Below are 42,110 nucleotides of genomic sequence, written 5' to 3' on the forward strand. Positions count from 1 at the left end.
TTAAAGATATTGGGAGTGCTGATAGCATTGCTATTGGCATTCATTATCATTTTTCCAATGGTGTACCCTGAGTACGTAACTGAGAAAGTTAAGAAGCTTGCTAATGATAATCTGAACGGAGAAATTAACTTTTCTAAAGCTAAGTTATCTTTCTTTACCCATTTCCCATCGCTTACGCTTAACCTTGATAACTTCTTGATGAAGGGCTCTAAACCCTATGAGAATGATACGCTTGTGGCAGTAAAACAAATTTCTTTGGGGATAGACGTAAAGGATTTGTTGTTCTCTAAGAAGATAGACATAGAGGAGATATACCTTAAAAATGCTTTTGTGCATATAAAAGTAAACAAACAAGGCGAGGCTAATTACAACGTTTACAAATCATCGGGAGAAGAAAGCACCTCGGAGAGTGATGATACACGGGTGAATTTACAGCGTATTGAGCTGAGAAATACCCGACTGATATACGATGATAAATCGACAGAGATTTACCTTCAAGCCAATGGTTTTAATTACTTAGGAAAAGGAGGCTTAGAGGCTTCTATCTTCGATTTGCGTACCAAAGCAGAAATACAATCATTGGATTTTCTTTTTGCAGGGGAAACCTACTTTAAGAACAAACACGTAAACGCAGAGCTAATTACCCAGATTAATACTAATTCACTAGCTTTTATCTTTCAGCAAAACAACTTAAAGATAAACCGATTGCCTGTGGATTTTAAAGGGAAGTTGGATTTTTTGAGCAATGGATATGACATTGACTTGGAAATAGAATCTAAGGATAGCAATCTTGACGACTTCTTTACCGCCTTGCCTCCCCAATTTACACAATGGCATAAGAAAGCCACCCTTAAAGGAAAGACCGATGTGTTCTTTTCGATGAAAGGGCAATATATAGCCTCACAGAATTTAAGTCCCGATATTTATCTAAAAATGAAGGTAAGAGATGGTTATGTAGGCTATAAGGGAGTACCAGCTCCGGCTGAGAATGTGTATTTGAACATAGAAACGAGATTGCCTTCGCTGAACGTAGATAAAGTGGCAGTAAAGCTCGATTCGGTTTACTTTGATATAGGTAAGGAGTACTTCTCGGGCATTGTAAGTCTTGATGGGATAAAGCCTCCTGTAATTGATGCTAAAGTGAGAGCAAACATCAATGTGGAGAATGTGATGCACTTGATGGATATGAAGGACTTCCAACTGAAAGGAATGCTCTTGGCAAACGTGAAGAGTAAGGGTACTTATGCTCCTGAACAACGATTGTTCCCTATCACGAAAGGGCTTTTGGAGTTCTCCGATGGTTATGTAAAGACGCCCTACTACCCCAATCCGGTTACTGATATTCACTTCAAAGGGAATGTTGAGAACACTGATGGCTCGATGAAAACTTTGGCAGTAAATGTGTCTCCTGCGACGTTCTTGTTTGAAGGAAAGCCTTTTACGGTGAATTTATCGATGGAGAATTTCGACGATATCCGATATGATATACAAGCCAAAGGAGAGTTAGACATAGCCAAGATTTATAAAGTATTTTCACAAAAAGGCTTGGAATTAGAAGGTTATGCCAAAGCCGACCTTACCTTACAAGGTACTCAGAGCGATGCTACTAACGGGCGTTATCATCTTTTGCACAATAAGGGAGTGATAGAACTGCGTAATATCAAAACCACTACAGAATACTTGCCTAAACCGTTTATCATTCAGCAAGGAGTCTTTCGCTTCAATCAAGACAATATGCACTTTACCGACTTCCGTGCTACCTATGGGAAATCGGACTTTTTGATGAACGGACGGATGAGCAACGCTATTAACTTCTTCCTATCAAACAACCAAGTGCTGAAAGGAAACTTTACGGTAAGCTCTAATTATCTTGATGTAGATGAGTTTATGTATACTTCTGCCCCTGCTCAAGAGATAAAAGAAGCGAAGGAAGCAACGGTTACCAATGATACTCCAACTGAAAAGGGGGTGGTGATTGTACCTAAGCTCTTTAATTTTAATTTAAATGCCAACCTTAAAAATGTAGCTTTACAAGGGCTTACTATTCACAATTTGAGAGGTAATACTCAGCTTAATAGAGGAACCTTAGCTCTGCAAAACGTCAGTTTTAATATTATAGGAGTTTCTACACAAATAGATGCTAAATACGCAGATGAAACGCCTAAACGCGCTAATTTTAGTTTTAAGATTAAAGCTAAAGACTTTGACGTGCAAAGAGCCTACAAAGAAGTGAAGATGTTCAGAGAAATGGTGGCAATGGCAAAAGATGCCAAAGGTATTATTTCATTGGATTACGCCGTAGAAGGGAAGCTGAATGATGAGATGTTACCTATTTATCCTTCAATAAAAGGAGGAGGAGTGCTATCGGTGAAGAACGTTCAACTAAAAGGGTTTAAGCTTTTTAATGTTATCAGTGATAGAACAGGTACAGACGGACTGAGAGATGCTAATCTTTCGACTATTGACATCAAGAGTAGTATAAAGAATAATCTTATCACGGTAGAGCGGTTTAAGTTTAAGGTTTCAGGGTTTAGACCACGTATAGAAGGGCAGAGTAGCTTTGACGGTAGATTGAACTTTAAGATGCGTTTGGGCTTACCACCCTTGGGGATTATTGGAATTCCTATAAAAGTAACGGGAACACAAGAGAACCCTAAAATAGGTTTAGGCAAAAAGTCTAAAGATTTAGAAGAAACGGAATACGACCCTAATAACACAGAAGCTATCAATGAAGAAGAACAAAAAGATGAAACTATACAAAAAGAGAATTAACACCCCCATAGGTGAGATGCTTGCCATAGCTACTGATGAGGCAATTTGTATGCTTGACTTTGTTGATAGTAAAAACTGGCTTAAAGACCAAGAAATACTCGTAAAGCATTACGGGGCAACACAAGTAGATGAGGATAGTTTGTTGTTATCGGAGTTGGAGAAACAATTGAGAGAGTACTTTGCCAAAGAGCGTAAAGAGTTTAGTCTGCCGCTGGCTTTGGTGGGGACTTCTTTTCAAGAGGAAGTATGGAAAGTGTTACAAACTATTCCGTATGGGGAAGTGCGTTCGTATAAAGAACAGGCTACGGCTGTGGGGAATCCCAAAGGCGTGAGAGCTGTTGCTAATGCCAATGGGAAAAACCGTATTTCAATCGTTATTCCTTGTCATCGTGTTATAGGTTCGGACGGGACACTTACAGGCTATGCTAGTGGAATTGAGAGGAAGCAATTTCTGTTGGATTTAGAAAGGAGTAACGTTTAATTATTTTATCGTTATGGAATTTAGAACAATTGTACCTATACACGAGGCTACTAAAAGGATTACTTATCACTCGCAGATACTGAGTATAGGTTCTTGCTTTGCTGTGAATATGGCACAAAAGTTTAGTTATTATAAAATTCCTGTTACGGTAAACCCTTTTGGGATACTCTTTCACCCCTTAGCTATTGAAAATGTGCTTAGCAGAGCAATAGAACACGCTCCTTATGAGGCTGAAGATTTCTTTTTGCATAATGAACTTTGGCACAGTTTCGACTTTCATTCGGATATGAGTAAACCGAGCTTAGAGGAGGCTGTTCATCTTGCCAATATACAACAAAGAGCACTTTATAACACATTACAAAAAGCCGATTTCTGTTTTATCACTCTTGGTACAGCTTGGGTATACATCTATAACAGTACTGATAAGATAGTGGCAAATTGTCATAAAGTACCTCAACAACACTTCTCAAAACGACTATTATCAGTAGAAGAGATAGGGGAGAGCCTTACCCATATTATAGCACTGTTGAAGAAGGTGAATAAAGACTTGCAATGTGTTTTCACTATTTCGCCTGTACGACACTTGAAAGATGGTTTTTTAGAAAACCAAGTGAGCAAAGCACATTTGTTGGTAGCACTTTATTCGGTACTTTCATCGGGGGTGTGCACTTATTTTCCAGCCTATGAGTTGCTTTTAGATGAACTTCGCGATTACCGCTTTTATGTTAATGATATGGTACACCCATCGGAAATGGCTATAGACTATATTTGGGAACGCTTAGTAGAAACCTATATGGATAAGGCTACTCAGACAGATATGAAACAAGTAGATGCCATACAGAAAGGGTTGCAACATCGTCCGTTTAACCCTAAAACAGAGAATTATCAGCAGTTTCAAATACAATTACGACAGAAAATAGAGGTTTTTAAGAAGAAATACCCCCATATTGAGATATAAAAAAGCTATCTAATAGTTCTATTAGATAGCTTTTTGTTTATTGTTATGTAAGCCTATTACAATACTTGAATTTCATCGATGAAGAGGAAGCCAGGTTTACCAGCTGCTCCTTGATGAAAAGAAGGAATTTTGTTTACTCCATTTATCTTCACTTTTAGATAGGTTACTTCTTTTTCAGGGAAAGAAAGAGAGTAAGTTTTTATTTCTTTGAGAGGTCCCTTAGGAAGCGCATAGTTTTCTTTAGCGAGTAAATCATAACTTTTACCGTCCTTAGACCCCGATACTTCAAAGCTAGTAGGAGGGTAAATCCAATCACCTGTTTCAATAAGAGCATTGAAGCGCACTTCTTTTACAGGAGTATTTTCTTTTAGGGTAATCACCACTTCACAAGGTGCTTCACTAAAACCTAACCATTCTCCAGAGCGTGAATTAGTACCCCCTTTTCTACCATCAACTAAGGTAATAGCGCCCCCAAAAGTATAGTTGTAACTAGGTTTACTGAGGAACTCAATAGGGCGTACGGTTGCTTTGTTGAAAAGGAACTGTTGTTCGAAGCTACTTTCGGTTTCTTGACCGAATACTTTAGCTTTTAGATGGGTATCTTGGGTGAGTTTTAAGGGTTCTTTATACACGTTAGAACTTTTAGTAGGTTCACTCCCATCGGTAGTGTAATAGATAGGTGTATCTTGTAAACAAGAGAGTGTTACTTGTATATCACCTACCTCAGGTTTTACTTCGGCACGAAGGTCGAATATGTGTTTAGCATAGTTATAACCTTCTAACTGGTAGATAGGAAGTAAGCGCATTAAGCGTTGTAAAAACTGATTGTAGTCTTTAGGTTTTGCAGGGTCTTCCCATTGTACTTCGGCTAAGGCTGCAAAACGAGGCAATACCATATATTGTACGTGTTTGAAAGTCTTGATATACTCTGTCCAAACATTGGCTTGTACTCCTAAGATGTGTTTTTGTTGCTCTTTATTAAGTGCATCGGGGTAAGGATTGAAAGAGTAAACACGTTCTACCGGTACATAACCACCAATAGCAAGAGGTTCTTTATCGGTTTTATCTGTTTGATAATAATCGAAGTAGCAATAAGAAACAGGGGTCATAATAGCATCGTGATTAGACTTGGCTGCTTCTATAGCGCCTCCGATGCCTCTCCAAGACATTACAGTAGCATTAGGAGCTAAACCTCCTTCAAGGATTTCGTCCCAACCAATGATTTTGCGACCTTTTTTAGCTAATACATCTTCGGCGAATGTAATTATGTGACTTTGTAAGTATTCTTCGGCTGTGTGTTTAGCATCACCTTTAATACCTAACTCTTTTATCTTAGCTTGGCATTTAGGGCATTTCTTCCAGCTATCTTTAGGACATTCGTCACCTCCTATATGGATATATTCTGAAGGAAATACTTCAGTTACTTCTTCTAATATATTTTTAATGAAATCATAAGTTTCGGGGTTGCCAGCACAAAGTACATCTTCGGCTATGCCCCAAGTTTCTCTTACTTTATAAGGGCCTCCTGTACAGCCTAATTGTGGATAAGTAGCCAAAGCAGCAACCATATGACCTGGGAGGTCTATCTCAGGAATAACGGTAATGTTGCGGTCGGCGGCATATTTTACAATGTCTTTCATTTCTTGCTGAGTATAGAAGCCTCCGTGAGGTTTACCATCGAAGGTGTCCCACTGTTTGTTTACCATAGTTTGGCTACGAGTGCTTCCTACCACAGTAAGTTCGGGGTATTTTTTAGATTCAAAACGCCAACCTTGATCATCGGTGAGATGCCAGTGGAATTTATTGATATTGTGGAGTGCTAACATATCGATATAAATGCGCACAGAGTCGGCAGTAAAAAAGTGACGGGCACTATCTAAATGTGCACCACGATATGCGAAATAGGGTTTATCGGTTATTTCTTTGGCAGGGAAGATGACTTTGCCTACTTTTTGTACCGGAATGGATTTTCTCAAGAGTTGTACTCCATAGAAAGTACCCGCCTTAGAAGCTCCATTAACAGTAATGTTCTTTGCATTCACCACTACTTGGTAAGCCTCTTTGTTGTTGTTTTGGTAATTTTGCAACAAGGCAATAGTGTTGGTCTCATTGTTTTGGTTAGGAGCGATATTCACTTCAATTCCTGCTTGTTTTTTGATATACTCTTGCAAGAATCCAGCGTACTGCTGTAAAGAAGCATCACCTTCTGGATAGGTGATTTTGGTATCAGCCGTAAGTACGAAAGGTTTATCGGCATCAGCTTGGGGAGTGGTAATCATTTCGGGTAGTGGAATTACCTCATAATTAGCAGTACTCTCTCCTTGATTGTTTGTAGTTGATTTACACGAAATAATCGTTATCAATAACAAAAGTGCGGAAGTTAATTTTATCTTCATTACATTTAAAATTTGAATTAATGGGACAAAGGTATAAAATTTTTTTTGAATATTTTTTGGTTAGGTGATATTTTTTTTGCACCTTTGCAAATATTTTTAGAAAGTGATTTAAAACTGCTCAGAAAGTTAAGAGGTAAAAGCTGAAAAGTTTAATACCATAATGCCAAAAATGCCAATAATACCAAGTTAATGACGGAGCGAGCCACACAGGCAGATAGTGCGAGCCACACAAGCAGATAATGAAAAGACAATGGTAACCTCCCCCTAACCCCCTCCAAAGGGGGAACTGTAGCGACGCAAAGACGAAGGAAAGACGAAGGAAAGACGAACAAAAGACGGTGCGAACCGCACGAGCAGATAAAGAAAAGACGAAGGAAGAGTCAATTTAAGGACTCATAGCGGAACATAATAGAAAATATACTATTGTAAGAATACTAATAGACTTTTATATACATCAAAAACCAATGAAAAAATTTGATAAAGAAGTGTACCTAAAATGGTACGAGGATATGCTTTTTTGGAGGAAATTTGAAGATAAACTCGCTGCAGTTTATATTCAACAAAAAGTAAGGGGGTTCTTGCACCTATACAACGGTCAAGAAGCGGTAGCTGCAGGTTGTTTGCACGCTATTGACCCTACCAAAGACAAAATGATTACTTCTTACCGTTGCCACGTACACCCCATAGGTTTGGGCGTAGACCCTAAACGTATTATGGCTGAATTGTACGGTAAAGGTACAGGTACTTCTCACGGTTTAGGAGGCTCTATGCACATCTTTTCGAAAGAACATCACTTCTATGGTGGTCACGGTATCGTAGGAGGACAGATTGCATTGGGTGCTGGTTTGGCTTTTGCCGATAAGTACTTCAATAGAGAGGCGGTTACACTTACCTTTATGGGTGATGGTGCGGTGCGTCAAGGAGCTTTTCACGAAACAATGAATATGGCTATGTTGTGGAAATTGCCTGTGGTTTTTATTGTAGAAAACAATCACTACGCAATGGGTACATCGGTGGAAAGAACTGCTAACCACGTGGATATTTGGAAACTCGGGTTGGGTTACCAAATGCCTTGCCAACCCGTAGATGGTATGCACCCTGAAACAGTAGCCGAAGCGGTGTATGAAGCAGTAGAACGCGCTCGCCGTGGAGAAGGACCAACTTTGCTTGACATTCGTACTTATCGTTATCGTGGACACTCAATGTCGGATGCGCAACACTACCGTACTAAAGAAGAGGTGGAAGAGTACAAAAAACAAGACCCAATCACCAATGTACTTGCGGTTATCAAAGAGAAGAAATATGCTACCGATGCTGAGTTAGAAGCTATCGACGAACGTGTGAAAGAACGTGTGGCTGAGTGTGAGAAATTTGCAGAAGAATCACCTTATCCAGAAACACATATTATGTATGATGTGGTTTACGACCAAGAAAATTACCCTTTCTTGCCCAGTAGATTATAATAAAAAAGGAAACACTAATTAAATATAACAACATAAATGGCAGAAATTATTACTATGCCACGCTTGAGCGACACTATGGAAGAGGGTGTTGTAGCAAAGTGGCTTAAAAAAGTAGGCGATAAAGTAAATGAAGGCGATATCTTAGCAGAAATCGAGACGGATAAAGCTACGATGGAATTTGAATCATTCCATACAGGAACCTTATTGTATATAGGTTTAAAAGAAGGAGAAAGTGCTAAAGTAGATACCTTATTGGCTATCATAGGTAAAGAGGGTGAAGATATTTCGGCACTTATAGCTGGAGGAGCTCAAGCATCGGCTCCTAAAGCTGAAGAAGCAAAACCTGTTGCTGAGGTAACTACGGCTCCTGTTGCTGGTGCTACTATACCAGCAGGAGTAGAAGTGGTAACAATGCCTCGACTCAGTGATACAATGACGGAAGGTACTGTGGCTTCTTGGCTCAAAAAGGTAGGTGATACTGTAAAAGAAGGTGATATCTTAGCTGAAATTGAAACCGATAAGGCTACAATGGAGTTTGAATCATTTTATTCAGGTACTTTATTGTATATAGGTTTAAAAGAAGGAGAAAGTGCAGCAGTAGATTCATTATTGGCGATTATAGGCCCTGCGGGTACTGATGTAAACGCAGTTTTGGCAGCCGTGAAAGCTGGCGGAGCTTCAACTTCGGCTCCTGCAACTCCTAAGGCTGAAAGCAAACCGGCTGAAACAGCCACATCAGCTACTACTTCGGTAGCTAATGCAAACGACCGCGTATTTGCTTCTCCTTTGGCTAAGAAAATAGCACAAGATAAAGGTATTAACCTTACTGAGGTGAAAGGAACAGGTGAAAATGGACGTATTGTGAAGAAAGACGTAGAAAACTTTACACCAAGTGCTAAGGTTGCTACGGCTACTACGGCTACACCTGCAACCGCTAGCGCAGCTATCCCAACTGTAATTCCTGTGGGAGTGGAAGTAACTGAAGAGGTGAAAAACTCACAAATGCGCAAAACGATTGCGAAACGTTTGGCAGAGTCTAAATTCACTGCACCTCACTACTATTTGGCAATAGAAATTGATATGGATAACGCGATGGAATCTCGCGCTCAAATCAACAATTTGCCAGACACCAAAATATCTTTCAACGATATGGTAGTGAAAGCCTGCGCAATGGCACTTAAAAAACACCCTCAAGTAAATACTTCTTGGAAAGGCGATACAACCCTTTACAACAAGCACGTGAATGTAGGGGTGGCTGTGGCTATTGAAGATGGCTTGGTAGTACCAGTTATCAAGTTTACGGATACTTTAACGCTTACTCAAATAGGCGCCTTGGTAAAAGACTTGGCTGGTAAGGCACGCAACAAGAAACTTACTCCTGCCGAAATGGAAGGAAGCACTTTCACCGTGTCTAACTTGGGTATGTTTGGGGTAGATGTATTTACTTCTATCATCAATCAGCCTAACTCTGCTATTCTTTCAGTAGGAGCTATTGTTGAGAAACCTGTAGTGAAAAACGGACAAATAGTAGTAGGTCACACTATGCAAGTAACTCTTGCTTGCGACCACCGTACTATCGACGGGGCTACTGGAGCTCAATTCTTACAAACACTCAAAGCTTATATTGAGAATCCTATAACAATGCTCGCATAACGAGTGTTGAGGACAGCATATTACAAAAGGGTTGCCTATGTGGGTAGCCCTTTTTTGTTATAAGAATAGATGAAAAAAGTAATAATGCAATAGATTGATAATTAATGTAGTAAAAAGAAGAAGGTGAAATAATAATCGATTTCTTTACGAAAGATTTTGAAAGTATAGAAATCTTATTTATCTTTGCTATAAGAAAACAAAAAAAATAATTGCAATGAGTGTATTAGTTAATAAGAATTCAAAAGTAATAGTACAAGGTTTCACAGGAAGCGAAGGTACTTTTCACGCTGAACAAATGATTGCATATGGCACTAATGTGGTAGGAGGAATTACCCCTAATAAAGGAGGGCAAACACATTTAGGGAAGCCAGTGTTTAACACGGTAGCTGATGCTGTGAAGGCAACAGGAGCTGATGTATCTATTATTTTTGTACCACCCGCTTTTGCTGCTGATGCTATTATGGAAGCTGCTGATGCAGGGATAAAAGTAATTATTACTATTACAGAAGGGATTCCGGTAGCTGATATGGTGAAAGTAGCAGCCTACATAAAGAATAGAGATTGCCGTTTGGTAGGTCCTAACTGTCCGGGAGTGATTACGCCTGAAGAAGCAAAAGTAGGTATTATGCCAGGCTTTATCTTTAAGAAAGGACACGTGGGGATAGTTTCGAAATCAGGGACACTTACCTATGAGGCAGCTGACCAAATTGTAAGACAAGGATTAGGGATTACCACAGCTATTGGTATTGGAGGAGACCCTATTATTGGTACTACTACTAAAGAGGCTGTAGAATTATTAATGAATGACCCAGAAACTCATTGTATTGTGATGATAGGTGAAATAGGTGGACAGTTAGAGCCAGAAGCAGCCCGATGGATAAAAGCCAATGGTAATAAAAAGCCTGTAGTTAGTTTTATAGCAGGTGAAACAGCTCCTAAAGGAAGAACAATGGGACACGCCGGGGCTATAGTAGGAGGTGCTGATGATACTGCTGAAGCTAAAAAACGTATTTTACGCGAATGTGGTGTTTACGTAGTAGATTCGCCTGCTAAAATAGGGGAGAAGGTAGCTGAAATAATGAAAAAATAGCATTTGTTAATAATTTATGAAAAAACTAATACTTATTGTTTTGTTTAGCACTATTATTTCATTTTTTAATTCATTATTTGCACAAAAGAAACTTCAAGATGTAGATGTATTTAAAAGAAATCCTTCTGAAGTAATCTCGTTTGACGATGCACGTACTGAAGCTGAGAAAATATTACAATACCTAATACAAGAACAAATTATACCAGGAGCCTCTGTAACTGTAGCCAAACAAGGAAAAATAATATGGCAAAGAGGTTATGGATATGCTGATATTACCAAAAAGACAACTATTGACCCTAAGAATACGCTATTTAGGGTAGCGAGTATGTCGAAAGCTATTACAGGAATGGTACTGGCTAGACTGCAAGAGCAAAAGAAGTTTGACTGGAATACTTCAATTTATGAATATATACCTGATTACCCGCAAAAGCCTTTTGATTTTACCGTGAAACAGCTTGCAGGACACTTAGCAGGCATACGCACTTATAGGGCTAATGAATATACTTTAAATAAAGCTTACAGTATTGAACAGGGAGTGAATTTATTTAAAGATGACATATTACAGTCGGCACCAGGAACAAAGTTTTTGTATAGTAGCTACGGTATAAATTTGATTTCATTGGCTATAGAAAAGTGTTTGAATGAGAAGTTTGAGAATGTGGCTAAAGAGGAAGTGTTTAAGCCTTTGAATATGTGGCGCACTTTTCCTGATAGAGGAAAAATAATTAAAGATGAGGCTACACCTTATTCAAGGTCTAAAAAAGGAGGACTCACCAAAGCTCCTGATGTGAATAACTACTTTAAGCTGGCAGGAGGAGGCTTTCTTTCTACTTCTAACGATATTGCTAAAATGGGAATTGCTATAGAGCGCCATAATTTTCTTTCTCAGCCTATAGAAAACGAGATGCTAAAAAAGCAATGTACTTTTGATGATACTGAGGTGAGTTATGGTATATGTTGGCAAAACCAGCGAGACTGGAACGGACGTGATTATTTTGGACACACAGGAATGGGAGTGGGAGGTTACGGTTGGCTATCAGTATACCCAAATGAGCAACTGGTAATTGTATTGCTGTTTAATGTAACTGACCCGCAAATTAATATCTACTTACAACGCTTAACCGACTTTATTATTGAAGGGGCAGAGCGTATTCCTAATCAGTATTAAAAAATCCTTTTGTGATACCAAAGATATCACAAAAGGATTTTTTGGAAATGAAAATTGATTAACAAAATTCATTATAGGCTTGTTGGAGATTTTCAGCAATAGCTTCAGCCATTCTACCTTCGATATGATGGCGTTCCAACATATGCACTAATTCACCATCTTTAAACAGAGCTATACTAGGAGAGGAGGGAGGAAAAGGAAGCATAAAGTTACGAGCTTCTTCAGTAGCCTCTCTATCGACCCCAGCAAAAACAGTGGTAAGATGGTCGGGTTTCTTAGCGTTTTGCAAACTGTAGATTACTGCAGGGCGCGCATTACGGGCAGCACAACCGCATACAGAGTTTACTACCACGAGGGTAGTACCTGCTCTTTTCAGTGCTTCTCTTACAGCCTCAGCTGTTTTTAATTCTTCAAAACCAACCGCTGTTAGTTCTTCTATCATTGGTTTTACCAATTCAGGTGGATACATAATACTTCGTTTTTAAAATTGGGGACAAAGGTACTAAAAAAAATTATATTACTAATTATTTTGCCAATTGGATTTAATGTAGTACTTTTGAGCCATTAACTAATATTATTTTAAATGGCAAAAATTACGACTGCTCAAGAAGCCTTAAAGGTTGTAAAGAGTGGTGACTTTGTTTATATTCACGGAGGCGCTGCTGTACCTGAAATACTTGTAGATGCTCTTGTAGAGCGTGCATCAGAACTACGCAATGTAAGTATAGGGCACATTCACATTGAGGGAGACGCTCCTTATGCTGACCCTAAATACAAGGATAGTTTTTATGTAAATTCTTTTTTTCTATCGAGAAATGTGCGAGATATTATGAAAAATGGGAATGGTTCCTATACCCCTATTTTTTTAAGTGATATGCCTTTATTATTTGATAGGAAGCACGTTAAAGTAGATGTAGTGCTTATACAAGTATCGCCTCCTGATAAGTTTGGTTTTTGTTCTATGGGTGTGAGTGTAGAAGCTTGTAAATCGGCGATACGCAATGCAAAATATGTGATTGCAAAAGTAAACAAGCAAATGCCTCGGACTTACGGTGATGCCCTTCTACATATTGATGAAATAGACTTCTTAGTAGAACACGATGCTCCTATCTTCTCATTGCATCTTACAGAACCTGATACTATTGAAAAACAAATAGCCCGACATATTGTACCTCTTATTGAGGACGGTAGTACATTGCAATTGGGGATTGGTAACATTCCTAATGCTACTTTGGGAGAGATGGGGCACCTAAAAAACTTAGGTATTCATACAGAACTGCTCACAGAAGGAGTGCTTGATTTGGTGAAAAAGGGTGTGATTAATGGTTATGAAAAGAAGATAGACAAAGGCAAGATTATAGCTTCGTTTGTGATGGGTACAAAAGAGTTGTATGATTTTATTGACAAAAATCCATCAGTGGAAATAGCTGAAGCTTCGTACACTAATGAGGTGTCGGTGATACGTCAGAATCCGAAAATGATATCTATCAATTCAGCAATAGAGGTGGATCTTACGGGGCAGGTGTGTGCTGATTCTATTGGAACGGCTATTTATTCAGGATTTGGTGGACAGATAGACTTTGTAAGAGGTGCAATGCTTAGTGAAGGAGGTAAATCAATCATTGCGTTTCCTTCGACCACAAACAAAGGAGAGAGCAAGATTGTGCCTTTTCTCAAACAAGGGGCAGGTGTGGTAACTACTCGTGCTCACGTGCAGTATATCGTTACTGAATATGGTGTGGCTGAGCTCTTTGGTAAGAATTTATGTGAAAGGGCTAAGGCTTTGATTGCGATAGCGCACCCTAACCACCGTGAAAACTTAGAGAGGAGTTTTATGATGAAGTAGGGTAGTGAGAGCCGCAATTAGCAAATGAGGTGCGAGCCGCACGGGCTATTAACTTTGGCAAAGTTTGAGATGAAAAAGCGATGTGTTGGGGTAGTTAGGAGGAGACGGAAGATATCGGAGGAGAACGGAAGAGAGCTGAGAAGAATTTTGGTGAAAAAAGGCTGTAAGAGAGGTGGGGTTAGCTTATAGAGAGCTTATAGGAAGCTTATACGAATCTTGGACGATTGGTATAGAAAGGGTGTATAAGTAATTGACTCATAATATAATACAACAAGGCTAAAAATATTAAAAACGGAGTTTCGAGACGAAAGAAAGGGAAAGGGCACTAGGTCTTAGGTCATAGGCAATAGGGGGGAGTGTGACGGTAAAGACGGAGTAAAGAAGAAAGTAAGAAGGAGGTAATTTTTATGGCACACCTATTGTAATACATAGGAAGCAATGTACATTTTGTAGTATATAAGAAATTGATTTTAAACTGTATAGATATAATGAGAATATTTATATAGACAAGCGACTACTGACAAAATGACATATAGTAACGATCTAAATATGAATATAGGAAATTTTGACAGCCTTTTGGCTGAACATATAGACGAAGATACAGAGTTCATTCCGCTTCTTACTTTGGAAGATGAAGAAGAGATAGAACGCGAACGCATACCACACATGTTACCTATTCTTCCCTTGAAAAACACTGTGCTATTTCCAGGAGTAGTAGTGCCTATCAGTGCGGGGAGAGATGCGTCTATTCACCTTATCAATGAGGCATATGCTACTACTAAGACTATTGGTGTTGTAGCTCAATTAGACGAGAAGACGGAAATACCCGAGGGCAAAGACCTCTTTCGTTTTGGTACGGTAGCCCGTATTCTCAGAGTTTTGAAAATGCCCGACGGCAATGTAACTATTATCATTCAAGGTAAAAAGCGCTTCGAGATAGAGAGTATTGTAGAAGAAAAGCCGTACATCAAAGCGATGATAAAAGAGATGCCGGATGTGAAACCCGATGCGAACGATAAGGAGTTTGAAGCGACTATTGAAGCTGTGAAAGACCTCTCTATCAAGATTGTACAAGAAAATCCGAATATCCCTTCGGAAGCGGCTTTTGCTATTAGGAATATAGAGAGCACATCGTTCCTGATTAACTTTATATCGTCCAATATGAATGCTACCGTTTTGGAAAAGCAAGGCGTATTGGAAATTGACGAACTAAAAGAGCGCGCTACGGCTATCTTAAAATATTTGAACATCGACTTGCAACGCCTTACCTTGCGTAACGAAGTACAGTCGAAAACGCGTATTGATATCGACCAGCAACAGCGTGAATACTTCTTGCACCAGCAGATGCGTACTATTCAGGAAGAATTAGGAGGCGTGTCGTACGAGCAAGAGATGGAAGAGCTGAAAAAGAAAGCTAAAACTAAGAAGTGGGACGACAAGATAAAAGAGCTCTTTGAAAAGGAACTGAGCAAATTGCAACGTACCAATCCTAATAGTCCAGATTATGGCATTCAGCGTAATTACTTAGAAGTATTATTGGAATTGCCTTGGAATGAGTATTCTAAAGACAACTTTGACCTAAAACGCGCTCAGAAAATTCTTGATAAGGAACACTACGGATTAGAAGAGGTGAAACGCCGTATCATAGAGTATTTGGCGGTGCTTAAACTCCGTAATGATATGAAATCACCTATCTTGTGCTTCTATGGACCTCCTGGGGTAGGGAAGACCTCCTTAGGACGCTCTATTGCCAAGGCTTTGAGCCGTGAGTACGTGCGTATGTCGTTAGGAGGTTTGCACGATGAGGCAGAGATACGCGGTCACCGCAAAACCTATATCGGGGCAATGCCGGGGCGTATTTTGCAACAGCTTAAAAAAGCTAAGACCTCTAATCCTGTATTTGTATTAGATGAGATAGATAAATTAGGAAACAATAGTTACCAAGGCGATCCTTCTTCGGCTATGCTAGAAGTGCTCGACCCTGAGCAAAATAAAGAGTTTTACGACAACTTCCTCGAGATGGGGTACGACCTTTCTAAGGTGATGTTCATCGCTACTGCGAACGACCTTTCGACCATACAGCCTGCTTTGCTAGACCGTATGGAACTCATCAACGTAACGGGTTATACCATAGAGGAAAAAACCGAGATAGCTAAACGCCACTTATTACCTAAGCAACTCAAAGAACACGGTATGAAAACTACCGACTTGCAATTAGGCAAAAAGGAAATAGAACGTATTGTGGAAGGTTATACTCGCGAATCGGGGGTACGCGCTTTGGAAAAAGAAATAGCGAAAGTAGTGCGCTACGGAGCTAAAAACTTAGCAATGGAAGAAGCCTACGACCCTAAACTTACCATAGAGACCATAGAAAAAATATTGGGACCTGCCCGCTTAGAACGCGATAAATACGAAGATAACGAGGTAGCTGGCGTAGTTACTGGATTGGCGTGGACGAGTGTAGGAGGAGATATTCTGTTTATAGAATCTGCCTTATCGAAAGGTAAGGGGGTGCTTAATATCACGGGTAATTTAGGGCAGGTGATGAAAGAATCGGCTACTATTGCTTTGGAATACCTAAAAGCCAATGCTGAGCGCTATAACCTCAATGTGAAACTCTTTGATAGTTACGATGTGCATATACACGTACCCGAAGGGGCAACCCCTAAAGATGGTCCGAGTGCGGGTATTGCGATGCTTACCTCACTAATGTCGCTCTTTACTCAAAAGAGAGTGAAAAAACACTTGGCAATGACCGGAGAGATTACTTTGCGTGGAAAGGTACTACCGGTAGGTGGACTTAAAGAGAAGATTTTGGCAGGGAAACGCGCAGGTATTAAAGAATATATTTTGTGCAAAGACAACGAGAAAGATATCTTGGAAATCAAACAAGAATACCTTAAAGGACTTACTTTTCATTATGTAACGGATATGGAAGAAGTGATACGTTTGGCAATTACCAACCAAGATGTAAAACACAAAAAAGTTTTAACCTTTGAGTAATAATTAGTACTTTTGCACTTTCATAAGATAAAGAACAATGAATAAAAATCAAGAAGAAGATATATTAGGAGATAACCATATAGCAACTTCGGCAGTTACACCACTTAGAGCAGATGCTTTTCAGATGAGTGAAACCGAAAAGATAGCAGAAATAGAAACTCACGTACGTGCTATTTTACATACTTTGGGAATGGATTTAACCGATGATAGTTTGAAAGGCACTCCCAAGCGTGTAGCTAAGATGTTTGTAAAAGAGATTTTTGGAGGCTTATTACCAGAGCGCAAACCTTCGATGTCTACTTTCGAGAACTCTTACCATTATGGTGAGATGTTGGTAGAGAAGAATATTGTAGTGTATTCCACTTGTGAACACCACTTGTTACCTATTGTAGGGCGTGCTCACGTAGGCTATATTTCTAACGGTAAAGTGTTAGGGCTTTCGAAGATGAATCGTATTGTAGAGTACTATGCGAAACGTCCACAAGTGCAGGAACGCCTTACGATGCAAATAGTACAAGAGATGCAACGCGCTCTCGGTACCGAAGATGTGGCTTGTATTATAGATGCCAAACACCTATGTGTGAACTCTCGCGGTATAGAAGATATTGATAGCAGTACAGTTACTGCTGAGTTTGGTGGTAAATTCAAAGACCCTGAGGTAAGAAAGGAGTTCTTAGAATATATAAAATTAGACACGAGATTCCATTAAACTAATGTAAGTTTGATGTAAGGAGATGATGTTGTGCCTCAGAACGCTGTAGCACGGCAGGCAATAGAAAATAATATTTGTTATATTGAGCAGATGTTAATTAAAAGAATATAATACCCCTAAAAGTTTAGATACTTTTAGGGGTATTTTTTATGAATAAAGATTTTAGGAGAGAGAAAAGTAAAGAATAGTAGTTTAAATATTGAGTTTTAAAAGTTTATAGATGAAATAGGGAGCTATTTTTTAGCTGTGAAATAGGAAGATATTATACGTAAATTTGATATATTGAGCTAAAAAAAGGAGTAGATTATTTTAAATCAAAAATAAATTTGTATATTTGCACCTAATTTAATAAAACTAACTAATATTATTTATATGTCAAACGACATCCGCATTCGAAAAGGGTTAGACATACACTTGGAAGGCGAAGCTGATAAAACTACACAACAGCTTCCGCTTGCCTCTTTGTATGGTATTAAACCCAATGATTTTCACGGTGTTATTCCTAAGCTTTTATTGCGTGAGGGTAATGAAGTGAAAGCAGGTGAAGCACTATTCTTTTCAAAGAGTGATGAGCGTGTTTTGTTCCCTTCTCCGGTAAGTGGTACCATTAAGGAGATTGTACGAGGTGAGCGTCGTAAAGTGTTGGAAATACACATTGCGCCCAGTCAAGAACAAACCTTCAAAGACTATGGGAAGAAAGACGTAGAAGAGATGCAGGGTGAAGATATTAAGGCACACCTCCTTTCAGCAGGTTGCTGGCCTTTTATCAAACAACGCCCTTATGACGTGATTGCCAATCCCGACGGGAAGCCTAAGGCTATCTTTGTGTCGGCTTGCAAAACCAATCCGCTCGCTCCCGATTACGACTATGTGCTCAAAGGAAAAGAGCAAGCTCTGCAAACCGCTCTTACCGCCTTAGCTAAACTCACCACAGGGAAAGTACACGTGTCCGTTTTCAAAGACAGCTCGTTGTCACCTTTCCGCAACCTTAAGGGCATAGTGGTGCACAATGTGTCAGGACCTCACCCAGCAGGGAACGTCAGTACACAAATTGCCCAAGTCAGTCCGATAAACAAAGGTGAAGTGGTATGGGTGGTAACGCCTCAAGATTTGGTGATGATAGGAGAACTCTTCTTAACAGGTAAAGTGAACCTCACCCGTACAGTAGCTCTTACAGGTTCGCGCATTGAGAAACCTCACTATGTTACAGCCCTTGCTGGAGCTCAAATCAGTGGCGTCGTGGGTAGCCAGGTAAAAGACGTGGCTGCAACCCGTATTATTAGCGGTGATGTGCTTACTGGTACTAAGGTGAGTGAAACAGGCTTCTTAGGTTTTTACGACGACCAAATTACAGCAATTCCCGAAGGAAATGATTATGATTTGTTCGGTTGGGCAAAACCAGTAGCCAACAAGATTTCGCTTACACGTTCGCTTACTTTCTCGTGGTTGAACCCTAAGAAAAAGTACGACCTCAATACCAATACCAATGGTGAACAACGCGCTTTTGTCGTAACAGGTATGTACGAAGAGGTTTTCCCGTTGGATATTTATCCGATGCAACTGCTCAAAGCCTGCTTGTATAAGGATTTGGACGAGTTGGAAAACTTAGGAGCTTACGAAGTAGCACCAGAAGATTTTGCACTTACTGAATTTGTATGTGTATCTAAACAACCACATCAGCAAATTATCAGAGATGGACTTGATTTAATGATGGCGGAATTAGGTTGATTCATATAAAAGTAAGTAAACAGTTTTAAATAATTGAAATATGTCTAATTATTACAAACCTTCAGGGAAGTTTTCACCTATATCATTTGTGTATTTCATATTAGTATGTACAGTAGCATTGCCTATATTAGCAACTATTTATGCGTACTTAATATGGTATATTCCAATTATATATCTTAACTTCTTAGTAACATTTGGTTTTGGTTTTGCTATAGCCATTACTGTTGGTTATTTAGTAGTTAGATTGGGTAAAGTACGTAATTATGGCTTAGCTATTTTGTTTGCTCTCATAGCATCACTTGTTGCTTATTATCTTCAATGGGTAGTATGGGCTGATTTGGCTATTAATACGAGTGAAGTGTATGGTAATAAGCAAATAGGTGTAGCCGTAAGTAATGTGCAAATTGAACAATTGCTGTACTTATTAGGGCATCCATCAGACCTTTTTGGATTGATAGGACTTATCAATGAAGAAGGGACGTGGGCTATAAAAGGGAATACTGTGAGTGGAGTTTTCCTTAACATTATTTGGGTAATTGAATTCTTAGTAATTGTGATTATGGGAATAGTTGCCTCTGTAGGTAGAGCTAAAGAGCCTTTTAACGAGCTTGCAGATGAGTGGTTTAAAGAAGAAGAATTACCTGCTTTTTCTTATATAGAAAATGTAAGTGACTTTAAACAACAAGCTGAACAAGGTAATTGGGAACAACTTTCTACAGTTATTCAAAGAGGTGATAAAGGAACTAACCATAGTGTTTTTACTTTGTATACCTCGGCTAATGAGTATTATCTTTCAGTTTCTAACGCTACAGCAAAAAAGAATAAGAAAGATAAGATAGAGTTTGATACCGAAGATTTTATAAAATATCTCAGTATTGATAAAACTGTTTATGACTTATTGAAAGGTAAAATCTAAACATTATGGCACGTCCGCAATCTAAATTAGGGCTTGTAGTATCAGCAGAAAGAAATTACAATGAATTGATTTCTTTGATTGATACTATTCCCGAAGATAAACGAGAAAAGGAGTTTCCTAAGGGAACAATGAATCGAAATCTCCGAGATATACTCGGGCATTTATATCATTGGCATTTGCTTTTTTTATCTTGGTATGAGGAAGGAATGAAAGGAGGTAAACCTAAAATACCCAAAGAGGGTTATACTATGAAAGACACTCCTAAATTAAATCAAGAGATATGGAAGAGTTGCCAAAAGGTACCGTTTTCTAAAATGTTTTCTCTGTTTAAAGATTCACATAGTAAGGTTTTTCATATTATAGAAAGTCATACTGATGAGGAACTTTTTACAAAGAAAAGATATCCTTGGACCAAGACGACTTCGTTAGGTTCTTATTTAGTTTCGGCAACATCAAGTCATTACGATTGGGCTTTAAAACTAATTCGTAAATCAATAAAAAAGAATAATTACTTATCATCAAGAAAATGAGTTTAAAAAGTAAATTAAATACATTAAAAGAAAAGTATAAAGGAACGAAGATGGAGACGACTTTCAACGCGCTCCACACATTCCTCTATACGCCTAATGAGGTAACCCACGGAGGTACCCACATTAAGGCTGCTGACGACCTAAAACGAACAATGAATATGGTGGTTTTGGCACTGATTCCTTGTTTGATTTTCGGTATTTTCAATATAGGTTACCAGCACGAAGTGGCTTTCGGTCACTTAACACACCCCGCTGAAGGCTTAGCTTTTTGTAGTGGAGATTTTTGGAATTGGACAAATTTTAGTATTGGTTTTATAAAAGTATTTCCTCTTGTAGTAGTGTCGTACGTAGTAGGGTTGGGCATTGAGTTTATCTTTGCTACCATTCGTGGTCACGAAGTAGAAGAAGGATACTTGGTAACCGGTATGTTGGTGCCACTTATCGTTCCAGTGGACATTCCACTTTGGATGCTTGCTGTAGCAGTAGCCTTTGGAGTAATCATCGGTAAAGAGGTATTTGGGGGTACAGGTATGAATATATTAAACCCTGCACTTACCATTCGCGCTTTCTTATTCTTTGCTTATCCTACTTCAATGACAGGGGATAAAGTATGGGTAACAGGTGTATTAGATCGTTCTAAAGAAATTGCTTCTGGAGCAAACTTAGATGCGGTTTCAGGCGAAACTATCTTAGGTAATTTAGCGCAAGGACACCCTATTCACTACACCGATTCTGACCTTCTTTTCGGGTTTATCCCAGGTTCGGTAGGTGAAACTTCTACTATCCTTATCCTCTTAGCAGGTTTATTCCTCATCTATACTAAAATTGCTTCTTGGCGTGTGATGGTTAGTATGTTTATAGGAGCTTGGGTAATGGGCGCTATCTTCAATGCTTTAGCACCAAGTATGGTAGGTACTCAGTTCTACACTATTTGGAGTGTACCAGCTTATCAACACTTGCTCATTGGAGGTTTGGCTTTCGGAGCTGTATTTATGGCTACCGACCCAGTTACAGCAGCACAAACGAATACTGGTAAGTATATCTATGGCTTCTTAGCTGGTTTCATTGCTATTGCTATCCGTTGCTTCAACCCTGCTTATCCTGAAGGGGTAATGCTTGCTATCCTATTAATGAACGTATTGGCTCCTACTATCGACCACTTCGTAGTACAAGCTAATGTATCTCGTCGTAAAAAACGTTTAAAAACAGTTACTAAAACCGCATAAATTATGGCAGTAAAAACAGAAAGTAATTCGTATACAGTGATTTTCGCCATTATAATGGTGGTAATCGTAGGAGCTTTGCTCGCTGGTATTTCGTCAGCATTGAGCAGCGATATCAGTAACAATAAAAAGTTAGAAAAGAAACAGAACATCCTCTATGCTATGGGTGTAAATCACAACCAAGGTGAGCTCGGAGGAGGTAAAGTAGAGTTTCTTTCCACTACTGATGCTGAAAAAGAGTTCCCTAACTATGTGAAAGAACAATACCTTATCAAAGGAAATACCGCTGAAAAAGTAGAAGGTGCTAACGACCTTATTAACTTCAACGGTCATCGTGAAGGTTTGCCTCTTTATGTAGGTGAAAAAGATGGAACTACCCTCTACATCATTCCCGTAAACGGACGTGGTTTGTGGGATGCTATTTGGGGATATATAGCTGTAGATAAAGACCTTATCGTACGTGGCGTTTTCTTCGACCACAAAGGAGAAACTGCTGGTTTGGGAGCTAATATCAAAGAACGTTTCTTTATGGACGACTTTATTGGGGAACACCTATTAGATGCTGCTGGTAACTTCCAAAGCATTCAAATATCAAAAAGCAATGGTGACCCTGAAAACAAACGTAAAGAAGATGGAAAAATAGATGCTATTGCAGGTGCTACTCTTACTGGTAATGGAGTGCAAGCAATGATACGCGATGGCATAGAGCCTTATGTTTCTTATATTAAAAGTTTAAACAAATAAGACTATGGGACTAACAAAAAAAGATATAAAATTAGTAAAAGATCCCTTATGGGATAATAACCCTGTGACAGTACAAGTGTTGGGTATCTGTTCTGCTTTGGCAATTACAGCCCAATTGAAAGCTGCTATTGTAATGAGCCTTTCCTTTACCTTTGTGCTTGTAATGGGTAATGTAACCATTTCTTTACTTAGAAATGTAATACCACCTAAAATCCGTATCATCGCCCAGCTAATTGTAGCAGCTGCTTTGGTAATCGTGGTGGACTTTGTGCTGAAAGCCTATGTGTACGACCTTAGCAAACAGCTATCGGTATATGTAGGGCTTATCATCACTAACTGTATTTTGATGGGACGCTTTGAGGCATTTGCTTTAGGTAATCCTCCGGGTAAATCATTTTTAGATGCTATTGGTAATGCAGGTGGTTATTCTATCGCTTTGCTTATCGTCGCCTTCTTCCGTGAACTATTAGGTTCAGGCACTTTGCTCGGTTTCCAAGTATTAGGAGACCCTATTAAGAAAACAGGTGTATATGCTTGGGGCTATGAAAACAACGGTTTTATGTTGTTAGCGCCTATGGCATTAGTAACTTACGGTATAGTAGTGTGGGTACAACGTTCACGTAATAAAGCCTTGATAGAAGACAGTCATTAATCATTTAAAAAGAAAAGAAAATGTTAGAATATTTAACACTGATTTTTAAATCGGTATTCGTAGAGAATATGATTTTCGCTACCTTCTTAGGTATGTGTTCGTACTTGGCTGTATCTAAAAAAGTATCTACTGCCATAGGCTTAGGAGCTGCTGTTATTTTTGTACAGACTCTTACCGTACCTATGAACTACTTGTTGAACCAGTATATCCTCAAAGAAGGTGCTTTGGCTTGGTTAGGAGCAGAATATGCCAATTACGATTTGAGCTTCCTTACTTATATCTTGTTCATCGCTACTGTTGCTACAATGGTACAGTTAGTAGAGATTATTGTAGAGAAGTTCTCTCCATCATTGTATAACTCGTTGGGTATTTTCTTGCCTTTGATAGCCGTAAACTGTGCTATCTTAGGAGGGTCACTCTTTATGCAATCACGTGAGGAAACTATTCACTCTTTTGGTCTTTCAGTAGCCTACGGGTTCAGTTCAGGATTGGGATGGGCTATCGCTATCTTAGCGTTGGCAGCTATCCGTGAGAAAATACGTTATTCACACGTACCTGCACCCTTGCGTGGCTTGGGTATCACCTTTATCACTACAGGGCTTATGGCTATCGGCTTTATGAGTTTTGGTGGTATGCTTACAGGTGGTAGCAGCAAAAAGGAAGCTAAAGAAGCTCCTAAACAAGAGACTACTATCCAACAAGAAGTTAAAACTGATAAATTAGCTCATAACACAAAAGATTTAAGCAATGATATTAGCAAGTGAAATATTAACAACTATTACGGTAACGGTGATAGGATTATTGGTAATAATCCTGCTGTTAGTAGCTATTTTGCTTTACGTAAAACAGAAACTAACCCCATCGGGACCTGTGAAAATTACAATTAATAAAGACAAAGTAATTGAAGTGCCTATCGGCGGTTCATTGCTTTCTACTTTGGGTAACGAGAAGATTTTCTTGCCATCAGCTTGTGGTGGTAAGGGGTCTTGTTTACAATGTAAATGCCACGTGTATGAGGGAGGAGGAGAGGCTCTTCCTACAGAAACGCCTCACTTTACAAAGAAGGAACTCAAAGAAGGTATGCGTTTAGCTTGCCAAGTGAAAGTAAAACAAGATATGCAAATAGGCGTACCAGAGCAAGTGTTTGGTATCAAGAAATGGGAAGCTACTGTAGTGAGCAATTATAATGTGGCTTCGTTTATTAAAGAGTTTGTGGTAGAACTTCCAGAAGATATGAACTACAAACCAGGAGGATACATTCAGATTGAAATTCCTGCTTGTGAAGTTAAATATTCTGATATTGATATCACTGCACACCCTAAAGAACACCCAGGAGAGCCTGATAAGTTCAGAATGGAGTGGGATAAGTTTAAGTTATGGCCTCTTGTAATGAAGAATCCAGAACCGGCAGAGCGTGCTTACTCTATGGCTTCCTATCCAGCAGAGGGACGCCGTATAATGTTGAATGTGCGTATCGCTACGCCTCCTTTTGATAGAGCTAAAGGAGGATGGATGGACGTAAATCCTGGGGTAGCTTCTTCTTATATCTTCTCACGTAAACCAGGTGACAAGGTAACCATCTCAGGACCTTATGGCGAGTTCTTCATCAATGATTCTAACGCTGAGATGTTATATGTAGGAGGGGGAGCTGGTATGGCGCCTATGCGTTCGCACTTGTATCACCTTTTTAAAACCTTAAAAACTAATAGGAAAGTTACTTATTGGTACGGAGGCCGTTCAAAACGCGAGTTGTTCTATGTAGAGCATTTCCGAGAATTGGAACGTGAATTCCCTAACTTCAAGTTCTTCATCGTACTTTCAGAACCACTACCAGAAGATAACTGGAAAGTGAAGAAAGATATCCACGATACTGAAGGCGATGGTTTCTTAGGATTTGTTCACAATGCTGTAATCGAGCAGTATTTGAGCAAACACGAAGCTCCAGAAGATATAGAATTGTACTTCTGCGGTCCTCCAATGATGAACAAAGCCGTTCAGAAAATGGGACAAGACTTTGGTATGCCTGATGAAAACATTCGTTTCGACGACTTTGGTGGTTAATCACTACCTACATTATACAAAAATCCGACTTAGCGATAAGTCGGATTTTTTTATTATCTTTGCGACATAAAATTGATATAAGTATGAAGAAAGAATCAAAATCAAAGATAATTGCACAAAAAGTAATTTATGCTGCTTTTAAAATACTGAAAGAAAATGGAGGTAAAATGCGTGGAAAACAGATAGTAGATGAAATTCGAAATACTATTTCCTTTGATGATTATGAGAACCATATTTTTGAAAAGACGGGTTATGTAAGATGGGAGGCAATTCTTAGTTTTTATACTATTGATTGTATGAAGGCAGGTTTTTTGACAAAACAGGCAGGGGTTTGGTATCTAACTCAAGAAGGGGAAGAAGCTATGAAACAAGGAGCTGAAAAGCTTTTAGAAATGGCAAATCAAAAGTATAGGGAATGGGATACTAAAAATAGGGTCAATAAAGATAAACCCTCAGATTTGGATAATGATACAGTGTCATTGAATGAAGAGAATACGCAAAAACAATCAGTTCTTTTAGAACAGTATGAAACAAGAGCATTAGAAGGAATTAGAGAATTTGTCATAGAAAAGAATCCTTACGAATTCCAAGATTTAGTAGCTATTCTTTTAAAGTCAATGGGGTATCATATTTCTCACATATCACCCAAAGGAAGAGATGGAGGAATCGATATTATTGCTTATACAGACCCTTTGGGAGTAATACCTCCTCGCATAATTGTACAAGTTAAGCATAAACCAGAATCTAAAATTTCCTCTGATGATATTCAAAGACTGGCAGGAACGATGAAGAGAAGTACTGATGTAGGTATTTTTGTAACCTCAGGAGAGTTTAGTAATTATGCAATAAGTGAAGCACGAAATACAGATAAACATATTGAACTAATAGATTTTGAACGTTTTTTAGCTTTATGGCAGCAATACTATAACAAAATGTCTGATGATGAAAAAAATAGACTTCCCTTACACTCGATTTACTTTTTAGGGACTAATGATTAGTAAAATTAGAAATTGTTGTCTATCACATATATAAATTAGCTTATGTGTACGCGATATATTCACAAACATTAGAACAGAGAAATATTCTATTCGACTCTTAAACGAATAAAGAACGGTGTGAGTCGCATAGGAAGCAAGGTAGGGAGAGCTTAAACAAAGCTTATATGAACCTTATAGGAAAGACGAACAAAAGACGAACAAAAGACGGTGCGAGCCGCACGGGCAAATGAACAAAGAACGAAGGAATGAAGAAGGATAAACGGTGTAAGCTGCTCAGGCAAATGAACAATGAACGAAGGAATGGCGAAAGATAAACAGTGTGAGCTTCGCAGACAGAAGAAGAATAAACAAAGAAAAGATGATTAAAAGTAGAACTTTTAATCATCTTTTTTGCTTGTGGAGAAGATGGGGCTCGAACCCACGACCTTTTGGCTGCCAGCCAAACGCTCTAGCCAACTGAGCTACATCCCCGTTTGCAAGCGCAAAGGTAAAATATTTTTTCTAATTACCAAACCTATTTGCGAAAAAAGTTATACTTTTGCCATAAATTTATAATAACAATGACTGATAGATTGCAAGGTTCGTTGTATACGAAAATAGATAAAAAACTGGCTGTTACTACTTTTGGACATCCTAATGCGAACTCCTTCCCTTTGGAGTTGTTAAACAGACTTACTAAAGAAATTGATGCGCTTTCTGAAAATGAAGAAGTAAGCATTATACTTCTCAAGAGTGAAGGAGATGGAGCTTTTTGTGCAGGAGCTTCTTTTGACGAGCTCTTAGCCGTTAGCAATGAAGAAGAAGGAAAACGTTTCTTTGAGGGCTTTGCGCATCTTTTTTTGGCGATGCGTCGCTGTAAAAAACTTATTATTGGGCGCGCTCAAGGCAAGGCTGTTGGCGGAGGAGTGGGCTTACTCGCTACCTTAGACTATGTGTTTGCTACCGAAGCAGCGAGTATCAAGCTATCGGAACTTTCACTGGGCATAGGTCCTTTTGTGATTGCTCCTGCAATCTTACGTAAAGCCGGACAAGCAACACTCAACGAACTTTTTATGGCTCCTGACCAATGGAAAAGTGCTTATTGGGCTCAACAAAAAGGGTTGATTGCTCGCGTGTTCGAAAATACAAAAGATATGGACGAAGCGATAGACCTTTTTATAGTTACGCTTCTGAAATCCAATCCAGTAGCTTTGTCGGAAATGAAACGCATCACTTGGCAGCACACTGAGCATTGGGAACAAGAACTCATAAATAACGCAGCTATTTCAGGAAAATTAGTACTTTCAGAGCAAACAAGATTAATGTTAGAAAAATTGAAGAATAAATGAAAACAGAAGAAACCGTTTTAGAAATCAACCTTACCGACTTAGAAAAAAACGTTCTTTACTTAAAAAGCCGACTCAAACCTACAACTTTGTTTTTGGGAGTGGTAAAAGCTTCCTCTTATGGGAATAATTCGGTGCCTATAGCTTTACATTTGGAAAAGAAAGGATTGGCGAATTACTTTGCAGTTGCCTACACTTCCGAAGGTAAAGCTTTGAGAGAAGCAGGTATTACACTTCCTATATTGGTGTTACACCCACAACCTATTAATTTTGATGATATTGTAAAATATCAATTAGAACCGACATTATATTCACAGCGTATTACAAAGCTATTCTTGGAGTATGCTGAGAAACACCATTTGGTAAAATATCCTGTGCACATTAAATGTAACACAGGGCTTAATCGCTTGGGGTTTGATTTAAATGAAATAGATGGAGTGCTCGCTTTGTTAAAAAATAATACTACGGTGACAGTGAAAACGGCTTATTCTCATTTAGCGGCTTCAGAGGATATGAATGAGAAAGAGTTTACTGAAAATCAGATTAAGACTTTTATTGCTTTTCAAGAAAAGATAAACAAAACTTTCTCTCATAAAGTAATTTACCACCAGTGTAATACTTCAGGTATACTGAATTATGCCCACGCTCAGTTTGATATGGTGCGTTGTGGTATAGGAATGTACGGCTTTGCCAATGACGCTCAGCTACAACAATATCTTACGCCTATTATGACTCTTAAAAGCGTTATCTCACAAATACACACTTTGCAAGTAGGTGATAGTTTAGGCTATAATCGAGGTTACATTGCTGACCATATTACTAAAACAGCCACTATACCGGTAGGTCACGCTGATGGAATCAACCGTATTTACGGTAAGGGGAAAGGCTTTGTATTTATCAATGGGAAGAAAGCGCCTATTATAGGTAATGTGTGTATGGATATGATATTGGTAGACGTTACTAATATTCCTTGTGAAGAGGGAGGAGAGGTAATTGTATTTGATAAAGACCATACAGCTGAGACATTGGCTGAATCGGCAGGTACAATTTCGTATGAACTTATTACCTCTATGGCGCACAGAATCAAGAGAGTATATATAGAAGAGTGAAAAGTGTAAAAAATAATACCTAAAAAATTTTGGTATATAAAAAAAAGGTTGTACTTTTGCACCCAGAAATCGCGGGATAGAGCAGTAGGTAGCTCGTCGGGCTCATAACCCGAAGGTCACTGGTTCGAGTCCAGTTCCCGCTACAAAATAGGCGTAATTAGTCTGGTTTAAAGACTGATTACGCCTAACTTCTTAAAATAAGTGCATCGGATTTGTGGCTATTTTCCTGCACGAGGAAGGTAGCCGTAAATAGAAAACATCTCTTCACTTTTTATGTAAAGTAATTTAGCAATATTTAATTTAACGCTATAGATATTTTTAATGTGCCTTATATTATCTGTTAGATAAAATATTATTGAAATCGTATTTTATTTCTGCAAAAAGAAAAGTTTTTACAACTTAAAAAACATCTAAAATGCATTTGGGTAAAACTTTAACAAGACTTTAACATAGTGTAAAATATTGGAAATGAAAAACCTATATTTTTTTTGATTTAAAAACGTAAAAATATATACTTTAATGATGTGTAATTAAAAAAAAAAGATTACTTTTGTCGCACTAACTCTGTATACATAATATACATATTAGTTTTAAGAATAGCAGTTTTATATACCATAGTTTAATAACTAATGATAATGAAAAAGTTTTTATCAGCAATTTTGTTTTTGATGTTCGCAGGAGTTGCGTCAGCTCAATGTATAGACTTAGAGACAACGCCTATACCTGGGAATTGCTACTCCGATGCGCAATTAAAGGTGGAGGCAAAGCCCGTAACGCCCAAGCCAGCCATTTGTCCTGATCCCAGTGGTGCGGGATATTTTGTGCAACTCAAAGGTTATGGAACCGATTCTGGTTTGCAGAAAATGAGTGGAGTGAATCCTGCTCAGTACACCTTTAGAAACCTTGAACCAGGGGAGTATGAGGTGATAGTACGTGACCAAAAGAATGGTACTCTTGATATAAAAAAGGTAACCGTTACTTCTAATTACAAGATAATGAATATCCAAAACTTGCAGGCACTAGCACCTGTTTGCGGGAAAAGTAATGGAGGTGTAAAGTTCCAAATTCCTAATGGAGGTATTGGTCCTTTTGAGGTAACCTTATTTGATATGAATGACCAAGTTTTGGTGCCTACACAAACTTTTCAACGTCCTGCTGGAAATGGATATATAGAGGTACGTGGTTCCAGTGCGCACAAAATATTACAGAATACTCTTATAAAAGTACAGATAAAAGATGTTACCAATGTACACGGCGACTGCGGTGAAATACGCCGTTTCCCTAGTGTACAAATTCCAGCAGAAACCTTTAGCTTTGACTGTGTTGAAATAAAAACAGCTGACCGTTATCTATACAGGAGTGAGACCGATTGTAATGCATATAGACTTCGTTTTAGATTTCACGATAAGAATGGTGTTTGGTTAGATCGTTATATAGATAGACAGGTGCTAAAAGACCATTTTAGCAAACCAGGTACTGCGGTAGTACGCTTTTTAAACCGTTCTAAAACCGTAGATATCTCTTCTTCCTTTAATGTCAACGCATTTTATCTAACTACTAATGGTTATGATATTCAAAAAGGTGATGAAATAGAAATCACTGTTAAAGGTCCTAATAACACTATTGTTGAAAGGGTAAAATTTAATGATGATATTCTAACACCTTCGTGCCCTTCTTCTAATGTCTTATATACTGTTAACCAATCCTATAAAAGACATAAAGCGGGAACTTGTGGTACCATAGAGCAACAATTAGCTTTCTCTTATGGAGTATATCAAAGTGCTTATAAAAATTTTCCTAATACAGGAGGAGGAACTTATCAGTATCATATAGACTGGCCTGTGGCGAAATTTAATATTACACAATTTAAATTAGAAAAGAGTAATAGCGATGCTGGACCTTGGACAACCGTTCAAATGGTAATAGGAACGGCTGGCTCAGGACAAGCACGTTGGGGATCTGGTTATATTGGGGTAGATCAAGTAGGAGAAGGATATTACCGGCTTACTTATACTGACCCTATTGGTTGTAGAAAAGTTTGTACTTCTGTTGTACATGTATTTTATAAAGTACAAACTACAACCAACCCTCTTGACAATATTTGGAAAGATGTGCGTATAGGCTATGGTGCCTATGAAGGTACAGGTGCCTATGGTATTTATTTTACAGGAAATAACTTCTATCTTCCTTTAAAATTTAAAGTAGAACCTACCGATGGTACTAAATCGGTTACCTATCAAGGTTCTATCGGTTGGAGTAGTACTGTTACACGTACCATAACTTATCCATTGGAAATGACAGTTAATAGTACTGGAAATGTACAACAAGGATATACCAATTTGCCCACAGGAGAATATAAAATAACAGTAACAGATGCTTGTGGTAATACCTCTACTCGTAATTACTTCTTGCCTGCAATGCATTACACTCCTGAACTAAAATATGAGCGCGATTGTGAGGTAGGAAAGATAATGTACGACTTAGGCCGCCCTTATATGAAGAACTCTACTTTTGAGGCAGTGTATTTAGAAAAATATGAAGAAGATGGTCACGGAGGAGGCTCTTGGAAACCTGTAAAGGTAAATGGAAACAATAATTATATATATGGGCACAAAGGTACGTTTTCTAACTTGCTTCCAGCTAAATATAGACTTTATACTAATTTATCGGGTTCTTATAGAAATAGAGCTTTCTTGCGCGATACTGGAGGAAATTATAATAATTTCTATGATCTCACAGATCCTACTACCCCCAATGTGGGTAATACAGTAGCTTATGGAGAAATTACTATAGGTGATTTGGTTAAAATGAACCCTATTTTGAACCCTGCAGTATGTAATAATGGTAGTAACTCAGGAATGATTTCAGTAGATTTAACAGGGCAACAAGTATTTTTCCCTGTTACCTATGAATTGTATTCTAAACCCAATGCTACTTCTACGCAAACTACTTTTATAGAAAAAGCAACCTATCAACAGTCACAAAACCAATATTATCATATATTTAGAAACTTACCTACGGGGCACTATATGGTTAGAACAATCCATCGTTGCCAAACCGTAAACAAGGATATAGAGATAGATATCAGTGGTGATTTTGATCCTTACTTAGTAGTAGACCGCCCAGCACCTTTCTGTAAAGGAAATACAGCTACTGTTTATTTAGGAGTATCTGAGCACATTTTTGATATAAGATGGTTTAAACTTGATGCAAATGGTCAAAAAACAACATCATCACCTTTACAAACTGGCTCTTCTTTTTCAGAAGCTATTTACACAACTACTCATTACTTGGCTGAATATAATTTAAAACCAGGTATAGGTTGTGGTAATGCAAAAGTATATACTAAATCGGTTACTGTAACAATGCCTCCAGAAGATGAAGATCCATTACTAAGAACTCCTTGTCCTAATGATATTATTGTTTTTGCAGATCAAGGAGCTTGTGGTAAGTCAGTGAATTGGAGAGAACCTTCGGCTTATAATACTTGTAATGGTGCTATCACTACTGTGAAGAGTCATACACCACCATATTATTTTAATATAGGAGTTCATACCGTTACTTATACATTCTCTGATGTGAAAGGGAATACTACAAGTTGTTCTTTCACTGTGACAGTGAAGTCTAACGCTACTAAACTGAAATCGAGCCATCGTTATACTGATACTTCGGGTAATACTATCACTCAGTTAACCCCTAATCAGGAGTTCTTTTATGTACTTAATTATCAGAACGACGGTTCAGAAAATATCAATAAAGCAACTATAAATATAAAGCTTCCTGCTAATACTACCGTAGTTACTAATGGTAATCCTGACCTTAATGGGGCAGGTGATGGTACAGTGAATAATCCTCATCCTCAAAGTAGCTATAACAATGCTACTAAGAGCTATCAGTTTGTGATAGGAGGTACAGCAGGAGGCGTACAGTTGCAGTCTACGCTTAAAGCTGGAGACCCTGTCCGTACAATACGTATTCCGCTTAAATTAGTAGGTAATTGCGATGAGCTATTGAAACCTTGCGAAAATTACTTGCATACAGCTATGAATATAGAGTATGAAGGAGGTCCTTCTGGCTGTACAGGTATACACCAAAAAGAAGCAGGAGTTAAAACAATTACTGTTGATACTTCAGGTTGTAACCGCCAGGAAGTGTTCTGTGGTACTGGAGCAATGACCTTTAAGGCTGTTGGAGGCTTTACAAGTTATCAATGGTATAAGGACGGAAACCTCCTACCAGGTGAAACAAAACAATCAATCGTTGCTAACTCACCAGGCGTTTATAAGGTAGAGAAAACAAGTTTTTGCGAAGGAGTTTCTGTAGTAACAGTAGAAACAATCAGTTATCAAGGTATTTCACCTACTACTGACCCTATTCGTGCACAAGCTCAAAACATAGGGGTAACTTGTCCTGGTGATGGTAGTTGGACAAGCCACTTCTACTTCTGTCAAGGAGGAAGTAAGAACATTACGGTAAGCTATAAGAGCACTGCTTTTGAATGGCAACAATGGAGTGGAGGTTGTACAGAAACTTCTCCTGATTGTCGCAATACCGATGATAATTGCTGGAATCCGATACATTCTAACGCTACCTTTACAGCTAGTAGTGCCGGTAAATATCGTTTACACTTGAAAGATTGTAATGAAAACTTCTACTTTGAAGTATTTACAGCAGGATTAAGTGGTAACCTTACTGATAAGATTGACGAAACAAACTATTCACAAGGTTCAGTGAGATTGACCCTTAGCACCAGTGGTGTAAACTATAAAGTAGAAATCTACAAAGGAGGTCTACACTATAGAACTGAAAATATTAATACAAATGATTACCGCATTCCTAACTTGCCACAAGGTACTTATGATATAAAAGTTACTTCAGTGCAAATACCAGGTTGTGAGTATAATGGTAATGTAACGATAGATAAACTCACCGAGATGACAATGACTGCTGCCTTCAAAGGTTGGAAAGATTGTAACACTGCTAAGTTACAACTTAAAGCCGAAGGTGGTAAACCTACTTATCGTTTCTATATTTGGAGTATCAATGGAGTACAACAATTTGCCGATGAACAAACGGCAATTGCTTCTACTTCACCTATTGCATTGCAATTAGGACACCAAACAAACGTAGATGTAGATGTACCAAATATCACCCAAGTAGGAGAGTATGTATTTATAGTAGGTGATATGGATAATGGTAAGTTTGCTTTATCTAACAAGGTAACGATTACACCACCAGATCCACATAGTTATACCTTATCAGTAACCCAAGAAATTGAGTGCGAAAGCAATCCTAATAGTGGGCACATCAATATGATATTCCCATCAGGTAGCCAACACCAAAATCGTACTATTAACTTGTATAAGTTAGATAGGAATGGTAATCGAATTACACCTGCTTTCAAGACAAGTTCAGGAGGATTATTTACTGGTTTGCCCGCAGGAAGCTATGAGATAGAAATGAAATCGAATGTAGGGGGTAATATATGTACTTACAGTCAGAAACCTATCGTAATTGCTCCTACTAAAGATCCTCTTAGAGCTTTTGCAGGAGTAGTAGCCGATAAAGATTGCGATGCAAGTAATCAATATAAAATAGCGGTAAACAATGTTGCAGGAGGCACACCTCCTTACCGTTATAGTTTTGATGGAGAAACTACTTATGGTACCAACAACGTTGGCTTTATGGGAGGTTCAGGTAATGTGTATGTGAAAGACAGCAAGGATTGCCGTATTGTTATCCCTGTGAATATTGTTGCGCAAACCATACCGACTCTTACCATTGCTAGCCCTATTACCTATCGTTGTGATAATGGTTATGGAATGGTAACAGTAACGATTGCTTCAACTACCAGTCAAACTTATGAATACAGTATAGATGGTAGTGGTAAAACAGCTATCGCAGGTAATACTTTCAGTAGATGGTTAGCGCCAGGTACACACTCTATTACTGTATACTATAAGACTTTGAATACAGCTACTACACCTAATGTATTGTACGTAGAAGATTTTGGTAAAGGTGCTAATGAGTGCTTATCAGGAGCCACTACAGGTTTAGTGTGTAAGACTGATGGTAACTTAGCAGATGGTAATTATGTAGTTACTAAACAAGTAGGTACTAATGCTTCTTGGGTACCATCACCTACTGACCCTTCGGGAGGACGTTATTTGGCTATTGCTGGAAATGGTAATAACGAAGTAGTGTATGAAAAACGCATTACGGGAGCAACTACTCTTACTCCTATTACTATAAGTTTTGATGCCTTGAATCTCATTTCAAGTGCCTCAGGAGTAGCACCTCGTTTCAGTGTAGAATTACACAAGAACGATGGGACACTACTTCGAGGCAAGAATGTGGGCACTGTGAATGCTACAAGCTGGAAGAATGTAAGTGTTACCTTTACCGAAGCTGAATTGACAGGTCTTACCAATGGTACTCTTATCGTTAAGATTGTGAATACAGCAGCCGCAAGTTATGGTAACTTAGGCAATGATTATGCTGTGGATAATATTAAAGTAGCGCAAGCTACACAATATTGTGCTTCACAAGTTTCTCAATTAGTGAATATTGAGAAATTTAAGCAAATGCGTATTGAAAAATACGGTGCTGAGAAGAATGTGAGCTGTAAAGGTGCTAGTGACGGTCAGGTGCGTATTAGAGTAATAAATCCAGCTTCTAATACTGTTAAATATTCTATTGACCCTCACCAAGCAGTTTGGACTACGACTACCCTTGACGCACAAGGAGTCTTTACCATTACAGGATTAAGTGCTACTCAAAACGGTGTAGTAGCTGTACAAGATGCTAATAATCCAAACTGTATTACTACCTTACAAACGGGTTACAAGATAGGAGAACCTACCTCTATTGTACCTGCTGCCGTAGTAATGGAGAAAATAACTTGTTACAATGGTGGAAAGGCTAAAGTAAAAGTATCAGCTACGGGAGGTACACCAGGTTATCAGTATCAAGTGGGATTGGTAACAGGTACTTTAAGTGCTCCACAGCCAGCTGCTAAAACGCCTAACCCTTATGAGTTTAATAACCTTGTAGCAGGAACCTATAGTTTAGTAGTAACTGATGCTAATGGCTGTAAAACAGAAACTACTTTTGAGATTGAAGATAAAGCTACTATTTCAGCGACTGCCGAACCTCAATCTTACTGTTATAGAACAGGTGATGAGAAGAAAGTAGTTATTACAATGCTCAGTGGTAATGGCAATTACAAAGTACAACGTGTGGGAGGAGCTATCTATTCATTCAACACTAATAGCTATGTATATCCTGATGCTTTGCCAGCAGGAAATCATACCTTTGTTATAACTGATGGATTTGGTTGTAGTACTACTGTTACTACCCAAGTATACGACCCATTGACATTGCAGGTATCGCCTACTACCCAACAGTATGCTGATTGTAAAGGAGGTAGTGTAACCTATACCCTTACAGCACAAGGCGGTATCCCAACAGCAATGAAAGAATTTAAATACAGTGTAGATAATGGTGTAACTTATACTACCATAGCTACGGCTCCTTCACAAGCTACTGTAGCAGTGAGTGTAGCCACTACTACTGTTATTAGATTCCAAGTAACCTATAAACCTGACGGTAGCGAATGTACTGCTGAACGTTACATCACTTTATTAAGTGATTCACCTCGCTTCTTGAAGCCGTTCACTACTACCAAAGCTACTTGTGGAAAAGCGAATGGTTCAGTAACAATTACACCAAGTGATTACTATGTAGGTACTGCTTCGTATACCTTAGTGATTAAAGATACTGGAGGAGCTGTACAATCAGCTACTGCTTTAGCACAAGGTAACTATATAGCTGAATTAACCGATAATCGTGGTTGTGTGGCTTCTCAAACCTTTACTGTAGGAGCGGTAACACAGCTTACTGCTACTGCTACGGTTACTAAACAAATGGGCTGTACATCAGCAGCAGCTGATTTAGCGGCTATCACTGTAACTCTTGTTAATGGAGGAGGTACTCCACCTTTTACAGTACATTTGAGAAATAACTTGAACGGTTATGAAAGTACACATACTTTAACCGCTTCTAATAATATGCCAACAGAGTTCACTGGTTTGGATTATGGTAATTATGATATTACCATTACTGATGCTAATAGTTGTGAAACTAAACTTAGCACTGTAATTAATCCTAATTCTAATGTAATGTCTATCACTGCTGAAACACCTACAAGTTGTACAACTACAAGTAGTATGGTTATTAAGGCAAGTAATGGCACTACATTCAGTGCAACTACCAATGCTTACTTTGCTGTATATCGTCCAGGAATTGTAAATCCACCAAATACGACTACTGCACAACAATTGACAACCGCCAACCTCAATGGAGGTACTGATACTTGGTATAAAGGAACTGCTTCTGGTACAGGAGTAGCTGTGAAAATACCAAACTTAACACCTGGTGTTCAATATACCTTTGTAGTGTACAATATCACAACAGGTTGTAGATATACTCAACAGGCTACTATGCCAGTGCCTACGTATTCTACATTGGGTGCTACCTTACAAGTAGCCAATGTGAAATGTGCAGGAGGTAATGACGGTACAGTAAGCTATACCTTAACAGGTTTCCAAGGTAGCACAACAGCTATTACTTGGAAGATATTCAGAGAAGATAATCACCAACAAGTAGGTGCAGGAGGAAGTGTAACAGCTCCGTTCCATATCACACAAAACACTAATAGTAATTTGCCAGCAGGTAAATACTATATTGAGTTTACTGAAAATACAGGTTGCGTGAAAGCCTTCCCATTTGAAATAAAACGCTCAGCGGTGCCATTACAAGTATCTACTATGGCTACTCAGAAAGCCTCTTGTAGTACACTTGGTCAAGCGTGGTTGAATATCAAAGGAGGTACTGCAAGCTATACTTATGGTTATGTAACCGCAGGTGGAGCTTATAACCCAGCGGTAATGACAGGCACTACGCAAGCTTCTACTTACATCAACTTGCCAGCAGGTAACTGGGATGTATATGTAAGCGATGCTTATGGCTGTATACAGCACGCTACTGTAACCATAGGAATGTTTGATGTACCAAGTATATCGGATGTTACAGCCTTGAATTGCCAAGCCTACAACAATATAACAGGTAAGATACCAGTGAGAGTGACCCTTAACCAGATAGGTCAAGGTAACCACTATTACACCTTAGATGGTAGTGCTGATCAGCCTGTGGTTTGGACAATAGCTAATCAAGCCTTTGAGGTAGAAGTAAGCCCATTAGTAAATCACACTATCGTTGTGAAAGATGTGAATGGTTGTGCTACTAGTACAACATTCAGTACTACGGCTATCATCACTGCTACGGCTACCGTGAGCAAAGTAAAAACGTGTGCTACACCTACGGCTGAAATAACCGTAGTAGCCACTGGAGGTACAGGTGTATACAGCTATACCTTAGAGCGTTTAGATAACGGTTCGTTAGCAGGTGAAATTATTAGAGAGAATGTAGCCTTGCCAGCAGGTGGTGTAGTAACTATTACCAACCCAACTGAGGCTGCTACCTATCGCATCAGTATATTTGATGCTGAAACACGCGATTGTCCTATTGTGAAAGAAGTTCAAGTGGTAGACCCAACACCTATCGATCCATCGACCATAGTAGCTCAAGCTTATAACGAAAAATGTAACTTAGGTCTCACAGCTACCCCAACAGGAAGCATAGACGTAGCTATCCCTACCGACCCTGATACCTATACATTTAGAATTACAAGTGCTATAGACTTAACCGATGGTAGCAACGTAACAGTAACTACTACGCCTTCAACCGCAGGAACTCATAATGCTACCTTTACACAGCTACGAGGTACTACGCAAGGGGTAAGATACCAAATAACCGTTACTAATAGTACGGGTTGTACTGCGATGGTAGAAACAATACTTACTTCACCAGAGCCTTTGAGCTTTGATGCAGATGTTCTTTCAGCTACTCAATATGTATGTGAGGGAGGTGCGGGAATGACTACACCAAAAGTAAGCGTAGATGTAAGTAAGATACGAGGAGGTATACCACCTTATACTACTGAGTTCTTTGACGGAACAGGTAATAGTTTAGGTACAGGTACTGAGTACACCTTAACAAACCTCAATGGAGGTAGCTTCTACGTAAGCATAAAAGACGCTTCAGGCACTTGTAGTACTAATACTGCTAGCGTAACAGTAGCTCCTGCCTTTGCTCTTACCTCAATGAGTATCACCACAACTACCTCAGTAACTTGTGTGGTAGATGAAGTGATAAATATTAGCTTAACGGTAACTCCTACTTATATAGCAGGCACTCCATTGCGCTATACTATCCGAGGTACTGATAATGGATTTGTGGCTATTACTTCTACTACTGCTACTACCCTTAGTGTACCACTTACAGGTTCAAGTGGCTTTGGTAATAGCAATTATACAATAGAAGTAATTAATGAACGTACTGGTTGTAGCATTACAGGCGTACACAGTATTAGACAGCCTAATACTTTTGCGATAGAATCAACTAACCCAGTGAGAGCGGTTTGCCATAACGACAATGGTTCTATCACACTCGGATTAGTGGATACAGACCTTTCTAACGGCGATCAATCAACAAATGGATATACTTATACCATTACCTCAGTGGGAGCTACAGTAGCTACTTCTACTTCGGCAACGATACCAGCAGGTACACGTAGCTTTACTGTGAACTTGAAAGGTGGTTCTTATGATATTGAAGTAACAGTGAATGGAGTAGGATGTAAAGTGCCGAAAACACGCTTTACTATTCCTTCTAACCCTGCTGAGATAGAAGTGAGAGATGCTCGACAAAAAGTATCTGTCGATTGTTCTAATAAGAACGGAGTAGTAGCCTTAACAGTAGTAGGAGGTCAAGAAACCTTTACCGTAACGCTTACTCCTGTAGGAGGAGGTACCCCACGCGTACAAACAAATGTGAGAGCAGGTGCTCCAGGAATTGAGTTTGGTGGCTTAGACGCAGGTAGCTATATTATATCAGTAACCGATGCCTTAGGCTGTGCAACCGCTACAGGTACTTTGAGTGTGACTATTGACCCATATAGTGGTATCAATACCTCTACTATTTCAGTAACCACAACCCCAATCACTTGTATTGATGCTGATGACGGTACTCTTAAAGTAACAGGTGTAACAGGAGGGGCACGTCCTTATCACTATATTTTAGTGAGAACATCGGCAACGGGCAGTGATTTACCTGAAATAGCTACTAATGAAGGTGAAGCAACCTTTACAGGTATTAAACCAGGTACTTACCGTGTGGATATAGTAGATGCTAAGAACTGTTCAGTAACCATAGCAGGAAGCTATACCTTTACGAATCCGCAACCTATTACTGCTGATATTGATGTGACTAACTCAACCTTCTTTACTTGCTATGGTGAGAATGGAGGAAGTGTAACAGTTCACAATATCGCAGGCGGTACAGGTTCTTATACAGTGAATATCGTGAGAGCTGATAATAACCAAAAGATAGACGGACGCTCAGGAGTAACAGCAGGTTCATCAGAAACGTTCTCAGGATTAGCTCCATCACCTAAGAACACTTATTATCAAGTAGTGATACAAGATACTAATAAGTGTACGATGACTAAGACACTTAGCTTTACTGTAGAAGAGTTCCCTGATATAGCTATAAGCTATGTAGAACAAGAAGGTACTTGTGAAATGAATACTAATAACTATGTAGACCATTTGATAGTACGTTTCAGAAATACAGAAGTAGATTACTCTAAGATAACTTATAGTCTTAACGGTACGGCAAGTCGTACAGCCTTTACTCGTACGGTAGGTAATATAGCTTATATCGATAACTTTGATAGAACAACCCGCACTCAAACTATTCATATACATTACACTGCGGTAGCTCCTATCACAGGATATTGTACAACAAGCAAGACCTTTACGGTAGACCAAATCACTCCGCTTGTATTGAGTCAGGTAACCAACACTACCCTCAATACGATAGAAGTGATAGCTACAGGAGGGGTAACTAGCACAGTGAAGGGCTATACTTACTACTTCAATGGAGTAGATAGTGGCGATAACCGTGTATACAAAATCAAGCATAATGACCCTGAACGAATAGATAATGGCAGACGCATTAAAATCATAGAAGTGAAGGTGGAAGATGCACAAGGTTGTGTACGTACAATGACGATAGAAAAAGAATATCTTGACATTGAAGTACCGAACTTCTTCACCCCAGATGGCGATGGAATTAACGATGTTTGGAAACCTAAAAACTTAGACAACAACGTGAATGCTCGCTTCTACATCTTCGACCGCTATGGTAGACGTGTAGCTCTGCTCAGATCAGGAGAGGGTTGGGATGGTAATTACGACGGTCGTAGTTTACCAGCTGGTGACTACTGGTATATCATTGAGGTGAACGATGAATTATACGACAAACGTGAGTTCTATGGCAACTTTACATTATACCGATAATCGTTAATAGTTTTCATAACTAAAAGAGCTGTTCAGCAATGAACAGCTCTTTTTTATTAAACTCATCATAATTGAGTTATGAATACAATAACTTGCCTATCTATTTGTTTAGTAAAATTGCTATGCAAAGTAGTGCTGAGAATATCGCTACTAAAAGGGTAGTGGGAGCAGGTACTTTTATCGCTAAAAATACTGTAAAAAGTACTAATAGCACGTTTATAGCAAGTACATAACGAAAAGTAATAGGCAGTTGTAACTGATAGTGTAAGCCATTGGCTAAACCGGCAAAAATAAGGGCTAACCCTGCACTGAAAAACCAAAAGGCTTCTGCCGAAAGTTGGTCGTATTTCTTGAAACTAAGTGCTGAATGGGCTATGCCTAATAGTATAATTCCAATAATAGCGACCGCATAGAATATTTTCATTGGTACAAAAGTTTATAATTACTTTGCAAAGATACTAATTAATACCGAATTAATACCATAATACCAAAAATGTTAATAATACTGATTAATATCAGAAATGCTAGAAATACCAATAATACCCAATCAATGACGGTGTGAGGTGTGAGCCACACAAGCGGATAAACAAAAGACGAAGAAAACCTCCCCCCTTACACATACCCAGCTTTCGCTGGCTTCCTCCAAAGGAGGAACTACAGCGACGTAAAGACGACGTAAAGATGAACAAAAGATGAACAAAAGACGAACAAAAGACGAACAAAGAACGAACAAAGAACGAACAAAGAACGAACAAAGAACGAACAAAGAACGAACAAAGAACGAACAAAGAACGAACAAA

25 protein-coding genes and 2 tRNA genes (1 of these 27 only partly in view) are annotated in these 42,110 nt (G+C 38.8%); 23 read left to right on the forward strand and 4 right to left on the reverse strand.

Going from position 1 to position 42,110, the window contains the following annotated elements; all coding sequences use genetic code 11:
• The 3 genes in view from HMPREF1528_RS07465 to HMPREF1528_RS07475 are tightly spaced (at most 13 nt apart) and all read left to right on the forward strand, a layout consistent with a single transcriptional unit that may run on beyond the window.
• Positions 1-2,772: the 3' portion of an AsmA family protein gene (locus HMPREF1528_RS07465; protein WP_016479262.1), read on the forward strand. It extends 24 nt beyond the left edge of the window; 2,772 of the gene's 2,796 nt are visible here — the last part of the coding sequence; its start codon lies beyond the left edge, outside the window; the stop codon is at positions 2,770-2,772.
• Positions 2,729-3,253 (forward strand): methylated-DNA--[protein]-cysteine S-methyltransferase, encoded by a 525-nt coding sequence (locus tag HMPREF1528_RS07470; protein ID WP_016479263.1) that lies wholly within the window; start codon positions 2,729-2,731, stop codon positions 3,251-3,253. The genes HMPREF1528_RS07465 and HMPREF1528_RS07470 overlap by 44 nt, the downstream gene beginning before the upstream one ends.
• Before the next feature lie 13 nt (positions 3,254-3,266).
• The gene (locus tag HMPREF1528_RS07475) at positions 3,267-4,211 is read left to right on the forward strand and encodes a GSCFA domain-containing protein (protein WP_016479264.1); all 945 of its coding nucleotides are present in this window, start codon (positions 3,267-3,269) and stop codon (positions 4,209-4,211) included.
• 56 nt (positions 4,212-4,267) lie between these two features.
• On the opposite strand, the gene HMPREF1528_RS07480 is transcribed toward HMPREF1528_RS07475, so the two are convergent.
• Positions 4,268-6,607: a beta-N-acetylhexosaminidase gene (locus HMPREF1528_RS07480; RefSeq protein ID WP_016479265.1), complete on the reverse strand. Its 2,340-nt coding sequence runs from the start codon at positions 6,605-6,607 to the stop codon at positions 4,268-4,270.
• Positions 6,608-7,071: 464 nt separating this feature from the next.
• On the opposite strand from HMPREF1528_RS07480, the gene pdhA reads away from it, so the two are divergent.
• From pdhA to HMPREF1528_RS07500, 4 genes are all read left to right on the forward strand, one after another.
• On the forward strand, positions 7,072-8,070 hold the full coding sequence (gene pdhA / locus HMPREF1528_RS07485) for a pyruvate dehydrogenase (acetyl-transferring) E1 component subunit alpha (protein WP_002672792.1): 999 nt from the start codon (positions 7,072-7,074) through the stop codon (positions 8,068-8,070).
• A 36-nt stretch (positions 8,071-8,106) separates the two neighbouring features.
• Positions 8,107-9,723 (forward strand): pyruvate dehydrogenase complex dihydrolipoamide acetyltransferase, encoded by a 1,617-nt coding sequence (locus tag HMPREF1528_RS07490; protein ID WP_016479266.1) that lies wholly within the window; start codon positions 8,107-8,109, stop codon positions 9,721-9,723.
• Positions 9,724-9,937: 214 nt separating this feature from the next.
• A complete protein-coding gene (gene sucD, locus HMPREF1528_RS07495) occupies positions 9,938-10,813 on the forward strand; it encodes a succinate--CoA ligase subunit alpha (protein ID WP_016479267.1) in 876 nt (291 codons plus the stop codon).
• Positions 10,814-10,829: 16 nt separating this feature from the next.
• Complete coding sequence (locus HMPREF1528_RS07500) at positions 10,830-11,981, forward strand: serine hydrolase domain-containing protein (RefSeq protein WP_009410209.1); 1,152 nt, start codon at positions 10,830-10,832, stop codon at positions 11,979-11,981.
• Between the two features lie 58 nt (positions 11,982-12,039).
• Here the strand turns inward: HMPREF1528_RS07500 and HMPREF1528_RS07505 are convergent, their stop codons facing one another.
• Complete coding sequence (locus HMPREF1528_RS07505; RefSeq protein ID WP_009410210.1) at positions 12,040-12,450, reverse strand: BrxA/BrxB family bacilliredoxin; 411 nt, start codon at positions 12,448-12,450, stop codon at positions 12,040-12,042.
• Between the two features lie 114 nt (positions 12,451-12,564).
• Here HMPREF1528_RS07505 and HMPREF1528_RS07510 point away from each other — a divergent pair, with 114 nt between their 5' ends.
• The 12 genes from HMPREF1528_RS07510 to HMPREF1528_RS07565 all read left to right on the forward strand — a co-directional run bounded on the left by HMPREF1528_RS07510 (position 12,565) and on the right by HMPREF1528_RS07565 (position 26,394).
• Positions 12,565-13,827 carry an acetyl-CoA hydrolase/transferase family protein gene (locus HMPREF1528_RS07510; RefSeq protein WP_009417911.1) on the forward strand — a complete coding sequence of 421 codons (1,263 nt, stop codon included), beginning with the start codon at positions 12,565-12,567 and terminating at the stop codon, positions 13,825-13,827.
• A gap of 549 nt (positions 13,828-14,376) precedes the next feature.
• Positions 14,377-16,830, forward strand: a complete 2,454-nt coding sequence (gene lon, locus HMPREF1528_RS07515; RefSeq protein ID WP_016479268.1) for an endopeptidase La — start codon at positions 14,377-14,379, stop codon at positions 16,828-16,830.
• 37 nt (positions 16,831-16,867) lie between these two features.
• A complete protein-coding gene (folE, locus tag HMPREF1528_RS07520) occupies positions 16,868-17,539 on the forward strand; it encodes a GTP cyclohydrolase I FolE (protein WP_012796859.1) in 672 nt (223 codons plus the stop codon).
• A gap of 375 nt (positions 17,540-17,914) precedes the next feature.
• Complete coding sequence (locus HMPREF1528_RS07525; protein ID WP_016479269.1) at positions 17,915-19,270, forward strand: Na(+)-translocating NADH-quinone reductase subunit A; 1,356 nt, start codon at positions 17,915-17,917, stop codon at positions 19,268-19,270.
• A 40-nt stretch (positions 19,271-19,310) separates the two neighbouring features.
• Positions 19,311-20,186: a hypothetical protein gene (locus HMPREF1528_RS07530; protein ID WP_016479270.1), complete on the forward strand. Its 876-nt coding sequence runs from the start codon at positions 19,311-19,313 to the stop codon at positions 20,184-20,186.
• A 5-nt stretch (positions 20,187-20,191) separates the two neighbouring features.
• The gene (locus HMPREF1528_RS07535) at positions 20,192-20,716 is read left to right on the forward strand and encodes a ClbS/DfsB family four-helix bundle protein (RefSeq protein WP_016479271.1); all 525 of its coding nucleotides are present in this window, start codon (positions 20,192-20,194) and stop codon (positions 20,714-20,716) included.
• Positions 20,713-21,942 (forward strand): NADH:ubiquinone reductase (Na(+)-transporting) subunit B, encoded by a 1,230-nt coding sequence (locus HMPREF1528_RS07540; protein ID WP_016479272.1) that lies wholly within the window; start codon positions 20,713-20,715, stop codon positions 21,940-21,942. Before HMPREF1528_RS07535 ends, HMPREF1528_RS07540 begins: the two co-directional genes overlap by 4 nt.
• Positions 21,943-21,945: 3 nt before the next feature.
• Positions 21,946-22,683, forward strand: a complete 738-nt coding sequence (locus tag HMPREF1528_RS07545) for a Na(+)-translocating NADH-quinone reductase subunit C (RefSeq protein ID WP_016479273.1) — start codon at positions 21,946-21,948, stop codon at positions 22,681-22,683.
• 4 nt (positions 22,684-22,687) lie between these two features.
• Positions 22,688-23,335: an NADH:ubiquinone reductase (Na(+)-transporting) subunit D gene (locus HMPREF1528_RS07550; protein ID WP_016479274.1), complete on the forward strand. Its 648-nt coding sequence runs from the start codon at positions 22,688-22,690 to the stop codon at positions 23,333-23,335.
• Positions 23,336-23,355: 20 nt separating this feature from the next.
• Positions 23,356-24,099: an NADH:ubiquinone reductase (Na(+)-transporting) subunit E gene (gene nqrE / locus HMPREF1528_RS07555; protein ID WP_016479275.1), complete on the forward strand. Its 744-nt coding sequence runs from the start codon at positions 23,356-23,358 to the stop codon at positions 24,097-24,099.
• Entirely contained in the window at positions 24,083-25,396 is a 1,314-nt protein-coding gene (nqrF, locus tag HMPREF1528_RS07560; RefSeq protein WP_016479276.1) for an NADH:ubiquinone reductase (Na(+)-transporting) subunit F, read from the forward strand. Before nqrE ends, nqrF begins: the two co-directional genes overlap by 17 nt.
• A gap of 83 nt (positions 25,397-25,479) precedes the next feature.
• Positions 25,480-26,394, forward strand: a complete 915-nt coding sequence (locus HMPREF1528_RS07565; protein WP_016479277.1) for a restriction endonuclease — start codon at positions 25,480-25,482, stop codon at positions 26,392-26,394.
• A gap of 397 nt (positions 26,395-26,791) precedes the next feature.
• On the opposite strand, the gene HMPREF1528_RS07570 is transcribed toward HMPREF1528_RS07565, so the two are convergent.
• Positions 26,792-26,865, reverse strand: a tRNA-Ala gene (locus HMPREF1528_RS07570).
• Between the two features lie 89 nt (positions 26,866-26,954).
• On the opposite strand from HMPREF1528_RS07570, the gene HMPREF1528_RS07575 reads away from it, so the two are divergent.
• The 4 genes from HMPREF1528_RS07575 (at position 26,955) to HMPREF1528_RS07590 (ending at position 41,310) form a co-directional block, all read left to right on the forward strand.
• Positions 26,955-27,722 (forward strand): enoyl-CoA hydratase/isomerase family protein, encoded by a 768-nt coding sequence (locus HMPREF1528_RS07575; RefSeq protein WP_016479278.1) that lies wholly within the window; start codon positions 26,955-26,957, stop codon positions 27,720-27,722.
• Positions 27,719-28,828, forward strand: a complete 1,110-nt coding sequence (gene alr, locus HMPREF1528_RS07580; RefSeq protein WP_016479279.1) for an alanine racemase — start codon at positions 27,719-27,721, stop codon at positions 28,826-28,828. The genes HMPREF1528_RS07575 and alr overlap by 4 nt, the downstream gene beginning before the upstream one ends.
• A 70-nt stretch (positions 28,829-28,898) precedes the next feature.
• Positions 28,899-28,971, forward strand: a tRNA-Met gene (locus HMPREF1528_RS07585).
• A 486-nt stretch (positions 28,972-29,457) separates the two neighbouring features.
• Positions 29,458-41,310, forward strand: coding sequence for a T9SS type B sorting domain-containing protein (locus tag HMPREF1528_RS07590; protein ID WP_034567951.1), 11,853 nt, complete (start codon positions 29,458-29,460; stop codon positions 41,308-41,310).
• Between the two features lie 100 nt (positions 41,311-41,410).
• Here the strand turns inward: HMPREF1528_RS07590 and HMPREF1528_RS07595 are convergent, their stop codons facing one another.
• Positions 41,411-41,734: a hypothetical protein gene (locus tag HMPREF1528_RS07595; protein WP_016479281.1), complete on the reverse strand. Its 324-nt coding sequence runs from the start codon at positions 41,732-41,734 to the stop codon at positions 41,411-41,413.
• Positions 41,735-42,110: the final 376 nt, after the last annotated feature.

Origin of the sequence: Capnocytophaga sp. oral taxon 336 str. F0502 (genome assembly GCF_000411575.1) — a bacterium.
Classification (GTDB): Bacteria; Bacteroidota; Bacteroidia; order Flavobacteriales; family Flavobacteriaceae; genus Capnocytophaga; species Capnocytophaga ochracea.

What these genes read in the sequence shown, in the direction of transcription:
- HMPREF1528_RS07505 (WP_009410210.1), bottom strand. Translation starts at nt 12,450, where the DNA reads ATGTATCCACCTGAATTGGTAAAACCAATGATAGAAGAACTAACAGCG.
- HMPREF1528_RS07545 (WP_016479273.1), top strand. Translation starts at nt 21,946, where the DNA reads ATGGCAGTAAAAACAGAAAGTAATTCGTATACAGTGATTTTCGCCATT.
- pdhA (WP_002672792.1), top strand. Translation starts at nt 7,072, where the DNA reads ATGAAAAAATTTGATAAAGAAGTGTACCTAAAATGGTACGAGGATATG.
- sucD (WP_016479267.1), top strand. Translation starts at nt 9,938, where the DNA reads ATGAGTGTATTAGTTAATAAGAATTCAAAAGTAATAGTACAAGGTTTC.
- HMPREF1528_RS07565 (WP_016479277.1), top strand. Translation starts at nt 25,480, where the DNA reads ATGAAGAAAGAATCAAAATCAAAGATAATTGCACAAAAAGTAATTTAT.
- HMPREF1528_RS07540 (WP_016479272.1), top strand. Translation starts at nt 20,713, where the DNA reads ATGAGTTTAAAAAGTAAATTAAATACATTAAAAGAAAAGTATAAAGGA.
- HMPREF1528_RS07480 (WP_016479265.1), bottom strand. Translation starts at nt 6,607, where the DNA reads ATGAAGATAAAATTAACTTCCGCACTTTTGTTATTGATAACGATTATT.
- HMPREF1528_RS07470 (WP_016479263.1), top strand. Translation starts at nt 2,729, where the DNA reads ATGAAGAAGAACAAAAAGATGAAACTATACAAAAAGAGAATTAACACC.
- HMPREF1528_RS07550 (WP_016479274.1), top strand. Translation starts at nt 22,688, where the DNA reads ATGGGACTAACAAAAAAAGATATAAAATTAGTAAAAGATCCCTTATGG.
- HMPREF1528_RS07575 (WP_016479278.1), top strand. Translation starts at nt 26,955, where the DNA reads ATGACTGATAGATTGCAAGGTTCGTTGTATACGAAAATAGATAAAAAA.
- HMPREF1528_RS07475 (WP_016479264.1), top strand. Translation starts at nt 3,267, where the DNA reads ATGGAATTTAGAACAATTGTACCTATACACGAGGCTACTAAAAGGATT.
- HMPREF1528_RS07500 (WP_009410209.1), top strand. Translation starts at nt 10,830, where the DNA reads ATGAAAAAACTAATACTTATTGTTTTGTTTAGCACTATTATTTCATTT.
- nqrE (WP_016479275.1), top strand. Translation starts at nt 23,356, where the DNA reads ATGTTAGAATATTTAACACTGATTTTTAAATCGGTATTCGTAGAGAAT.
- nqrF (WP_016479276.1), top strand. Translation starts at nt 24,083, where the DNA reads ATGATATTAGCAAGTGAAATATTAACAACTATTACGGTAACGGTGATA.
- HMPREF1528_RS07530 (WP_016479270.1), top strand. Translation starts at nt 19,311, where the DNA reads ATGTCTAATTATTACAAACCTTCAGGGAAGTTTTCACCTATATCATTT.
- alr (WP_016479279.1), top strand. Translation starts at nt 27,719, where the DNA reads ATGAAAACAGAAGAAACCGTTTTAGAAATCAACCTTACCGACTTAGAA.
- lon (WP_016479268.1), top strand. Translation starts at nt 14,377, where the DNA reads ATGAATATAGGAAATTTTGACAGCCTTTTGGCTGAACATATAGACGAA.
- HMPREF1528_RS07535 (WP_016479271.1), top strand. Translation starts at nt 20,192, where the DNA reads ATGGCACGTCCGCAATCTAAATTAGGGCTTGTAGTATCAGCAGAAAGA.
- HMPREF1528_RS07490 (WP_016479266.1), top strand. Translation starts at nt 8,107, where the DNA reads ATGGCAGAAATTATTACTATGCCACGCTTGAGCGACACTATGGAAGAG.
- HMPREF1528_RS07595 (WP_016479281.1), bottom strand. Translation starts at nt 41,734, where the DNA reads ATGAAAATATTCTATGCGGTCGCTATTATTGGAATTATACTATTAGGC.
- folE (WP_012796859.1), top strand. Translation starts at nt 16,868, where the DNA reads ATGAATAAAAATCAAGAAGAAGATATATTAGGAGATAACCATATAGCA.
- HMPREF1528_RS07510 (WP_009417911.1), top strand. Translation starts at nt 12,565, where the DNA reads ATGGCAAAAATTACGACTGCTCAAGAAGCCTTAAAGGTTGTAAAGAGT.
- HMPREF1528_RS07525 (WP_016479269.1), top strand. Translation starts at nt 17,915, where the DNA reads ATGTCAAACGACATCCGCATTCGAAAAGGGTTAGACATACACTTGGAA.
- HMPREF1528_RS07590 (WP_034567951.1), top strand. Translation starts at nt 29,458, where the DNA reads ATGATAATGAAAAAGTTTTTATCAGCAATTTTGTTTTTGATGTTCGCA.